This window comes from Bacillus sp. (in: firmicutes) (genome assembly GCA_012842745.1).
Classification (GTDB): domain Bacteria; phylum Bacillota; class Bacilli; order Bacillales; family Bacillaceae_J; genus Schinkia.
In genome coordinates this window covers 1-57,671 of sequence record DUSF01000033.1, presented here as the reverse complement: position 1 = coordinate 57,671, position 57,671 = coordinate 1, and the positions used below count along the sequence as shown (strand labels likewise).

The following is a 57,671-nucleotide window of genomic DNA, read 5'->3' as shown; positions in this document are numbered from 1 at the left end:
CAGCAAAAATTTATGAAAATTATGTGTATACTCACAGTGTCAACGTGTCGATTTATGCATGTCAATTAGCGATTGAGAACGGTTTGCCATTAAAAAATATTGAAGAGATTGGACTTGGGGCAATACTCCATGATATAGGGAAAATATTTATTCCCCTAGAAATACTAAATAAACCAGGAAAATTAACAAAGGAAGAATACAACGAGGTCATGAACCACAGTAAATTAGGGTTTGAAACGCTTAGAAAAATTCACGAGATTCCATTGCCTGTTGCTCATTGTGCTCTCCAGCATCATGAGAGATTGGATGGACTTGGTTATCCACGAGGATTAATGGATGCTGATATTCACAAGTACGCGAAAATTATCAGTGTTGTTGATGTATTCGATGCAGTAACAAGTGCAAGAACTTATCGGACTCCAATGCTTCCGCATAAAGGTCTTGAGCTTCTTTATACGGGATGCGGAACGCAATTCGATTGTAAACAAGTTGAATTGTTTAAAAATTGTATCGCTATTTATCCGCAGGGGTTGACCGTAAAATTAAATGACGGCAGGACTGGACTTGTTTCGAAATATAATTTTCATGCAGTGGGACGACCGATTTTACGAATTATTAAAGACGAAGCCAATCAAAAAATCAAACCGTATGAAGTTGATTTATCAGAATACGAAAATTTAACTTTACAAATCGTCGAAGCAGATGTGTTATTTTAGATTAAACCAATCATATTTCGCAAGCTGATTTTTACTGCTTTCTCTAGTAATTTGGATCATCCGTGTTAATAGGTTTCAAGCAGACACGAATAAACATTATTCGTGTCTAACGCTTTGAAACTAGCTTTCGATTTTTATTCAAATATTCACAATCTCCAAATAGATGGGCAACAGAATTGCCAATATCATCCCATATTTCATATTCCAACGCCAAGTAACTTTCGTGATGTCTACCCCCCATAAATTTGCGATTAGATTATTTGAGGCGGTTGCTGGAGAAAATGAATTAGAAATCCCCCAAGAAACAAGGAGCAATATAGCAAAATATTCTGGACTAAACCCTAAAAGGCTAGGATTAAAGCTTGCTGCAAAAATGGTAACCGGGACAATCGGATGCATACCGACTATTGATGTTGTAATGATGACTAAAACTATACAATAGGCAATGCCAATCGTAAATCCGCCAAAAAACTCATTCAAACTATTTATAATGGTGGCGCTAATATTTGTCGCAACGAATGCAGCGCTGAAAAATCCAGAAACAAAAAAGAGAACAACTTCTTTTTTCATTCGCGGCAATGTTATATATATATGATCCTTTAGTTCCGCTCCATACTCCCTTTGTTTTTTATAAAGCAAGCTCCATAAAAGTGGAAATAAAAAAGCAACTAAACAAATAATAACGACCATAGTAAGGCTTGAAAAAAACTCAATGCCAAGAATAGTCAACATCATAAATAAGAGCAGAAAAATTAATTCGCTTAACTTTTGCTTATCAGACTTACCGCCCGACTCTGCAGGAATTTCTTCTTCTTTTGCCGCCGAAACTTCATGAGCAAAGGTAATATTCGCTTTTGTTATAAACGACCAGTCAATAAGAATGCTTACAACAAAACTAATAAGAACGATTCCAAGCGAGTAGGGAAGGATTGCCCCCCACGTAATTGGCAGCATACTTAAAACAACAGCCATTGCTGCAAAATATGGTGACCAGAAAATCACGCTAATAAAACCTCTATTAACGGCACTAACTAATAAACGAGCTGATTGAATCGGTGCTGCTTTTGACAAATAATGAACGATTGAAATAGAGCCAATATTTAAAACTACTGCTAAGAGATGCGTTAGCGTCTGTGTTATTAGAAAAACGTATGTTGGTTTAGGATTTAATCGTTCAAATAGTAGTTTCAAAGATTCCAAATAACCGCCTAATCGTACTGGAATTCCTAATAACGGGACAAATGTAAAAATGGAGACTAATGTTAAATTGACTCTAACACCGTCAATCCATTCCCCAATTGGTGCTTTTACCGCTACTAACATGGTGATTGCTAAAACTAACAAGGTATATGTAATAATTTTCAAACTTCCTACAAGAGCTGGTAAAGCTAAAATAATAAAAATTACAATAAAGATACTTACAGCTGTTTCAAGCAGTGGGATTGGAAAAAAATAAATACATACATAGCTAAAAGCAATCAGTACTAAAAAAAGGCCTAAAAATTGATTTTTAATCTTCACATGATTCCTCTCTTTCTTTTGAATTAATGATACTATCAAAAGCATTATAATAAAATTGTTTGAAGAATCAAAAAATTCAGTGAAATACTAGTGCATGAGTGGTATAATAATAAAGGCATCCTTTAGATTAACATGAAAAAGAGTTTACCTATATTTTAAACTAAAAATAGCGAAAAATCTAAAAAATCTGAAAAAAATATTGACAAATCACTACTATAGTTGTAAATTTTATACAAACATTACAATTTTATAACGTTACGTAAATATTACGTCATACAACAATGTATGGCGTAATATTGATATTAAGGATGAAAGCGCTTTTTGTAATGTTATGTCGATTTATTGATATTTAGCATCAAAAAAGGGGGAAATGTGATGATATTACACGATGTAGAGACGGAAAGTAGACAAAGACTTGAGGAAATCCAATTGGAAAGGCTAACGGAAACGGTGCAAAGAGTATACAATAATGTACCATTTTACCAACAAAAATTTAATGAAAGTAATATAAAGCCAGAAAATATTAAAGGTTTAGAGGATATTCTGAGGCTTCCATTCACGAAAAAGCAAGATTTGCGGGATCATTATCCATTTGGTCTTTTTGCTGTTGACAGAAAAGAAATTGTCCGCATTCATGGTTCATCAGGTACAAGTGGTAAACCAACAGTTGTTGCTTATACAAGAAATGATATTAAAAACTGGAGTGAAATCGTTGCAAGGGCAATAGTCATTGCAGGTGGTAAGCCTGGAGAAGTGCTACATAATGCTTATGGATATGGTTTATTTACAGGTGGTTTAGGTCTTCATTATGGCAGCGAGTATTTAGGAATGTCAACTGTACCCATTTCTGGAGGTAATACAGAAAGACAAATTACATTAATTGAGGATTTCGAACCAACCGTTATTTGCGGCACACCTTCCTATGTTTTAAACATTGCTGAATATATGGAGGAATTAGGGAAAGATCCACGGAAAACAAGTTTAAAATATGGGATTTTTGGTGCAGAGCCTTGGTCGGAGGAAATGAGGAGAACGATTGAAGAAAAATTTGCTATTAAGGCATGTGATATTTACGGTTTAAGTGAGGTGATGGGGCCGGGCGTTTCGATTGAATGCCATCACGCTCAGGAGGGACTGCATATTGCTGAGGACCATTTTTATGTGGAGGTCATTGACCCGAAAACACTTGAGCCAGTTGCCGATGGTGAAGATGGAGAGCTAGTTTTTACGAGCTTAACGAAAGAAGCCTTTCCAGTTATTCGTTATCGCACTGGAGATATTGCTTCCATAACTAGAGAAAAGTGTAAATGTGGAAGAACGACAATTCGCATGTCACGGGTGAAAGGCCGAATCGATGACATGATTATTATAAGAGGTGTCAATGTTTTTCCATCTGAAATCGAACATTACTTGCTTACAGTAAATGAATTAGCGCCATTTTATCAAGTCCATTTAGTCAAAAAAGGTATTATGGATGCCATTGAGTTAAATGTAGAAGTAACAGATGCAGTGTATAAACAAGTAGAAGAAAATTTGAAACATGAGACGATACAGTTTCTTAAAAAGAAAGTAGAACATATTATGAAAAACAGCTGTTTAGTTTCAATGGATGTTAAAATCCACGCTCCGAAAACGATTCAAAGATTTGAAGGAAAAGCCGTAAGAGTAATAGACAAACGATCAATGAGCATAGGTGTTTGAGTTTTAACATTACAAAAAATCTGAATATTCATTAAATTATTACTTGCAAACTGTATGACGTGATAATATAATAACGTTAATAAAACGTCATATACTTATGTGCGTTTTTTTACTAAATTACCAAAGGAAGGTGGAATTTGAATGGCACTTCAAGTAGTAAATTCATCGGACGAGACGAAGTACAAAGAATTTATGGCAAGAATCGAAGCTGGTGAAAAGATTGAAGCAGATGACTGGATGCCCGAAGAATATCGGAACGTCTTGATTAAGTTAATCTCAATGCACGGTATTAGCGAAATTATGGGGGCGTTTCCAGAAAAGGAATGGACTCCAAAAGCTCCGTCACTCTATCGTAAGCTTGGCATCATGGCGAAAGTTCAAGATGAAATGGGCCATGGTCAACTATTATTAAGGGTTGCAGAAGACTTAATTAAACCGCTTGGGAAAACTCGCGAAGATTTAATTCAAGATTTGTTTAAAGGAGATTTAAAGTTTCATAACGTGTTCCACTGGAAAACGGAATCATGGGCGGACGCTGGTTTAATTGGCTGGTTAGTAGATGGTGCGGCGATTATTACTCAAACAAATATGTTGGATTGTTCGTATGCACCGTATGCAAGAGCATTAAAAAGAATTGCCGCGGAAGAAGTGTTCCACGCCCAGCATGGCGAAGCAATCTCAGTTGCCTTAGCAAAAGGAACAAAAGAACAAAAAGAAATGCTTCAAGATGCCTTAAATCGTTGGTGGCCAGCACTGATGATGTTCTTTGGACCGCCAACTGCTGAAACAACAGGCACTTCGAAGCAAGATATAACAATCAAATATAAAATTAGAAAAAATACAAATGAAGATTTAAGACAATTTTATCTTACTAAATATGTGCCAAGAATTCAAGGTATTGGCTTAACAATTCCAGATGAAACGATTCATTTGGATCCAGAAACAAGAAACTGGGTATATAAACAGCCTGATTGGAATTATTTCAAGAAGATTATTAGTAATGAAGGGCCAATGTCACAAAAACGACTACGGATAAGAAAGCTCTCTTATGAAAATAATGCTTGGGTTCGTGAAGCATTAGGTTTAAATAGTGAAGTTGGTTATTAGTTTGTAAGATTGTTTGATTGAAATAGTGAGGAGGGAATATAACGTATGGGACAAAGTGCGCAATTTTATGAGGAATTTCAAGTGTTTAGTCGAAAAACACCAACATCTCAAGTTCAAGAGCAATTTACACTATTAGCGCCAAATCATGAAATCGCTTTAGTGATGGCACAAGAAAATTTTATGAGACGTGAAGAAGTATGTGATATTTGGGTAGTGAAGCGTTCGGATATTCGCTCATTAAATCCTGAGGAACGTGAGGGGCTTAAACGTATCGATAATAAAGATTATCGGACAACGAAAGGGTATGGCTATTTAGCAAGAATTTGGCGAGAAGCTGAGCAAGGCATGTTGGATGAGGAAGAAATCCTGTCATGGAGTAAGGGGCGTGTCAAATAATGAGAATGACATCAGCAAATGAAGTAAATGATCCAAAAAATGTAGAGTATAAAAAAGCTTTAGTAGATTTATTGTATCAACTGGCTGATGACGATTTTCTTATTTCCTTTAGAGGATCGGAATGGCTAGGTTTAGTTCCGCATATTGAAGAAGATGTCGCTTACTCTTCAATCACACAAAATACAATGGGGCATGCAGCTATTTACTACCAATTACTTGAGGAAATTGGTGAAGGAAAAGCTGATGATTTAGCGCATGGCCGTTCCGAAGCTGTTCGTAAAAATGCAGTTCTTTTAGAAGATGTAAATGGGCCAGGTCACTGGCTATATGAAGAGCCAAAATATGATTGGGCATTCACAGTCGTTCGTAACTATTTCTACGAGGTTATGAAAAAGCATAAAATTGAATCTTTAAAAAATAGCTCCTACGAACCATTAGCACAAGTAGCAGTAAGGGTACAATCAGAAACGATTTATCATTTAATGCATTGGAGAACATGGTTTAACCAATTAATTGGTGCTGAAGGAGAGGCTAGAGAAAGAATGAAAGCCGCTATTGAAAAGGCTTGGAAAGATGTTGGTGGGCTTCTTTCACTAGGGCCTAATCGCGAAGCGATGGTGAAGGCAGGTTTAATTGAAAGTGAAGAGGTGCTAAAAGAGCGATTTGTTGCAGTTATTAAGGATGCTTTTGAAAATTTAAATTTAGAATACCCAGGAGAGCCAGGCATGGAGCGCGGTGATGGTAGAGCGGGAATGCACACACCAGACTTAAAAGAAGCGATTGATACGCTTTCGGGAGTGTATAACTTAAATCCAGCTGTACCTTGGTAAGTATGATAAGAGCAAATATATGCTGCGGCTCTACTATATAACAAGTTTATAAGTTTACTACATGTAAACCGCAGCATGTATTTTTTTGAAAAAATAACAATAGAAAGGTGGATTGAAGCATGATCATCGTAAATTCTTTAGAAGAAAAGGTAAGAAAGCAAATCGAAACTGTTCATGATCCAGAGATTGATACGATCAATATCGTTGATTTAGGGATGCTAGGAAATATTACTACCCTCGAAAACAAAGTAACTGTAGACCTTCTTCCAACGTTTTTAGGTTGCCCAGCGTTAGGAATTATTAAAGACAATGTCATAAAAGCAGTAAGTGAAATTGATGAAGTGGAAAAGGTTGAGGTTAACTACATCAATACCCCTCCATGGACTTCTGCATCGATTTCAGAAAAGGGAAGAGAAGCGTTGAAAGAGTTCGGCATCGCCCCTCCTCCGCTTCAACTTGAAAGTGATGGGTCTTGGCAAGTTGATTGCCCATATTGTGGCTCACCCTATAACACATTAGAAAATATCTTTGGCCCTTCAGCTTGTCGAAGTCTTTTATATTGCAAAGAATGTAAAAATCCATTTGAAGCAATGAAACCAATTTCAACTTTATAAAAACCAGGAGGTAAGGAAATGATTAAATTTGTTGCATTGTATAAACACCCAGAAGATAAGGAGAAATTTGATGAGCATTATTTTTCAGTCCATGCTCCGATTACAAAAAAAATCCCTGGTCTGTTAAAAATGGACGTAACGAAATTTATTGGCAGTCCAATGGGCGGTGAAAGCAAGTATTACTTAATGTGTGAAATGTATTATGAAAGCATGGATTCATTTAAAGCTGCGATGAAAACAGAAGAAGCAAAAGCATCTGGAAAAGATTTAATGTCGTTTGCAAAAGAGATTGTGACGTTAATGATTGGTGAGGAAGTAAATGAATAACAACCAGTTTATTAAAGTATTAAACAGTGATTCTATCGGCTACATTATGCTAAATCGCCCGAAAGTGTTAAATGCACTTAATCGAGGAATGGTTAGAGAAATTACTGAAGCCTTAGAAGCCTTTGATGAAAATGAGGAAATAAAAGTGATTGTTATCGCTGGGGAAGGACGTGCTTTTGCTGCAGGTGCTGATATCGATGAAATGGCTGAGGACAATCCAATTCGTTTTGAATTATTGAATCAGTTTCAAGATTGGGACCGAATCGCCCTTATTAAGAAGCCAATCATCGGAGCGGTCCATGGCTTTGCTTTAGGTGGTGGCTTTGAATTAGCGCTATGTTGTGATGTGTTGTTTGCTGCTGAAAATGCTCAATTTGGCTTCCCGGAAATAAAGCTTGGGGTGATGCCAGGAGCAGGTGGCACACAAAGGCTAACGAAATTAATGGGGAAGACAAAAGCGTTGGAATGGCTTTGGCTTGGTGAGCCAATGACAGCAAAGGAAGCTTTACAATACGGTGTCGTTAACCGCTTAATCGCAGCGGAAGTGTTACTTGAAGAAACGGTTCGTTTTGCTAAGAAAATTGCTGAGCAGCCTCCTCTTTCATTAAGACTTATAAAAGAGTCTGTATTAAAAGCAGTTGATTATTCATTGTATGAGGGCATGCAATTTGAGCGCAAGAACTTTTACTTATTATTTTCTTCGCTAGATCAAAAAGAAGGAATGAAGGCGTTTCTCGAAAAGAGAAAGCCGAATTTTCAAGGGAAATAGGGGGACCGATATGTTTGAAACGATTACATTTGATGTGAAAAATGGTGTCGCTTACGTGACCTTAAATCGACCAGACAAGCTGAACGCCTTTACAGAGCAAATGAATAATGAAATTGGTCAAGCCTTGAAAGATGTTGCAAAAAACTCTGAGATTCGCTGTTTAGTCATTACTGGTGAAGGCCGTGCCTTTTGTTCAGGTGAAGACCTTGGCAGCATTGGGGATGAAACGAATCATGGCGAAATTTTGCGCAATCGCTATAATCCAATGGTTAAACAGCTGGCAACAATTGAAAAGCCGGTCATTGCTGCTATTAATGGTGTTGCGGCGGGAGCAGGTGTAAGCCTTGCATTAGCTTGTGATTTTCGCCTTGCCTCTGAAAAGGCTAGTTTTGTAGAAGCTTTTATTCATATTGGCTTAATTCCGGATTCAGGAAATTTATATTATTTGCCAAGGCTTGTTGGTCAAGCAAAAGCATTTGAATTAGCGATTTTAGGTGAAAAAATTTCTGCGGAGGAAGCAAAAGCAGTTGGTTTAGTAACAAAGGTTGTACCTGTTGACGAATGGCAGGAAGAAATAACAGCTTTTGCTGAAAGGCTAGCGCAGATGCCAACGAAAGCAATTGGCTTAATCAAGCGTTATATTAATGAAAGCTGGAATTGCAATTTAGAAGAAATGCTTGAAAAAGAAGCATATGGGCAGAGAACTGCTGGTTTAACAAGAGATCACGGGGAAGGCGTAGCCTCTTTCCTAGAAAAACGAAAGCCTGAGTTTAAAGGATACTAAAAAATAAAAATAGGGGTGTTAGTTTATGTCGACTGTAAAAGTAGAAAAAATGGAAAAGTTAGCTGTAAAACGAGACTATTATAAAATGGTTATTAATGGCGAGCGTGTCGATGCCATTTCAAATGAAACATTTACTACATATAATCCTGCTACAGGTGAAGTGCTTGCTCAAGTTGCAAAAGCATCTAAGGAAGATGTAAATAAAGCAGTTGAAGCAGCAAGAAATGCATTTGACAATGGACCGTGGCGAAAGTTCCCAGTTAACAAAAAATCGAGAGTTTTAAATAAAATCGCTTCGATTATGAGGTCTCGTTTCAATGAGCTAGTAGAACTAGAAGTAGTAAACAGCGGTAAATCATTATCAGCTGCCCAAGGTCAGGTCATGCAATCTATTGAAGATTTTGAATTTTATGCAAGTGCCATTGTTGCTCACCGTGGCGAAGTAAATAATCTACCATATGGCTTTTTTAACTACACACAAAAAGAGCCAGTAGGCGTATGTGGGCAAATCATTCCTTGGAACTATCCAATGATGATGGCTGCTTGGAAGATTGCGCCAGCACTTGCAGCTGGTTGTTCAATCGTGTTAAAGCCTGCTAGTTTAACACCATTAACGGCAATTGTTTTAACCGAAATTTGTCATGAAGCAGGGGTCCCTGAAGGGGTAGTAAACATTGTCACTGGACCAGGTGCTAGTGTTGGCGATGCTATTGTTGAACACCCTGGTGTTGATAAAGTTGCCTTTACCGGCTCGACACCTGTTGGAAAAGATATTATGGAAAAGGCTTCGCAAACATTAAAACGACTTACACTTGAATTAGGTGGAAAATCACCAAATATTGTATTTGAGGATGCAGATCTTGATGCAGCTGTATATGGCTCTATCTTTGGTATTTTCTATAACACAGGCCAATCTTGTGAGGCGCGTTCACGTTTGTATGTTCATGAAAATATTTATGATGAGTTCATGGAAAAATTTGTTGAGAAAACAAAACAATTACGTTTAGGCGACCCGTTAAGTCAAGAAACACAAGTTGGCTCGATTATTAGTAGGGGGCAGCTTGAGGTGGTTGATGGTTATGTAAAATCAGCGATTGAAGATGGAGCGACAATTGTTACTGGCGGTCATGAAGTGAAAGTAGAAGGTTTTGAAAATGGTCACTGGTATGCACCGACGATTATTACGGACGTTAATCATGATATGAAGGTTGTCAGTGAAGAAATCTTTGGCCCAGTTGTCGTTGTTATGAAGTTTAGCGATGAAAAAGAAGCGATTAAACTTGCAAACGACACAGAATTCGGATTAGGATCTGCTGTTTGGACGAAGGACCAAGGCAAGGCAACTCGTGTTGCTAATCAAATCCGTGCTGGGATTGTAATGGTGAATTGTCCATTCTCGGCATTTCCTGGAACACCTTTTGGCGGCTATAAGCAATCAGGCTTTGGGCGTGAACTTTGTATTGAAACATTGGATTTATATACAGAAACAAAAAGTGTTCTTTCATACTATGGTGCCAAGCCGTTAAATCCATTAGGTGTGTAATTAAATTAGCATGATTTTGATGATAAAAACGGGCACCTTTTTCACTAAGCGTGCTCGTTCCTTTTTTAACTATATTAAATAGGAAGAAAGTGGGGGGAAAGCTGTGGTAAACGATATAGTAGTTGTAGGTTCTGGCACGATGGGAAGGGGTATTGCCTATGTAGCAGCTGTTGGCGGCTTTCATGTAAAGCTTGTTGATGTGAAAAATGCAGCTTTAGCTGCTGCTGAAAAAGACATAAATAGTATTTTTGCAAAAGCAATTGAACGCGGAAAACTTCACTCTGAACAGGCAGAAGAGGCTAAAAAGCACTTAACATATGAAGTCAATTTGGCGGATGCCGTAAGAACAGCTGATATGGTCATCGAAGCTGTTCCTGAAATGAAAGAAATTAAGAAAAACGTATTTGAAACGATTGATGCTCATGCACCAAGCAGTTGTTATTTTGCTACAAATACATCAACGATGAGCCCGACTGAAATTGCTTCCTATACGAAAAGGCCTGAAAAAGTAATTGCAATGCATTTTTTTAATCCTGTTCATAAAATGCCCTTAGTAGAAATTATCCGTGGACTGGAAACGGCTGATGAAACAGCGGAAATAGCGCGGCAGGTTTCCGAAAAAATGGGGAAAGAAACAGTGGTTGTCAATGAATTTCCGGGCTTTGTTACGAGCCGGATTAGCACACTAGTTGGCAATGAAGCATTTTATATGCTTCAAGAAGGAATTGGCACGCCCGAAGAAATTGATAAAGCGATTAAGCTTGGCTTAAATTTCCCGATGGGCCCATTTGAGCTTGTAGACCTTGTAGGGTTGGATGCCCGTTTAAATAATTTAAAATACTTGCATGAGAAATTAGGAGAAAAATACCGCCCAGCCCCACTGCTAGAGCAGTATGTGAAGGCTGGCCGATTAGGACGAAAGGTTGGCAAGGGTGTTTATGATTATTCTGACAAGTAAGAGAGGAGCTATTTACAAATGAATGAAGTTGTCATTGTCGATGCGGTAAGAACGCCAATCGGTCGCTATAAAGGTACTTTAAAGTCAGTCCGTCCTGATGATTTGGCAGCGATTGTCATAAAAAAAATTATCGAAAGAAATCCAAAAGTACGAGTTGAGCAAATTGAAGAAGTTGTTTTAGGAAATGCAAACCAAGCCGGTGAAGATAACCGCAACGTGGCAAGAATGTCAGTGCTACTCGCTGGCCTTCCAATTGAGGTTGGCGGAACAACAATCAATCGCCTTTGCGGCTCTGGTTTAGATGCGGTGAACTATGCTGCCCGGGCGATTATCGCTGGTGAGGGAGATATTTTCATTGCTGGAGGAACAGAGAGTATGACACGTGCGCCATTTGTAATGGCGAAACCCGATGCAGAATTCCCGCGCGGTGATATGAAAATGTTTGATACTACAATTGGCTGGCGTTTTACAAATGAGAAATTACATGAAATGTATGGTTCAGATACAATGCCGAAAACTGCCGAAAACGTGGCGCAGCGCTTCAATATTTCACGTGAACAACAGGATCAATTTGCTTATGAAAGCCAGATGAAGGCTAAGAAGGCAATGGATGAAAATCGTTTTGCGGAAGAAATTGTGCCAGTTGTTTACCATGACCGTAAAGGAAATGAGATAATAGTCAATAAAGATGAACATCCAAGACCGGAAACGACGTTAGAAAACTTAGCGAAGCTGAAGCCAATTTTTGAAAACGGCTCAGTTACAGCTGGAAATGCTTCAGGTGTTAATGACGGCGCTTCTGTTCTCCTATTAATGTCAGCGAAAAAGGCTTATGAATTAGGTGTCAAACCACTTGTCAAATATAAAACATCAGCAACAGCCGGCTTAGAGCCAGCCATTATGGGCTTGGGGCCGATTTATGCAACAAGAAAAGCACTTGCTCGTGCGAACTTAACAGTACAAGATATAGGATTAGTTGAATTAAATGAAGCATTTGCCTCGCAATCGCTGGAATGTATAAAACAGCTTGAATTAAATAAAGAAATTGTCAATGTCAATGGTGGGGCGATTGCTTTCGGACATCCACTTGGGGCAAGTGGCGCTAGAATTTTAACGACACTTATATATGAAATGAAAAAGCGCCATGTTAAATATGGGCTTGCAACGATGTGTATTGGTGTTGGTCAAGGAATTGCCACTATTGTTGAAAATATTGAGTAAAGCGAAAAGTGACGAAAAAGGAGAGCTACTTTTATGGCAAATATTATCTTTGAAGAAAAAAATCATATTGGATTTGTAACGATTAATCGTCCAGATGTATTAAATTGTTTTAACTATGAAACTTTGTCGTTACTTGGAGAAATTGTTGATGAAATACGGACGAATAAAAATATTAGAGTTGTCATTTTTACTGGAGCAGGAAACAAGGCCTTTAGCGCCGGGGCCGATTTAAAAGAACGAAGAACATTGACAGAATCAGACGTTCGTCGCAATGTTAATAAAATTCGCACCGTTTTTAACGATGTTGCGCTATTGCCGCAACCAACGATTGCTGCTATTAATGGACACGCGTTTGGCGGTGGCTTTGAGCTAATGTTGGCATGCGATTTTAGAATTGCTGTAACAGAAGCGACGATGGGCCTTACCGAATTGAAATGGGCGATTATACCAGGTGCAGGGGGGACGCAGCGTCTTCCGAGATTGATTGGCGAAGCAAAAGCAAAGGAGCTTATTTTTACAGCGAAAAAAGTAACGGCGGATGAAGCAAATATGCTTGGCATAGTAACAAAGGTAGTTGAACAAAGTGCTTTAATGGAAGAATGCATTTCACTTGCAGAACAAATGATGGCAAATGGTCCTGTTGCCTTACAGCAGGCGAAATATGCTATTAACTATGGCATGGAAGTTGATTTGCAAACGGGCCTAGCGATTGAAGCAAAAGCATATGAAATGACGATTCCAACAAAAGATAGAATCGAAGCATTGGATGCTTTTAGTGAAAAAAGGCCTCCTATTTTTATAGGCCAATAGATAGAACACTTGCAACAAATGACTATTTTTGTAAAAATATGTTGAAAGCTATTTGATATCATCCTCAAACTATAATAATATTAAAATTAGCAAACTAAGAAGGATGAGTTTACGTGACAAATATAAATACACGCTCAATGATTTTTACACTGTATGGTGATTATATAAGTCATTATGGCAATAAAATTTGGATTGGTAGTTTAATACGTTTGCTTGAAGAATTCGGCCATAATGATCAATCAGTAAGGGCTGCAATTTCCCGCATGGGCAAACAAGGCTGGGTTACTGCTACGAAAAAAGGCAATAAAAGCTATTATTCACTTACGAAAATGGGTGTGGCGCGGATTGAGGAAGCGGCAAAACGCATCTTTAAATTGAATCCTGAGAAATGGGATGGTTCCTGGCGGACATTGACGTATACCATTCCTGAAGAAAAGCGGAATATACGTGACGAGTTAAGGCAGGAATTAGTGTGGAGCGGCTTTGGAATGCTTTTAAATAGCTGCTGGATTTCACCAAATAATCTTGAGGATGAAGTGAATATATTAATTAAAAAATATAAAATCGAGCCCTATGTGCATTTTTTTGTATCAGAGTATAAAGGACCTGCCGACAACGAAACGCTTGTTAAATCATGCTGGGATATTGATAATATTAACGCCAAATATGAAGAGTTCATTACTGTTTATAGCAAGAAATATGTCGTTGATAAAAATAAAATATTAAACGGTGAAATGACAGACGCTGCTTGTTTTGTTGAGAGAGCAAAATTAGTTCATCAATACCGTAAATTTTTGTTTATTGATCCAGGTTTACCGGAAGAATTACTCCCAAGCAAATGGCTAGGCGGTCATGCCGCATCGTTATTTAGCGATTACTATAAGACACTCGCGGAACCTGCCAATCAATTCTTTGAAAGTGTGTTTGAAAAGGATAATGAAATGCACAAAAAAGACAGCGAATATGAGGTGCTAAGCCATCCGTATATGGTCAATAATCAAAAATAAAAAGAGGTCTATAGGACCCCACAGGCTGTCGAGACTTTCTCGACAGCCAGAAAGCATTCCTTACAAGGAATGCTGCATAATTTTTCTACTTTTATTGCCCATATAAAGGTTTTTTTCTTAATATAATGCTATATTTTTAACCTGTGATAAAGAGGTAATAAGTAATTTTTACTTAAATAAATAATATCGGCGCATTTTTTTAAATAGATTAAATAGGTTTGCCCAGAAGGCTCTATTCGTTTTATAAAATTTAAATTTACTACATAGCTTTTATGAGTCCTAATAAAAATACTGTTAGAAAGCTTCTCAATAATATCCTTTAGCGGTTCATTGGTGTTTAAAGTAGATAATTTAGCATCAGAGTTAAAATAAATAAATTTTGTATTCTTTTTTTCTGTTGTTAAGTACACAATCTTTTCTTGTTCGATTAATTCTATTCCACCCTTGTATTTAACAGCAATTTGCTTTTGTAAGTCCTCTTTATTTGTGAGGTAGCTTGTAATTTTGTTGATACATTGGGCAAAACGTGTTTCATTTACTGGTTTTACAAGATAATCAATAGCTTCTATATCATAGGCTATATGTGCATATTCACTAAAACCTGTTACAAAGACTATACCAATTGCTGGATACAATTCTATAATCTCTGCTGCTAATTCTAGGCCTGAACTATTTTCTAGCCCGATATCAAGGAAGACTAAATCAGGAAAAGTATTGCCAACAATCTCTAGTGCCTTTTTCTTTTCACTAGCAGCTCCTACTATTTCGAAGGCATTTTTTTCCAACTTTTTAATTAATTCATTTCTAAACACCATATTATCTTCAATCACTACTACTGAATAACTCACTTAAATAAACCTCTCTTTTTATGAAGGGGTATGAAGACAATAACTTCCGTACCATGTGTAGAATTACTATTGAGTTCTAAATGTCCAGCGTACTTTCTTAAAGTAGTCATAACACTATGAAAACCTAAGCCTTGATGGTTATCCTTTGAGGTGTAACCTTTAATGAAAATTTTATCTTGATTTTCCATTTTTATTACAGAACTTTTATTATGCACTGAAAATACGAAAATTGATTCGTATAACGTATTAATTGTAATGAATATTTTCTTTTCATCCGCTATATTTTGTTCTTCCGCTTCAATTGCATTATTAATTAAATTACCCATTATTTCGATTAATTCATACATTTTCATTTCCATAGCAAAAGATGTGGTTGATGCAATATCAATAATAAGTTTAATTCCTTTTCTTTGTGCAATATCCTCCTTTGCCTTTAATAGTGCAGCGACCGCTGGATTTGGTATGCTTAAAGCTAAATTATTACTATAATTATGTGTTTCTAATTCTATAAGGTATTTTTCCAATTCATTATATGATTGATTAAATGTCAATTGGCTGATGACCTGCAAATGATTATTGAAATCATGCCTCTGTATTCTGATTGAGGTTAAAAGGTCTTCCAAATTTTTGATATGAACATTCTCAGCCAGCAGTACATCATTGGTGTATATTTTTTCGCCGTATTTGATTAAAAAGGATAATATTAGAGCAGAAGTACTCAACACTATTAATGCGGCAGTTAGTGGCAAATATGAACTTGGATGATTAAGCCAGCCGATAACAATAAGCATGACAAAAAAAACTTGAAATAATATGGCAGTCAAGATCGGCTTAATATAATAATTTGATAAATAATTAGCTTTACTATCAAAATAATAGATTATTATATTTTTACGATAAATAATCCATGCGGAAATTAGGACAACAATGTATGATCCGACAGCAATTTCAACTACTAATAAGTCATCTGGAATTTTGGGAAATAAAAGTGAGATAATTAGAAAAATTACACCTTCTGTAACTAATTGAAACGTCAATCTAAGAAGGCTTAAAATGAATGCTGGAATAAAAGTTATGTTTAGAATTAGCATTAATAAAATTATATGAATAATAGAATTAATAAGTAAACGTATTTCCATGTTCATAGAAAGCTGAAAAGTTATAGTGGTAAATAAACCATACATAAATGAAAATATAATTAATTTTTTAATGTTTAATTTTAAACTGATTCGAAATAAAACGAGAGTTAAACTAAGGAATGCTAAGTTTTCAATAAAGGTTAGAACGAATCTTTCCATTTTTTAATGATTTTTTCTAACTTTAGTTTGCAACTCTTTCGGCACTTTGGTGTCATATACTAAAAAGAAGCTTGCAGCTGATGCTTCGGTTTTCGCGATTGTTACTAATAAAGTAGCTATACTTGTAAAAAAATGTGAAAGTTTCATTTTATCTCCTCCTGTGTTCGGTTTTGATTATTATTTATTAAAGATAAGGATTGGAAAGCCATAGCAAACTGGATTGTTAATGAAACGTTAGGATATATACTAAAAAAACATAAGCTTAAGATAGTTCCAAATATAACAATTAACAAGGCTCTTTTTTTAAAAATAGAACGGTTATCAATAATATAGACTCTTTTCGTAATTTTTGGCCCAAATCTAGCAATTAAGGTAAATGTTAATAAAGAAGCAGCTACTATTACTATATATCCCATTAAAGAGGATAGATTCTCTGTCATGACAATAGATAGTATTACTGATGAGTAAATTATGAAGGACGAGATTAGAAGACATTTTGTAAAAGTTTTAGCATGGTATCCGCCAGAAAATACTCGCAGCAACCCAAAAGAGACTCCCGCTAGTAAGGGCAAAAAAATATTATCTAATAACAATCCTATAGCAAGAATTACTATAAGTTTTATCAATCCCCTTATAAGAATCTCAATACCATATGAAATAGATTGCACCCCATATTGTGGATTTAAATTCCTTGCCCAAATCCATTTTCCTAAAAAAGAAGAAAAATTTGTAATCAACGTTATTAAATCACCTACTTTTAGTCTATTACCATTATATTACACAATATTACAAAAAAAAACAGTAGTTTCACAATTTAATTACAAAAATGATGGAATAATTTATACAGCTTTATCAATTAAGTGGAATTTTCAATGAATCCTGTCATCCTTAAAAACTATCCTGTTATCCCTGTATTTCGTCCTGTTATCCAAGATTTATAGACTTTATAGTAAATAGTATCTAATATTTGGTTATTAATCAAAAGGGAGGTATTATCATGATAAAAAAAACATTGTTAACTGCATTAACAGTCGCATCATTAACATTTGCTTTAAGCGTACCTGCTTTCGCTAAATCGTATATTACGAGCTGGCATTTAGTCGATTCAGGTAAACATCTTGATTATGCTGGAGATAGTATTTATATGAGCCACATTAATACTGGTGCTTCTATATGGAATGGTTATAAAAGCGGCGTAATAAGACCTGATACCATTTCTACCATAGAAGATGTTTATGTTAGCGATATAAATATCGCAAACGGTAATACAGGTCTTACTTACCCAAGCGGAAAAATCGAAATGAATAAGTTTTATTTAAAGGATTCTACTTCTACTCAAAGAACAAACACGGCTACTCACGAACTTGGACACGCACTTGGATTAGCTCATAGCACATCAAGCGATATCATGGGTCCTAGCCAAACAAGTATAACAACTTTATCCGCAAATGATAAAGAATCTTATGATGAGTCATATAAAAGATATTAAAGGGGGGGAGATTTTATGAAATTCAAGAAAAATATTCTTATTGCTGTTACTGCTGTGCTTGTCGTGGGAGGAGCAGTTGGGGTGAATTCTATATCTAAAAACAATGATAGTGGGGTTGCTGAATCAAGTGTTGATATAAGTAAACTTCCTGTATATCCGATAAGGGGAAGTTTTGTGTATGATGTTAATAATAAAAATGAAGCAGTTGGAATTTCCGATTATGTTTTTGTAGGTAAAGTAGTAAGTAATAATGGAACTATTTACAAAGACGTAGTAACTATGGAAGATGAAAATGGTAAACCAAAAGAAGTAGGCACTCCATATACCAGTTATACGATTGAGGTAGTTGATAACATAAAGGGCAAATTGAAAAAAGATAGTCCCATCGACGTCTTAAAACATGGTGGAGTAACCCAAGACAATAAAGCAGTATTTGTCTTTGAGAATGACGAACTTCCAGAAGCTAATAAATTCTATATTTTCTTAGGCTATGCACAAAAAGACGGTTCTATTTTAATATCTGGCCCAAATTCAAACATACTTTTAAATACTTCCGCTAATCAGTTAAAACAAAACATAAATTCTTTAAAAGAATATCAAGAATATCGAAAAGCATTTCAAGATGAAATTATAAAAGTTAAAAGAGAAAGATTTACTTCAAAATTTGAAGAATAAATTATCTGTTCAATTTTTAATTGGTGTTACAATCCTCGTCTATAGTCATATTAAATTGATATATGCAGGAAAATTAACATAACACAACCATGCTCGTTTCAAAGAACAGACTAATCCTAGCCCTTTGAAACGGGCTTTTTAATATCGGTATTCCCTTACTGTTGTAAATCGCATTCCTAACGATACCCTATATTGGAAACCAATTTATAATACTTGCTGTTTTTCAATTACAATGACAACTGCTCTTTATATTCCTTTCCCTTTTGGACATAGGTCTCTACGGAAAGCTTTAGCAACTCATAATCACTCTCGTTTAATTCGCGCACTACTTTTCCTGGAGAACCTACCACAAGTGAACGTGGTGGTATTTTTTTACCGGGAGGAATTAATGTATTCGCTCCGATAATAGTAAATTCACCGATTTCAGCACCATCTAAAATAGTGGAGCCCATCCCGATTAATGCTCCATTGTTAATTTTACAGCCATGTAAGATGACATTATGGCCTACGGTTACATCATCACCTACGATAAGAGGCTGCCCCTCATATAAATGGCATGTCGAATTATCTTGAATACTGCATCTTTCCCCAATATGGATTGGGGCTTCATCCCCTCTTAAGACAGCATTAAACCAAATGCTAGATTCCTTTCCAACTGTTACATCCCCTATTATTCTAGCACCTGGTGCGATAAAGACAGTTTCGTCAATTTTCGGCATTTTATTTTTATACGGATAAAGCATTTCCAACTCCCCCTAGATATGGTAATTTATATACAAGGTTTATTATAACATTTTTTTAACGGGGTGGTAAAAAATGAGTATATTGTGTTCGGTTTTAGGAATTAAATATCCAGTATTCCAAGGTGGTATGGGCAATATTAGCAATGCTAGATTAACATCGGCAGTATCAGAAGCTGGGGGATTAGGGACGATAGGTGCTGGTACAATGACACCGGAAGAGCTTGAGCAAATAATTTTACAAACGAAAGATATAACAGATAAACCGTTCGCCGTGAATATTGCAATAGGTGTTTCGCCATACGTAGAAGAATTAATACAATTAGTAATCAAACATCATGTACCGGTTGTTTCTTTATCGGCTGGAGACCCATCACCATATGTAGGAAGATTACATGATAGAGGGATTAAAGTCGTAACAGTGGTTGGTTCTGTACATCATGCTGAGAAGGCAGAAAGGGCTGGGACGGATGTCATTGTTGCAGAGGGGTATGAGGCAGCAGGGATTAATTCAAACTATGAAAGTACAACATTAACATTAATTCCGCAAATTGTTGATAAAGTAAAAGTACCTGTTGTAGCTGCCGGAGGTATTGCTGATGGCCGTGGCTTGGCAGCAATGCTGATGCTAGGTGCAAGCGGCGTTCAAATTGGTACTCGTTTCATTACAACAAAGGAAGCTCCTTTCAGTGATGCATATAAGAATAGAATAGTAGCGGCAACAGATGTAGATACGGTCATCGTTGGGCGCTCTGTAAACCGAGTGCGAAGAGTTTTGAAAACACCGTATGCGAAGAAACTATTAGATTTCGAACAGGACGAAGATTATACACTTGAAAAATTTAGTGAACTCACGAGTGAAAAATACCATAAAATCGGTGCGGTCGATGGTAATCTGGAGGAAGGCTTCATTAATGGTGGGCAAATTTCGGGATTAATCAATGATATCCCAACTGTAAAAGAATTTATAGAGAGGATGATAGAGGAAGCGAATCAAGCTATGAAAGTTCCAAGTACATTATGTGAGATAAAATAACAATACGTAATAGTAACGGGTAACATATATATTGATTTATTCCATCAGCTAAACTTGTAAGAAACAATCGTTGGTTGATGGAATATTTTTTTAAACAAAATAATATAAGAAATATTTAAAATATTTAAAATATTATTGACAATTTGGTAGTGGAAGCGATATTATTCTAAATATATATCACTAGTAAATTACTCGTGGCAAAAACGTCATACATAATATGTAGGAGGGATATGATTGGGGGAGCTTTTGCAATTTTTGATTACTGGCTTAACAATCGGTAGTATTTACGCGATCGTTGCCTTAGGTTTTGTAACAGTATATAGCGTAACAAAGGTCATTAATTTAGCCCAGGGAGAATTTGTAATGTTGGGCGGCATGACAATGTTCACCCTACTTTCGATGGGAGTGCCATATTTTATAGCATTTTTTTTAACAATTGTGATAGTTGTTATTCTAGGCTATTTATTAGAATTAACTGTCATTCGAAGGGCGCGAAAAGCGGATGCGTTAAGTTTAATTATTTTAACAATTGGCGCCTCTATTTTTGTCCGCGGAATGGGAAGTATTGTTTGGGGGAAAAATCCAGTAAAAATCGAGCCGTTTATGAATAATGAACCAATTGCTATTTTCGGTGCTGCGATTACCCCGCAAAGTATATGGGTAATGGTTATTCTGCTCATTTGTGTAACGTTATTATATTTTATAATGGAAAGAACGATGATTGGCAAAGCTTTCCGCGCCTGTTCCGCTAACCCATTGGCTGCGAGATTAATGAGTATAAGCCCAACAAAAATGTCATCCTTTTCCTTTATATTAAGCGCTGCACTTGGCGCCATTGCTGGACTTGCTATCGCACCAATCCTATTTCCAGCCTATGACATGGGGTCGATGCTAGGGATTAAAGGTTTTTCAGCAAGTATACTTGGAGGATTAGGTAGCGCCCCAGGTGCTGTACTCGGCGGTCTAATTCTTGGGTTAATGGAATCTTTAGGTGCCGGCTATATTAGTTCAGGAATGAAAGATGCCATTGTATTTACCGTTATTTTAATCATTTTATTAATACGCCCATATGGAATCTTAGGCGAAAAGAATGTTGGAAAAGGAGGACTGTAGTTTGAAAGGTCTCCAAAAAACAAGCTGGCTTGGCTTACTCGTATTCGTGTTGCTCGTTGCCATTTTTCCGTTGCTTATTACTCAATCCTTTTATATTACAAAAGCAACCTTTGCTGGCATCTATACAATCGTTGCCGTTAGTTTAGGACTGTTAATGGGCTTTGCTGGTCAAATTTCTTTAGGACATGCAGCTTTTTACGGAGTAGGTGCCTATACAACCGCTGTATTGACAACAACTTATCACTTTAATCCTTGGGTAGGGTTGATTTTTGCTATCGTACTTCCAGCTGCTGTTGCCTTCCTGATTGGTTTTACAATGTCACGCTTAAGCGGATATTACTTAGCAATGGCTACACTTGCGTTTGGGATTATTGTCCATGTTTTATTAGTTGAATGGAAGGATGTCACAAAAGGTGCATCTGGCCTGTACGGAATTCCAAAGGTGTCTCTTTTTGGCTATACCTTCATGTCAGGGGTCCCTTATTTTTATTTCGTATGGGCTTTTGCGATGATTGTCATTATTATTTCTTTAAATATTATTCACTCAAGAATCGGGCGTGCGCTCCGTTCCATTCATGGCAGTGAGATTGCCGCGAGCGCCATGGGTGTTGATGCTGGCAAATATAAAATGCAAGTGTTCATAATAGGAGCGATGTTCTCAGGATTAGCAGGCTGGCTTATGGCTCATATGAGCTATAGCATTTCTCCGACTTCTTTCACACTGGAAACCTCGATTATTTTTCTAGCGATGGTTGTTTTAGGAGGAAGTATTAGCATCTGGGGGGCAGTTGTTGGTTCTCTCTTAATTACGTTAATCGGCATCATTGTTAAGATTCTTGGAGAATATATCCCTTTTATTACAAGTGATTTTGAGCATGTACTTTATGGGCTTATATTAATGGCTGTTGTTATTTTTCTCCCAAAAGGCTTATTTCCGACAGTTGTGCAAGTATTCCGATCTTGGCTTGCAAAATCAAAGAAAATTAAAGTCTCTGAAAATATGTAAGTATTAAATGGAGAGGTGGGATTGGATGAAAAGCTTGCTAGAGGTTACTAATTTAACGAAAAGCTTCGGAGGTGTCGTCGCAAATCGTGATGTTTCATTTACGCTTGAAGAAGGCTTAATCGTCGGTTTAATTGGTCCAAACGGGGCTGGAAAAAGTACAATGTTTAATATGTTATCTACGGTATTTCCACCAACTTCAGGTGAGATTAAATATAAAGGGAAAAGAATTGATAGGCTGCCATCTTACAAAGTATGTGAATTAGGGATTTCAAGAACATTCCAAAATATACAAGTGTTCAAAAATATGACAGTGTTGGAAAATGTGATGGTTGGTCATCATTCAAGGACAAAATCAGGGATGCTCGCTGCGGCCTTACGCTTGCCTATTGCCAAAAAGGAGGAAAAAACCATTTATAGTGCAGCAATGGAGCAGATTAAATTTGTTGGACTTGAAGATATATATGATGTGAGCGCAGGAAGTTTACCGTTAGGAAAACTTCGTTTGCTAGAATTAGCAAGGGCGTTAGCTACTAAACCTGAACTATTATTATTAGATGAGATTGCCGCAGGTTTGAACCATCAGGAAACACTTGAAATGAGTCAATTAATAAAGAAAATTCGTGACAAAGGCATTTCTATCTTTGTAGTAGAACATGATATGGATTTAGTGATGGGTATTTGTAACAAGATTATCGTTCTTGATCAAGGGATGAAGATTGCAGAAGGAACCCCAAAGGAAATTCAAAACAATGAAAAAGTTATTGCAGCGTATCTCGGTGAAGAAGATGAGGAAAAAATTGAGGTGACAGGATGATTAAAAGGATTGATCATGACAGATTGCTAGAAGTGAAAAACTTACATTTTAGTTATGGTCCGATAAAAGCGCTTAATAATGTGTCCTTTCATGTGAATAAGGGGGAAATCGTTGCCTTATTGGGGGCAAATGGAGCTGGAAAAACGACGTTATTGCAAACAATCTCAGGGCTGTATAATGCCGAAGCCGGTGAAATTCTTTTCAAAGGTGAGGCGATACATAAGCTATCAGCTGAAAAAATTGTTAGGCGCCATCTAATCCATGTTCCTGAGCATCGCCAAGTATTTTCAACGATGAGCGTAATTGATAATTTACATCTTGGTGCCTTTCATCATTATCATAAAACAAAAAGGAAAAATGTGAATGAAGAGATTCAAAAGCTCTTTGAAATTTTCCCGATTTTGGAGGAAAGAAAAAATCAGCTTGCCGGAACATTATCAGGTGGGCAGCAACAAATGCTGGCAATTGCTAGAGCGATTATGTCAAAGCCTGAATTATTACTTTTAGATGAACCATCATTAGGATTAGCACCGCTAATTGTAAAAGAGGTGCTAGAGTTAGCGAAAAATTTGCGTGACCACTATGATACGACAGTGTTATTAATTGAGCAAAATGTATTTGCCTCTCTAAAGATATCTGACCGTGCTTATGTGATGCAGCATGGCGAAATTGTAAAAGAAGGGCGTGCAAAAGAGTTATTACATGATGAAAAAATAAAAGAAGCTTTTTTAGGTCATGCCGTAGGATAACTGTTTTTAGTAGTAAAGAAGAAACTAGATTTTATGTTAATTCTTTATTTGGAATATAGAAGATTAATAGAAAGATGCGACTTGAATTTTCTGTACCTTTAAAATAATCCAAATAATTAATTGACTGAAATAAATTTTTTGAAAAATATGGAGGGTAAACAATGAAAAAATGGTTAAATTTTGGGGTTATTTTTCTTTTAGTAGGAATGATTCTTACTGCATGTGGAGGTCAGCAACAAACAGGCAACACTACTCAGCCTGCAAATGATAATAAAGGTGAAGCAACAACAGAGGCACCAGAAGTCTACAAAATCGGTGCGATTTATTCAAAAACTGGACCTGCTAGTCCGCTAGGCGAGCCTGAATGGAATGCGACTTTATTACTTGAAGAAGAAATTAATGCTAATGGCGGAATTAATGGTGTACCAGTCAAGATTCTTCTAGCAGATGATGAATCGAAGCAAGAAAAGGCAATTGAAGAAATGAATCGTTTCATTCATGACGAAAAGGTTGATATTATCATTGGGACTTCAACAACTGGGCCAAGTTTAGCGATGAAAGGCTTGGCTATGGAAAATCAAATTCCAATGATTTCGGCAGCAGCTGCTGTACAAATTGTTGAGCCTGCCGAGGAATCAACATGGGTATTTAAGACACCACATTCTGATGTACATGCTGTAACACGTGTTTATATGTATCTTGAGGAGCAAGGTATGAAGAAAATTGCTACTTTATCTGATTCCAATGCCTATGGTTCAGCTGGACTAGAACAACTTAAAGCATTAGCAGGGGATTTTGGGTTAGAGATCACAGCTTCTGAATCATACAATACAAATGATACAGACATGAGTGCCCAATTAACGAAAATAAATAGTTCCGGCGCCGAGGCTCTTATTGTTTGGGGTACAAATCCAGGGCCTGCGATTGTTGCAAAAAATATGAAAGAGCTTGGTATTAAAATTCCTTATATTGGAAGTCACGGCATTGCCAATAATACATTTATTGAGCTTGCTGAAGGCGGTGCTGAGGGAGTTGTAATTCCAACTGGTAAACTATTATTCCCGACGCAAATAGAAGAAAATGACCCGCAATATGAAGTTATTAAAAACTTCTATGATGCTTACACTGCAAAATTTTCAGGGGAGCCAACAAACTTCGGTTCCTATGGTTATGACAATGTATTGTTAGCAGTGGATGCACTAAAAGCTGTCGGAAATGACAAAGAAGCAATCAGAAATTATTTAGAAACAAAAGTCCAAGGTTTTGTAGGGGCAACAGGAACATTTACATTCTCTGAAAAAGATCATAATGGTTTATCCGCTGATAGCATGGTGTTAGCAGAAGTAAAAGATGGAAAATGGGTTATTAAAAAATAAACCGTGATTGGGGCTGTTTTTGACAGCCCCTTTTTAAATACTAAGAAGGAGTGAAAACAGATGGATGCAAAAATTCTTGAAAAAGTGACGAAAGATCCTTATGCCAATTTTCTAGGCATAACAGTTGATGAGGTGAAGGAAGGCTATGCAAAGGTTTCGATGAATATTACGGGCGACATGCTTAATATCCATAATACTGTTAATGGTGGCGTAATTTTTTCGCTAGCTGATGTTGCCTTTGCCATCGCAAGCAATACGTACGAACAAACAGCGGTTGGAATTAATGTCAATATGAATTTTATCGCGGCAGGCTTTACTGGCGACAAATTAATTGCAATTGCAGAAGAAGTATCGAAAAATCCGAAATTAGGATTTTATCGTATGGAAGTAAGAAATGAAAGTGCCCAATTACTAGCAACTGCTGAAGGCATGGTATATCGCAAAAAGAAATAAACATCATAATACTAAATATTCAGATAAATGAAACAGTTGCTGTTGTATAAACTTGGAAGTGCTTACAATACAATGTGGTTATTAGGTAAAGCCATGAAACAAAAAGTTTGGGAGGGCATGGAAGCATGAGTACAAATCAATCATCACAAATCAAACCGATTCGTGAAAAACCATTTACATGGGATACGAAAAATGAATATGAAGAAGTTACGTTGCGAATGCAAACGTATATGCATTTTCATTATCGTCATATTTTTGATGAAAGAGACTACGAACTTTATGATCCGCGCTACACAAGAATTCGCTCTACAGATTGGGAAGCATTTAGAGATCCGAAACGCTATTGGTATACAACGTACATCCGTGATCGGAAGAATCTAGCAATTGAAGTAGAGAATGGCTTCAATAATGCGAAAGAGCTCGGAATAATTGAAAATCTTCCTTCACACTGGGCCAATGCCTTACGAGAGATTTATACACCATTGCGCCATATCGAATATGGAGAAAATGTCCAAATGCAGCATGTGATCCGCTATGCATTAGGGACACCGATTGAGCAATGCGCGACATTCCAAGCTTATGATAAAACGGGCCGTGCCCAATGGATTACACTATGGGCGATGAATATGCAAGATCATCATGGTAATTTCCTTGATAATAGTAAAGAAATTCTATTAAATGAACCTGCCTATCAGCCATTGCGTAGCTATGCTGAAGAATTATTAGTAACAGATGATTGGGCGGAAGTCATTTTAGCGGAAAACCTTACTTTAGATCTTTTATTGGGGAATTTAATGTATAAACATTTGACGAAAGAAGCGGGCAAGCATAATGATTATCATCTTTCAATCTTGAATTTGACAATTAATAAACAAATGAAATGGCAGGCTGATTGGGCTTTTGCTTTATTTAAACATTTTGCCAATGATAAACCAGCAAGCCGTTGGGATTATTTGAAGTCATTAGGATACGAAGACTGGCCTGGCGATTATCGTTGGGGTAGGACAATTACTGACCCGCGTGAAACTCCGGAGGAAGAAAAGAGCAATTTAGAAATCATTCAAGAATGGATAGAGAAATGGTATCCAAAAGCTTATCAAGCTGTGTTGGCACTTACGCCATTATTTGAAAAACATAATCTTGGCATCAATGTAGAAGAGACATTGATGCAGATAGAGGAAGAGGATATTATGCCGCTTTACAAAAAAGCAGGAATCCCATTTACTTGTGCAACATCCGCAATATAAAGAGGAGGAATGAAAATGTCTATCGATACAGTTCGATATGTTGGGATTGATTTAGATACTAGCGGCGGCGATGTAATCAAAGCGATTATTGCCGCTGCCAAGGATGATAATGCTGGCGTGGAAGTAGATAATTTTTCTACATTTGTTAAACTAAAGGCTCCGAACGAGCTAATCATAAAACGCTGTAATGTGGAAGAATATCTTGGCAGAGATTGGGCTATGGATGAACTCCACATTTATATGGCATCTTATTTTGGTTTTATGGAAGAAATGGATGAAGAACAGCTAGTCATTCGCTGGAATAGCGTCGAATAAAAAAATGAGGTGAGTTCTTTGACAGTTAAATTAAGTTCGAAAGATCAATATAAATATTTAACGAGAGATTTAATGTGGGAACCGAAAGATTTTGATATGAAAAAAGTATATCCATTGATTGAAAAAGAAGGGATCATTATAAAAGATCCTAAAAAATGGGAAGATCCTTTCCGGATGACCTACAATCAATATGTAAAAATTCAATCAGAGAAGGATTCAATCTATCATTCGGTCGTTAACGCCTTTGAAGCGAATCATGGTCATGCAAAAGTAGTCGATGCTCGCTGGTATGAAGGGGTAAAAGCGTTTGCTGTCGCTGTTCAGCCTGCTGAATATCAAGCACACCGCTTAATGGCTTATATCGGAAGAAATATACCGATTGAAGCGATTCGTTTTGCTACCTTTGCCCAAGCCATTGACGAACTTCGCCATGCCCAAATTGAAATTAAACATTATGCCCATATGAGTAAATATTACGACGGTTTACATTCCTATGCTAAGACAAATGAAAACCATTGGTTTAACACGGTTCCTAAGTCATTTTTCGAGGATGCATTAAGTGCGGGGCCATTTGAAGCGTTGATGGCTATTTCCTTTTCATTTGAATATTGCTTTACAAATATTCTGTTCCTGCCGTTTGCTTCCTCAGCTGCTGCTGTTGGGGATGAGCATTTCGCGGCGACAGGAAAAACAGTGCAATCCGATGAATCAAGGCATATGGCACTCGGGATGGCAGCATTAAAAATGCTTTTAGAAGAAGATGACCGTAATGTACCGATTGTCCAAAAATGGTTAGATAAATGGTATTGGAGAGCCTATCGATTGTTTTCAGTAGTATCAGTTATCGTCGATTACTATCCACGCATTCGCCCGATTTCTTGGAAAAAAGCTTTTGAAATCTATATTGAAGAACAAGTATTTAATGGCTTATTTAAAGATTTAAGAAAATATGGTATTCGTTTACCATTGCATGCAGAAGACAGCATAAAGGAAAAAGAGCATTATTCCCATGCTACAATGAGAATTTTGGACCATTATAAACATGCAAACGTCTTTAGAACCTTCAAACTACAGCCAGATGATTATGAATGGTTATCAAATGAGTATCCAGATACATTTGATAAATATTATGCTTCTTATTACAGACGCCAAGGTGACCATGCCTTAGCTGTTACGAGCCCTGGCATACCGTCAGTATGTAAAGTATGTCAAATTCCGTTAGAATTTGTTAACCCAGATAAGCCAACACAGCAGTGGACACAGTATAGTGAGTATAATGGTGAAATTCATATGACATGCTCACCAGGCTGTAAACATTTATTTGAATTTGAACCACAAAAGTATATGCAAATGTGGTGGCCTGCGGAAGCCTATGTAAGTGGTGAATTTGGAGAAAATGTTCCAATGGATCTTTTTAAATATTTAGCATTTAGTCCTGAAGAAGCAGGAGAGCATTATTCATCTAGAGACAGGTTGCGTTGGCTGCAATATCGTCAAGCACTGAATTTTGATAAGAGATTTAATTAATAGCAATGGAAACTTTGGAGGTGAAACGAATTGGCAATCAGTTATTTACATGATCCAAACCACTTGTTAGTTCATATTGTCCCTACATCATTAGCTTGTGGTGATGAGCTATTAACGTATATTGCATTACGAGCACAGTATGATATGACAGGATTAGATTTGAAGCAAGCTGGTTTAAGCTTATGGAATTTAAATGAAGATCATAATCGCTATAAGCTTGTTACTATTCTTGGCGACAAAGATGTCGAAGTTGATGATGAGAAAACATTGGCTGAAATGGGAATTAGAAACGGAGCACCGATTCAAATTATTGCTGTCTAAAGGGGGCCTATAATAATGAATAAGACATCTGTTGAAACATATGAGGTCACTCTTGAACCTAGCGGCAATCAAATCCAAGTCAAAGAAGGGCAAACGGTTTTAGATGCCTTGATTCGCAATGGCATCCAAACGCCGTATGGTTGCCGTCATGGCAGCTGCAGCGCTTGTAAAGCTAGAGTGCTAGAAGGAAACTATGAAATTATGGGGAGAGTATCTGAATACTCTCTTCTCTCCTTTGAAAGAGATGATGGCATGATTCTCCTTTGCAGCACGCTTGCGGAAAGTGACCTTGTAATCGAAATCGAAGAAGAAGAGGAAGATGGTATTACATTTTATCCTGTTGTTGATTTCGAGGCAGCTATTATAAAAAACGAACAAGTAACACCAGATATCCACATCATTGAATTAGAGCTAGTAAATCCAACGACAGTTCCATATGCGGCTGGACAGTTTTTTGAATGCCAAGTTCAAAGTGAAACAGAAGTTAGGGCTTACTCGGCTGCCACAAAGTGCAATGACAATAACAAACTCCAGTTTCATGTAAAAAGAATACCGAATGGGATTGGTTCTAACTATATGTGTGACTTGAAGGTTGGGGCAACCGTAAAGGCTTCAGGACCCTATGGAAAAATGCAGCTGCGTAATCGGGATAAGAGTCTAGTGTTTGTTGCCGGTGGCTCAGGTATGGCGCCTATTAAGGCTTTGCTAGAGGAATTATTTTCACAGCCGTTTGAACATGAGGCATGGTTTTTCTATGGTGCTAGAACAGAGGAAGATTTATTTTTAGTTGAGACTTGGCTTGAGTTAGAACGGAAATATCCGAATTTTCATTTCATCCCGGCGTTATCAAACCTTTCAGACGATACAGACTGGAAGGGAGAGAGAGGATTTATTGCTGATGTAATCAGGAAGACAATGGATTCATGCAGCGGAATGGATGCCTATCTGTGCGGGCCACCGATTATGTGTGAAACTGTAACAGATGCGCTGTATGAAAAAGGTTTGCGCGGTAATCATATTTATTTAGATGAATTTTAATAAAAAGTGTCAGGTGCCACATGTATAAACGGTAATCTGACACTTTTTCTGTAGAACAATAAAACAAAAAAATCCGAATTTTTTAAATATTGTTTACTATAAAGAAACAAACGCCTTGAATATAGGACGAACTTTGGTATTGTATGTATACAAGACATTTTTTGGGGTGAGATTATTTTGCAAATTGATGCTTTTATTGAAAACGAAACTGTTATTCCCTTTCCAGTAGATGGAAAGATGTTTCAAAACAATCAACGAGTTTTCATGACTTCGACGGCAGCGATGGGGTTGTTGCGGAAAAGTTTAATAGATATGGTCGGCAAAAAACGGGCAAACCAATTTTTAGTTTTACATGGATGGAGCCTTGGTGTCCATGATGCTACAATCATTTTACAAAATAATCGTCACGCCTCAAAAAAGGAAATGATTTTAGCCGGACCGAAAATGCATATGCAACAGGGGCATGCTCATGTCCAAACAAAAGTTTTAAAAATCGCTCCCAAAAGCAATGATTTTTATATGGAAGGTATATGGAAACATTCTCATGAAGCAGAAGAATATAAGAAACTATTTGGAATAAGCGCAGAACCTACATGCTACAAATTAATTGGCTATGCCAGCGGATATTTATCGACCATTTTAGGATTTAAGGTCATCGTTAAAGAGATTGGGTGTGAGGGTAAAGGGAATGATCATTGTCATTGGATTGCTAAGCCAATTGAGGCATGGACAGAGGAGAGTGGCATTGAAGAATTATTTAATTTTAACGAAACAAGCATGATTAAGGAACTTGAGTTCGCTTATGAAAAAATTAAAGAGGAAAGAGATAACCTAAATAAGTCATATACCATTCATAAACGCTTGACGAAGGAATTAATTCAAGGAAATGATTTGCAATCGATAGCAAATGTTCTTTATGAAACATTAGATGTACCGATTATGATTGAGGACCGTCAATTCAACATTATGGCAGCTGCTGGCTTTACAGAGAAGGAAAAAACACAATGTAATCAACAGATGATTAATTTTATCAATACAAAAAAACAGCAATTTGCGGAAATGCAATTAGAATTTCATAACGATTTTAAGCCGGCCAAATTGGAAGTTGCTAACCATCATTTTCGTTTACTCATCCCGATTTTATCGAATCAGCAAATAACGGGCTATTGTTCGATTATACGACAAGCAAATCAGTTTTCGATTTTAGAAACGATGATTATTGAAAGGGCATCTGTTGTCTGTTCGATGTATTTGCTAAATGAAAGAACAGCTATTGAGGCGGAGCAACGAATGCGCGGCAATATTTTTGAAGAAATATTAAAAGGAAAGCTTAGTAAGCAAGAAATAATGAAGATGGGCCAATATATTAATGTTGATTTCTTGAAGCCTTTTCATATCGTTGCTATAAATATAAATAATTTAGAGCAGGACATGAAAGAGGAAATGGAATGGAAGGATGATTTAATAGCAAAATTATCGGAATATTTCAAAAAGATGTTACTCCCTATTCTTTTAACCTATAAATGTAATAACATCTTACTTTATATTCCGGATGCTGTTTTGAGTGATAGAAACAGAAAAATTCAAGAACTTGCAGATGAAATTCTTTCATTTTGTTTAAAAATAGTTCCGAAACAGACATTCTATGGTGGTATTAGTACATATGGAAATCAAATTGAATTTGCCAAGAGCCAGTATGAAGAAGCCATTGCTGCGGTAAAACTATGTTCGAAATCGAAGCCTGTTATTGTTTATAATGAACTAGGAATTATCGGACTTTTGATGCAGACAGGTGATAAGGAAGCAATCAGAAAATATTCAAAACAAGAGTTAAAGGATCTCCTAGAATATGATAGAAAAAAAGGAATGGATCTTACAAAAACGCTGTATCATTATATTTTAAATGGTGGAAATTTAGAGCAAACGGCCTGCAGCTCTGCGTTATCGATTAGCGGTTTACGATATAGAATTGAAAAAATAAAGGATATTCTAGCAGTCGATATTCGGCAGCCATCATCAAGTTATCCTTTATTTTTAGCCATTCAGATGTTGATACTATTAGGTGAGCTGCGATTTGATATGTAGATTTATTGAGATTGGTTAGAAGATTTATACTGTATGCAAATGTCTGAAAATAGACAAGAATTAGAATATTTCATAGGTATGAAACACATTTGAAATATTTTAATCTATAAATTAAGAATAATATAAAAATTCAGGGGGAATGTTGAATGGCGATTATGCGTTTAGGAAGAGTTGAAGTTCGTTGTCCAAACTGGGAGAAATCAATTGAATACTATAAAAATGTCATTGGTTTAATTGAAACAGGCCGTGACGATGAGAGGGTTTATTTAAAAGCCTGGGATGAGCATGATCATCATAGTGTGATTTTGAAAAAAGACGATTCGGCAGGCTTAGAGCATATGGCCTTTAAATGTGAATTTGCTTCAGATTTAGACCTTTATGAAGAAAAATTAAATAACTATGGGATTACAACGGAGCGTGTGTCTGCAGGAACACGTTTAGCTGAAGGGGAAGCTGTACGATTTATCTTGCCGACAGGACAAACGATGGAATTGTATCACGACATTGAAGTAGTTGGTAATGGGTTATCGCTTGTTAATCCTGATCCATGGCCAGATGGATTAGTAGGAATACACCCTACACGTTTAGACCATCTTTTAATTGCAGGTGATGATGTTGAGGGAGCTGTGAAAATCTTCTTAGAAATTTTTGATTTCCATGTTAGTGAGCAATTAGTGGCTGGCGAAAATAATGACCAAACGATTGCTAAATGGTTGTTCAAAACAAACACAGCGCATGATATCGCAATCATTAAAGGACCTCACAATGGCCTTCATCATTTTGCCTTCTGGTTAGATGAATGGGTTGAGTTAAGAAATGCCGCTGATATTATGGCGAAAAACGATGTAATGATTGATGCTGGCCCAACACGCCATGGTATTACAAGGGGAACAACAATCTACTTCTTTGACCCATCAGGTAATCGTAATGAAGTATTCTGCGGAGGCTACATCACATATCCTGATTCTCCGACAATAACTTGGACAGAAGATACAATCGGAAAGGCTATCTTCTACTTTGAAAGAGAATTAAATGAAAGATTTACTTCTGTTTTCTCATAAAAAATAAATGTGCTTATTATAATAAGGAAGTTTCTCGATTTGGCTTAGCGGGTAAGCGCTAACAAATGGCAAGGGAAACTTCTTTTTAGGGGTAGGAGAATGAATATGTATAAAGTAGTTGTGAAGGATAAAGAAATTTCTGTAAAAGCAAATGAAACCATTTTAAATGCGTCAATCCGCCAAGCAGGAGGAATTTTTGTAGGATGTAAAGGCGGAGGCTGCGGGATGTGCAAAATAAAAGTTATATCCGGTAAAACAGTAGATGGGATTTCTTCGAAATCTGTTTTGCCTGATGAAGATCATAGAGCAGGATATCGTCTTGCTTGTCAAAGCAAGCCAGTATCTAACATGGTTATTGAGCCATGTCGGGAGAGGAATAAAATACTTAGATAGTAAAAGATAGGCTGATTGCTTTAAATTTAAAGCAGTCAGCCTATTTTTCTAACGGCCTATTCTAATTCAAGCAGCAAATCATCTGCCTGTACTGCTTCACCGCTTTTAACATGAATATTAAGCACTATACCATCAAACGGCGCTTGTACAGTTGTCTCCATTTTCATCGCTTCTGTGATTAGTAAGTGATCACCTTTTTTAACTTTTTCGCCTTTTTCAACTAACACTTTAACGACCGTGCCAGGCATGGAGGCACCGATATGATGAGGGTTTTTCTTTTCTGCTTTTCTTTTTAGAGCGATAGTTGCTTTTACACTTTCATCATGAACGATGACTTCGCGCGGCTGTCCATTTAATTCAAAATAGACAACCTTTGTGCCATCATGCTGAGTTTGGCTGACAGATACTAGTTTAACGATTAATGTTTTTCCTTGTTCGATTTCAACTTCGATTTCTTCACCAAGACGCAAGCCATAGAAGAATGTTAATGTATCAAGAACAGACACATCGCTATATTTGTTGTAGAACTGTTGATATTCCTCAAATACTTTAGGATATAATGAATAGCTCATAACTTCCAAGTCAGTCGCTTCACGCTCAAGTGTTTCCTGTAGTTCTTTCTCTAAAGCATCAAAGTCAACTGCTTCAAGTAATTCCCCTGGTCTAACAGCAATCGCCTCGCGTCCTTTTAAGATTATCTTTTGCAATTCTTTAGGGAAGCCTTCATATGGCTGGCCTAAGTAGCCTTGGAAAAATTCGACGACTGAATCAGGAAAATCAAGTGTTTCGCCGCGTTCCATTACATCCTGTTTTGTTAGTTTATTTTGGACCATGAATAAGGCCATATCACCGACAACTTTAGAAGAAGGGGTGACCTTGACAACATCGCCAAACATATCGTTAACAATTCGATACATTTCCTTGACATGATCCCACTCGCTTTCAAGACCAACTGCTTTCGCCTGTTGTTGTAGGTTACTGTATTGACCACCAGGCATTTCATGATTATAAACCTCTGTATGCGGGGCCATCATCCCAGATTCAAACGCTTTGTAGTAATGGCGAACATCTTCCCAATAATGCGCTAATTTTTCAAGTGATTGAATATCAACCTTTGGTTGGCGTTTTTGATTTTGTAAAGCATAGTAGAGCGTATTTGCACTTGGCTGTGAAGTTAAGCCAGCCATCGAACTTACAGCGACATCAACAATATCGACACCGGCTTCAATCGCTTTTATATACGTGTAGATGCCATTGCCGCTAGTATCATGGGTGTGCAGATGAATTGGCATATCAACTGTCTCTTTTAACGTTGAAATTAACGTATAGGCCGCTTGTGGCTTTAATAATCCAGCCATATCTTTTATTCCTAATATATGTGCCCCAGCGTTTTCTAATTCCTTTGCCATCTTTTTGTAATACTCTAGATTGTATTTTGTTCGACTGCTATCCTCAATATCACCTGTGTAACAAATGGCCGCCTCAGCAATTTTTCTGGAATCTCTGACAGCATCAATTGCCAATGTCATACCTTGGACCCAGTTTAAGCTGTCAAAAATGCGGAATACATCAATCCCGTTTTCCGCTGATTTGTTTACAAATTGTTTAATGACGTTATCAGGGTAGTTTTTATAGCCGACGGCATTGGAAGCGCGCAACAGCATTTGGAATAACACATTTGGCATTTTTTCTCGTAAAACTTGCAGCCTTACCCAAGGGTCTTCTTTTAAGAAACGATAAGCAACGTCAAATGTGGCGCCGCCCCACATTTCCACTGAAAAAAGGTTAGGTAGGAGTCTTGCTGTTGGCTCAGCAATATGCTTCAAATCATTTGTACGAATACGAGTAGCCAATAATGATTGATGGGCATCTCTAAACGTTGTGTCGGTTAATAATACTTCCTTTTGATTTTTAAGCCAGCTTACAACACCTTCTGGACCTTCTTTATCAAGGATTTGTTTCGTTCCATTTGGAAATGGTTCTGATATTTTTACTTTTGGCATTCTTGGATTTTTTATAAGTGGTTTCTTTTCTTTGCCAATACCAGGATAACCATTGACAACTGTATGACCAATATAGCTTAGCATTTTTGTGCCGCGATCTTTTCGCTCTGGAAAGATGAAAAGCTCTCGTGTTTCATCGATGAAGTTCGTATTATATTGGCCTGTTAGAAACTTTTCATGTGTAATGACATTTTCTAAAAAAGGTATGTTCGTTTTAATACCGCGAATTCTGAACTCTTTTAAATTACGGTGCATTTTTGCTGCTGCTTTTTCAAATGTGAGCGCATGTGTTGAGATTTTTACGAGTAAACTATCATAAAACGGTGTGATGACAGCACCGGCAAATGAGTTCCCAGCATCTAAGCGAACACCGAAGCCACCGCCTGAACGATAGGCAGTGATTTTTCCGGTATCAGGCATAAAATTGTTTTCTGGGTCTTCTGTTGTTACCCGTGATTGAATTGCATAGCCATGCGTTTTTATAAATGTTTGGTTAGGAATGCCGATTTCTTTACTATCTAACGGATGCCCTTCGGCAATTAAAATTTGTGATTGTACAATATCAATGCCCGTAATCATTTCTGTAATCGTATGTTCAACTTGTACCCTTGGATTTACTTCAATAAAGTAATATTGATCTTTCGTAACGAGAAATTCAACTGTACCAGCATTAACATAGTTTACTTTTTCCATTAGACGAACAGCAGCTTCGCAAATTCGTTCCCGCAAATCATGGGGAAGAGATATGCTTGGCGCTACTTCAACTACTTTTTGGTGGCGACGCTGGACCGAACAATCACGTTCATATAAATGAACAATATTTCCATACTTGTCACCAAGAATTTGCACTTCAATATGTTTTGGATTCTCAATAAATTTTTCAACATATACTTCGTCATTGCCGAAGGAGGCTTTTGCTTCGGATTTTGCGCGTTCATAGCTTTCAATAAGTTCAGCTTCACTGCGGACAATGCGCATACCGCGGCCACCACCGCCAAGTGCAGCTTTAATGATAAAAGGAAAGCCCTGCTCTTTAGCAAATAATTTTACTTCATCAATCGTTTGAACAGGGCCATCAGAGCCAGGAATAACAGGAATATTTGCTTTGATCGCTTGATGTCGAGCCTTCACCTTATCTCCAAACATTTCTAAATGTTCGTATTCTGGTCCGATAAAAATAATCCCTTCCTCTGCAGAGCGCTTTCTGAATTGGGCGTTTTCTGACAGAAAGCCATAGCCAGGGTGAATGGCATCAACATTGTTTGCTTTTGCGATTTCGAGAATGCCTTCGATATCTAAATAAGCGTCAATCGCATTTTTATCCTCGCCTACTAAATAAGCTTCATCCGCTTTATAGCGATGATAGGAACCGCTATCTTCTTTCGAATAAATGGCAACAGTGCGAATTCCAAGCTCGGTGCAAGCCCGAAAGACGCGGATTGCAATTTCTCCTCTATTCGCCACAAGTACTTTTTTAATTTTTCTTTCAGCCATAACGTTCTCTCCTCTTATACAATATTTTCTTGTTTCTTATATAACAACGATAAGTCTTTATATGCTACAAAATGTGATACAAATAATTTTAGCAAAAATTCAAAAAAATATACACAAATATACTCTATTCTGTATAAAGAAAATAAAAAATATTCATAAATTTCATATAAAGCAACAGTAGCATTGTGACATGGTGAAAAAGGCTTTACTATGAGAGTAGTATAATATACCAAAAAATTGGAAGGAAGTGTGATTATGCCGCTTATTCAGATTAATATTATCGAAGGACGCTCACCAGAAATGAAGGAAGAGCTAATTAAAGAAGTTACAAAAACAGTTAGTAGAACGTTAGACGCACCGATTGAAACCGTGCGCGTGCTTATTAATGAGATGCCGCCGGAACATTGGGGAATTGCTGGTGAATCGGTAAAGAAGAAACGTTCAAAAGTAAATTAGAAAAGGAGTTTTTTTATGAAACTAATTGAAAAGTATTCTATTCCTAATGAGCTTGCAAAACAAATGATTGAGGCAGCAGAGAATAAGGCAAAGGAAATGGGGATTGCCGTTAATATTACAATTGTAGATGATGGTGGAAATTTAGTCTGTTTCTCAAGAATGGACAATGCACCACTATTAAGCGTTGGAATTTCGCAAAATAAAGCTTATACGGCGATTGCTTTTGGCAAACCGACTGGCGATTGGTATCCAATGATTAAGGATGAACCTGCTCTTTTAACAGGGATTGTACATACTCCTAATCTTGTTATTTTTGGCGGCGGTTTTCCTATAAAAGTGGATGGGAAAATGATTGGTGGCATTGGTGTAAGCGGTGGAAGTGCAGAAGAAGATGAGAAATGCTGTGAAGCAGCAATCAAAGTTGTTGAACAATTCGTTTAAATAATGTAAGGGTTGTCTAGAGATACCATTAATTCTGAAGAGCAACCCGAATTTTTGTAATATAAAAAAATATAATTATTTATTTCCAATATCCCATTCGATCAGAGATTTCCATACTTGCTTCAATAACTTTTTTAGATAATGGCCGTATTTTATTTTGTTGAATTCGCTGCACCGGACCGACGACAGTTAGAGCGGCAATCACTCTACCAGTATAGTCGTAAATCGGTGCGGCAACAGAATTTACTCCTTCATTAAATTCGCCAATACTATGGGCAAATCCATCCTCTTTTATTCTATTTAAATGTTCTCTAAATTGATCAGCATCGGTAATCGTTGTTTCTGTATACTTTTTAAGGCCTGATTGAATAACCGTCTCAACAGTGCTTTCGTCTGCATGGGCTAACAGTACTTTGCCTGAACTAGTACAATGAGCAGGGTTTCTTCTACCAACATGGGTCAAAGCTCTTACGTAGTGGTTGCATTCAACTTTTTGAATGTAAATCACATCGGTATGATCAAGAATAGCGATATGGGCTGTTTCATCAATGTCCTGAACAAGTTTGTTTAAAATCGGCTGTGATTCACGATATACATCCATATTATTATTGATGATGCCACTTAAAGAAATAATCGTCATTCCTAAGCGATATTTTTTTGTTTCTGGGTCTTTATAAACAAATCCTTCACTTGCTAGAGTTGCCATTGTGCGGCTTACTGTGCTTTTATTTAATCCAAGTGATGCGGCGAGATCACTAATTTTTTTCTCAGGCTCATCCATTGAAAAGCTTTTTAAGATTAGTAGTGCGTTTTTTACAGAAGAAAGCAAATTATCTTTAGGCTCTTTATCATTCCTTTTATTTGTTGTCACTGTTTTACACCCCTCACTGTTTCATATAAAAGAACGTAATCTCTCTATAGAAAACAATAGCAAAAAAAGTGGCTTTTGAAAAGAAAATTAAAAAAAGCAGAAAGCGTTGCATATAGAACAATGATGGGGTTGTATATGCAACAGGAAGTAGTTATCATAATTATTGGAATTATCACAAAAATTACTCGGTATAAAAGGAGGAGTTTGGAAAATGCTTGAAGAAGTTAAAGTAATCTCATCTGTGAAGTCTATTAATTGTTTACATTTTATTAACGGAGAATATGTTTCATCATTGAACAACAAAACATTTGAAAATATTAATCCTGCAACTGAAGAAGTACTAGGCACGGTTGCAGAAGGTGGAAAAGAAGAGGTAGATTTAGCCGTTCGCGCAGCAAGAAGAGCATTAAATGGCCCGTGGAAAAATACAACAGTTCAAGAGCGATCAAAAATTTTACGCCGTATCGGTGATTTAATTTTAGAAAGACAAGAGGAACTAGCTTATTTGGAATCATTGGATACAGGCAAGCCTGTTTCATTAGCAAATAAAATTGATATTCCGCGCGCGGCTTATAACTTTCATTTTTATGCTGACTATATCGTCGGTGTTAATACAGATGCAAATGAGCAGGATGATGTTGCCTTACATTACACGCTGCGCCGTCCGGTCGGGGTTGTAGGGATTATTAAACCATGGAATTTGCCTTTATTATTACTAACTTGGAAACTAGCGCCATGTTTAGCAATGGGCAATACATGTGTCATCAAGCCAGCAGAATGGACACCAATGACAGCAACAGTGTTAATGGAAATTATGAAAGAAGCGGGATTACCTGATGGTGTGGCCAACCTTGTTCATGGTTTTGGACCGAATTCTGCCGGCGGAGCGATTTCAGAGCATCCTGATATCGATGCGATTTCTTTTATTGGCGAGCCTGGCACTGGGGCAGCGATTATGAGATCAGCAGCGCAAAATTTGAAAAAGCTGTCATTTGAATTAGGGGGCAAAAATCCAAATATCATTTTTGCTGATGCCGATTTAGATGATTGTATTGAAACAACGATTCGCTCAAGTTTTGTTAACCAAGGAGAAGTATGTCTTTGTGGCTCAAGAATTTATGTAGAAAGACCAATTTACAATGAATTTATTGATAGATTTGTTGCGAAGACGAAAGAATTGAACGTTGGCGATCCGTTAAAAGAGGAAACAACGACTGGGGCACTCGTTAGCAAAGAGCATTATGACAGAGTGTTTAGCTATATTGATAGTGCGAAAGCCGATGGTGCAAATATTTTAACAGGTGGAAAGCGTCCGGAAGGATTAGAAAAAGGCTATTATCTAGAGCCGACAATTATTACTGGTTTACATGATGATGCGCGTTGTGTGCGCGAAGAAATTTTTGGCCCGGTCGTTACGGTCATGCCTTTTGATTCAGAAGATGAAGTAATTACGAAAGCAAATGATACACATTACGGCCTTGCGGCAACTGTTTGGACTAGTAATGTAAAACGTGCTGTTCGCGTTACTCGTAATCTTGAGGCGGGTGTAATCTGGGTAAATACTTGGTTCTTACGCGACTTACGAACACCATTTGGCGGTATGAAGCATAGCGGCATCGGTAGAACTGGTGGAATGCATAGTATTGATTTCTATTCTGACTTTTCAAATGTAACGTTAAAATATTAATCTTACAGATTGGAGTGTAATATGGTGGTCACTCAAACAATACAATTTGCTGACTTACTTCGAGAAGCTGAGCTTTCAGGAGTTGGTATAGAGCCATTAACAGCGCACAACCCGGAATTAACACCTGTTGAAGCTTATCATATCCAACTTAAAAATATTCAAAGAAAACTAGATGAAGGCCAAAAAGTTGTTGGCAAAAAAATCGGCTTAACATCGCTGGCAATGCAAAGATTGCTCGGTGTTGATGAGCCTGATTATGGCCACTTACTAGATTCAATGGTTGTCGAAAATGGCGGCACGATTTCGATGAGTCAAATTCTCCAACCACGCGTCGAGGGTGAAATTGCCTTTATTTTGAAAAAGGATTTAAAAGGCCCGAACGTTACGACACTTGATGTGTTGCAAGCTACTAAATATGTTGTTCCAGCTTTGGAGATTGTCGGAAGTAGAATAAAAGACTGGAAGATTAAATTACCTGATACGATTGCCGATAATGCTTCGAGCGGTCTTTATGTTTTAGGCGGAAAACCAACAAAGGTTGAAGACGTTAATTTGGAACAAATCGGCATGGTTTTAATGAAGAATGGCCAGTTAGTCAACACTGGTGTTGGGGCTGCAGCCCTTGGTAATTCTGCAACATGTGTGGCATGGTTAGCTAATAAATTAGCACAATTTGATATTCCGCTTCGTGCTGGCGAAGTGATTTTATCAGGCGCACTTTCAGCGATGGTCGTTGCTGAGCCGGGAGACACATTTACAGCCCGCTTTGCTCATATTGGTCAAGTTAGTGTTAATTTTGAAAAATAATTTAAAAAGGGAGGTCTTATATTTTATGAGTAAAGTGAAAGTTGCTGTATTAGGCTCAGGTAATATTGGTTCGGATTTAATGATTAAGCTTAGAAGAGCGACAAATTTAGAGTTAACAACTGTCGTTGGTGTTGACCCGGATTCTGATGGTTTAAAACGTGCAAAAGAATTCGGTTATGTAACAATTGATGATGGAATTGAAGGGTTTCTTGAACAACCAGAACTGGCTGATATCGTCTTTGATGCAACAGGAGCCAAGCCCCATATTAAACATGCAAAACTATTAAAAGAGGCAGGAAAAAGGGTAATTGATTTAACACCTGCTGCTGTCGGTCCTTTTGTCGTGCCAACTGTAAATATCAAAGATCATTTAGCGGACGATAATGTCAATATGATTACATGCGGGGGTCAGGCAACAACACCAATTGTTCATGCGATTAATCAAGTGCAGCCTGTTTCTTATGCAGAGGTCATTGCAACTGTTTCAAGTAGAAGTGCTGGACCAGCAACAAGAGCTAATATTAACGAATTTATTGAAACGACAAGTAGCGCACTTGAAATCATCGGTGGGGCGAAGCTTGGGAAGACCGTTATGATTATTAATCCTGCAGAGCCGCCGATAATTATGAGAGATACCATCCACGCCCTTGTCAAAGGTGAAACTGTCGATGAGGAAGGAATTACAAAGGCAATCCGTGATATGGAGAAAAAAGTGCAACGATATGTGCCAGGATTCCGGATTAGACAGGAGCCGCTTTTTGACGGTAATAAAATAACAATTTTAATTGAAGTTGAAGGTGCCGGCGACTATTTGCCAAAGTATGCAGGAAATTTAGATATTATTACAGCAGCTGCTGTTCAAGTTGCCGAGGAATGGGCAATTAAAATGCTTGCAAATGCGACTGTGTAGGAAAGGGGAAAATCATGATGGGATTAAATAAAGATATTTTAATCACAGAGGTAGCTTTACGAGATGGAAGCCATGCCATTAGACACCAATTTACAGTGGAACAAGTGACAAGCGTTGTTAAAGCACTTGATGAAGCAAATGTACCCTATATTGAAGTGGCTCATGGGGATGGCCTTGGAGGCTCGACACTACAATATGGATTATCATTGACAAATGAATTTGAATTAATTGAAGCTGCGGCCGCCACTGCTAAAAATTCAAAAATTGCTGTCTTGCATCTTCCAGGCATCGGTTTAGAAAAAGATTTAAAACAAGCGGCTTCGTTAGGTGCTAAAATGGCAAGAATTGCAACGCATGTAACAGAAGCAGATGTTTCTCCTGTTTATATAGAGCTAGCAAAAGAGCTTGGCATGGAAACGGTTGGATTCTTAATGATGTCACATCTTGCTCCTACTTCTAAATTAGTCGAACAAGCTAAATTAATGGAAAGCTATGGCGCTGATACTGTCTATGTCGTCGACTCCGCAGGTGCCTTGTTGCCACATGAAGTATCAGAAAAAATCTGTGCTTTACGGGACCATCTCTCGGTTAACATCGGTTTCCATGGTCATAACAACTTGTCACTCGCAATGGCTAACACACTTGCAGCGATTGAACAAGGAGCGACAAGAATTGATGGCAGTATGAGATGTTTAGGTGCAGGTGCTGGGAATACACAAACGGAGGTGCTTGTAGCTGTATTGGATAAGATGGGAATACAAACTGGAATTGACGTCTATAAAGCGATGGATATTGCGGAAGAATTAGTGGCCCCAATTTTGGAAAAACCACAAGAAATAACTAGAGATAGCCTTGTGCTCGGATACGCTGGTGTATACTCAAGCTTCTTACTTCATGCCCAGCGTGCAGCAAAAAGATTTAACATTGACTCCCGTGATATTTTGATTGAGCTAGGGAAACAACATATCGTTGGTGGTCAAGAGGATATGATTGTTGATGTTGCTGCAGAAATCGCGAAACGAAAAAATGTCACAGTCGGTTAGGGAGGACAGTAAACGATGATTACGAATGAACAAATTGAGCAAATAGCTACCTATTTGTTAGATGCAGAATATGGGAAAAACGAGGTTGTAAAAGTTACGGCATCTATAAAGCCTGATTTAACATTTGATGAAGCCTATTTAGTACAGGAAGAAATTGTACAAAGAAAATTAAATGAAGGAAAAAAAATAATCGGCCCGAAAATGGGCTTAACGAGCTTCGCTAAAATGAAGCAGATGGGTGTCGAGGAGCCGCTTTATGGCTATGTCTTTGATTATATGTTAATTGATAACGGTGGACAGGTGAAGCTTAGCGACTTAATCCATCCGAAAGTGGAAGCGGAAATTGCTTTCGTTATGGGTGAGGACGTAGAAGGGCCTGATATTACCGGTGCCCAAGTATTAGCGGCAACGGAATATGTTTTACCGGCATTAGAAATCATTGACAGCCGCTACGAAAATTTTAATTTTACACTACCAGATGTTGTCGCAGACAACGCCTCAACATCCCGTGTTGTCTTCGGCACTACTTTGAAAAAGCCAGAACAATTGGAGCTTGAGTTAGTAGGCACGACGATTACAATAAATGGCGAAATAAAAGAGCTAGGAGCAGGAGCTGCTGTTCTTGGTCATCCAGCCAATTCAGTAGCAATGCTTGCAAATATGCTTGCTCGAAAAGGAGAAAAAGTAAAAAAAGGTGATATTATTTTAACTGGTGGGATTACTGGAGCCGTCATGCTGTCAAAGGGTGATGTTGTTTCAGGCAAATTTGATGGATTAGGTGAGGTGACTTTTACTGTAGTTGAATAATTGCTTTCGCGCATACTCATAAAAATTGTGATAGTTTGAGAGTCTTATATGGCTCTCTTTTTATTTTTTGTAAAACGCATTGAAATCGTATACGAAATGATATATGATTTAATTATAAGTTGAATATTTTGAATTTTAAATAAATGGAAAATTAGAAAGGAAGGATTACGTATGTATCAAGAATTGAAAAAAAGATTAAGAGGATCAATTGCGCCTGTCATTACACCGTTTAACGAAGATGGCTCGATTGATTTTGAAACACAGGAAAAGCTAATAAACTGGCAAATTGAAAGTGGTAGCCATGCAATTTCAGTAACTGGTACAACTGGTGAACCAGCATCTCTAACAACTGAAGAACGTGTGAAAGTAATGGAAAATGCCGCTAGAGTAATAAATGGAAGAGTTCCTTTCGTACCTGGAACAGGTTCAACAAATTATGATGAAACGATTTACTTAACGAAGAAGGCAAAAGAAATTGGCGCAGATGCAGTATTAATCATCGTACCTTATTACAACAAGCCATCACAACATGCGCTTTACAAGCACTATAAATCTATTGCAGAAACAGTAGATATTCCTATTATCGTATACAATATTCCTGGAAGAACAGCGGTAAATTTACATGTTGACACATTAGCTCGTCTCGCTAAAGATGTTCCACAAATCATTGGGGTTAAAGAATCTAACAAAGATTTCGAACATGTGAACCGTGTGTTATTAAAGTGTGGAAGAGATTTCAATCTATATTCTGGTATCGAATTATTATGTTACCCAATGTTGGCAATCGGTGGGGCTGGACATATTAGTGCAACAGCCAATATTCTTCCAAAAGAAATTGCTAATCTATACAATGATTGGGCAGCAGGAAACATTCAAGCTTCCTTAGACCATCATTTTGAATTAATGGAATTAAACGATGTGTTGTTTGAGGATACAAATCCAGCACCATTAAAAGCTGCGTTAGGAATGATGGGTAAAGCGAAGCCAATCTTACGAAGACCAATGGATCTTCCAACACCAGAACTACAAGAAAAACTTCGTAAAGTATTATCAAGACATGTAGAACTTCCCGAAAATGTAGTTGCTAATTAATTAATTAATTAATTAATTTTAAAATCCAAAGGGATGTGAAATTATGCAAAACCAAACAGTAGATGTAAACAATAAAAACACACATCAGGAATTAGAAGATATTAAGTTATATATAAATGGTGAATTTGTTGATGCAGAGACAGGTGCCACTTTTCAAAATACAAACCCTTTTACAAATACGGTCATTAACAACATTGCTGAAGGGCGCAAGGATGATATAGAAAAAGCGATTGCCGCTGCAAAAGTGGCTTATGAAAACGGTCAATGGGGCAAAATGAAAGTAAGCGAACGATTACAATACATTTATCGAATTGCCGATTTAATTGATGAAGCTAATGATGAAATTGCCTTTTTAGAGTCATTAGATACAGGCCTTCCCATAAGTCAGACGAAAAATCAAGCGGCCCGTGCAGCGGAAAATTTTCGTTTTTATGCGAAAATGATTGAAACATCCCACGGCGAATCATTTCCAATAGACCGTGAGTTTATTAACTATACAGTTTATAAACCATTAGGCGTCGTTGGGCTCATTACACCTTGGAATGCGCCGATTATGCTAGAGACTTGGAAGGTTGCACCGGCACTGGCAACAGGGAATACTGTTATTTTAAAGCCAGCTGAACTGTCACCTTTAACGGCAAACAAACTTGCCGAAATTATCGATCAATCGGGATTGCCAAAGGGTGTCTTTAATGTTGTTCATGGATTTGGTGAAACAGCGGGAGCAGCGCTTGTAGCTCATCCCGATGTAAAAGCTATTTCATTTACTGGTGAAACAACAACAGGCTCCATTATTATCAAAAATGCGGCAGATACATTAAAGAAAACGTCAATGGAGCTGGGCGGGAAATCACCTCTAATCGTATTTGATGATGCCGACCTTGACCGTGCTCTTGATGCTGCTGTATGGGGGATTTTCTCCTTTAACGGAGAACGTTGTACATCCAATTCCCGTGTCTTTCTTCATAAAAATATTAAAGACCAATTTATTGCGGCTTTGAAAGAACGTGTCAATAATATTAAAATCGGCGACCCAATGGACCCGGCGACACAACTAGGGCCTTTAATTGAAAAGGGTCATTACAATAAAGTAAAAAGCTATATTGAACTTGCAAAACAAGAAGGCTGCGAAGTTGTTCAAGGATCAATTCCTGAGGAAGTAAAGGTAGGCAATTTCGTACCACCGACGTTATTATTACATGCGAAAAATGAGATGAGGGTTTGCCAAGAAGAAATTTTTGGTCCAGTGATGGCGGTGATTGAATTTGAAACGGAAGAAGAAGTGATTGAGGCGGCAAATAATGTAAGATATGGTCTTGCAGGCTTCGTGTGGACAAATGATATTAAGAGGGCGCACCGTGTTGCAGATGCAATTGAAGCTGGAATGGTTTGGATTAATGCGCAAAATGTCCGTGATCTTCGCATTCCATTTGGAGGAACAAAGGATAGTGGAATCGGTAGAGAAGGCGGCCATTATGCATTTGAATTTTATACTGAGCCAAAGATTATCCACGTTGCTATCGGTGATCACCATATACCGCAATTCGGTAAATAACCGTAAATAATGAAGGCTAGAGAGAGCAATTCTTTCTAGCTTTTATTACCAAAAATAAAACAAGAAAAACTATTGATATCATATATGTTATAATATATGATTTATATTAACATAAATAATTCGAATATTCGGAAAACTGGTTATTTTCAGTTTACCTGAATGTCATTTGACAGCGTTTTCACAAAAGGTCTTGTAAATACTATTTTGAAAGGGAGGAAATAGAATGGAAAAATTGTTTAAAGGTAAAAAAATAATGTTCGTCATTGTACTAGCTTTAGTACTGCTAATGTCCGCTTGTAGTGGGGGCACCCAAAATGCCTCAAAGGGTGAAAACCAAGGTGCTGCCAATGGTGGGGATAACGGAAAGTCTCATAATCTCATTATCTCTCATTTCTTACCGGGGAATCACCCAATTCAAACACAAATTTTCGAAGGCCTTGGAAAAACATTAAATGAGAAAACAGACGGGAGAATTACATACGAACTATATCCTGCTAATGCTCTTGGTGATGCTGGTTCCCACTATGATATGGCCGTAACAGGTGAAGCAAACATTGCATTAAGTGTGTATGGATATACACCAGGCAGATTCCCGCTTGTATCTGTTCTTGAATTACCGTTCTTAGCTGAATCAGCTGAACATGGTTCAAAAATCATTGGAACATTATACAATGAATTTCCTGAAATTCAAAAATTGCATGATGAAACACATCCATTATTCCTGTTCACCGCAGAGCCTGCACAACTTATTAGTACAAAACATAAAATTGAAACACCTGCAGATTTAAAAGGCTTGCGTGTACGTACACCATCCCCAGTTGGAAGTACGATTTTGGAAGCGTTAGGAGCTACGGCAGTATCAATGCCGATGGGTGATGTTTATGAGGCGTTACAAAGAGGGGTTGTCGATGCAGCAATGGTGCCGCTAGAAACTTTACAAAATTACAACTTCCATGAAATCACGAAATACGTAACAATCGGTAACTTCTCAGCAACACCGTTCTATTCAGTTATGAATAAAGCTACTTATAATAGTTTTTCTGACAGTGATCAACAATTATTAGATGGTTTAGTAGGTCTTCCAATGTCTGCAGAAGCAGGTGGGCTCTTTGACGTTGATGGTAAAAAAGGGTTAGAGCTTGCGAAAAATGGTGGTGCGGAAATTATCGAGTTAACGGGTAATCAACTTAAACATTGGCAGGATGCGCTAGAACCTGTTGCCCAAAAGTGGATTGACGAAATGAATGGGAAAGGCTATCCGGGACAAGAAATCTATGAACGCGCTTTAGAGCTTAAAAATGAACTAAGGTAAGAAGAGGAAGTGGTGACCTATTAATATGGAAGGAATGACTGAAAAAGTATGTAAATGGCTACACAATATTGCTGAGTTCATTTTACTGTTGATGATGCTTTGGATTACATTTGATGTTTTAGGTCGCTGGCTTTTTAATCACCCAATTAAAGGAACAGTTGACTTTACCGAACTTGGATTATCAATGGTTGTGTTTTTAAGTTTGGCTTATACGCATTTGCATAAAGTGCATGTTACAATCGATTTTGTCGTTGAAAGGTTTTCTGAAAAAATTCAATGTATTTTTGAAGGTGTCATTAATGTAGTTATTGCTGCTGTATTGTGTATAGTAGCTTGGAGTTTATGGTCGAATGCGGGGCGCTTGCTCCGCTCTAATACGGTAACAGCAGATTTATACTTACCAGTCTATATATTTGTAATCATCGCCGCCATTGGTACAGTTATTTTTGCTTTATCAGCTGTCAAACATGCAATAACTTATACAAAGAAGTTTCTGCAAAGTAATAAATCGCTAGCGAAAAAGAGTGATTCGAGTCCTGAGTCGGCCTTGCCAGAGGTGGTGAATAGTAATGAGTCCTGAAATAATTGGCGTAATCGGGATTGTCGTATTAATCATTATGTTTCTATTAAAGATTCCCGTCGGTATTTCACTACTATTAGTTGGAATGCTTGGCACGGGTTTAATAAGAGGTTGGGACATTGCGATTCTCCAATCTGGAAGGACTCCTTTTGATACGGCAAGTTCCTATTCCTTAAGTGTGATTCCGTTGTTTATTTTAATGGGAATGTTTTTATCTTATTCAGGTATAGGCAGTAATTTATACCAGGCTGTAGATAGCTGGATGGGACATTTTCGCGGTGGATTAGCGATGGCAACGATTGGAACAGCTGCAATCTTCTCATCGATTTCAGGGTCATTAAATGCTACAACTGTTACAGTTTCGAAAATTGCCTTGCCCGAAATGAATAAATACAATTATAAGCCCCAATTATCAACCGCATGTGTAGCTGCAGGCGGAACATTAGGCGCCCTTATTCCGCCAAGTGTCATTCTAGTGTTGTATGGAATTATGACAAGGGAACCGATTGGTCAACTATTAATTGCAGGGATTGTTCCAGGGATTGTCCAAATCATTATTTTTATGATTGCGATTTTAATCGTCATCAAACGTGATCCATCACTTGCACCAAGAAAGTATGAGAAAGCCTCTTTTCGGGAAAAAATCACAACACTAAAAAATATTTGGCCCTTCATGGTTGTATTTCTAACTTCGATTGGCGGAATTTATTTAGGGATTTTTACGCCGACTGAAGCAGCGGGTGTAGGGGCATTTATTGCCTTACTCGTTACTTTAGTAACAAGAACAATTGACTTTAAGAGACTTAAACAATCGTTTCATGAGACTGTTCGGTTAACAGCATACCTTTTTATAATCATCATTGGCGCAACATTATTTAGTCAGTTTTTAACAGTAAGTAGAATACCAGTTAAAATTACTACTTTTGTCGGCAATCTCGATTTGAATGTATATGCAATTTTAATACTCGTATTACTTTCGTTATTTATTTTAGGATGTTTTGTCGAAGGATTATCTATCCTTGTCTTAACACTGCCAATTATCTATCCAATTGTAACGGAGTTAGGCTTTAATGGTGTTTGGTTTGGAATTATCATGGTTATGATGATAAACATTGGTTCCTTAACCCCACCACTTGGCATAAGTGTTTATGATGTAAAGGGTGTAGCGAGAGATGTTCCGATTCAGACTATTTTTAAAGGAATTACGCCGATGGTATTGGCAATGATTGCTTGTGTGGCTGTTCTTATTATTTTCCCTCAATTAGCCACTTTTTTACCTAGTTTAATGAAATAAAGATTAGTAGGTTAGATTGAATATTAAAAGTATTTTGAGTATTCACAAAAATCAAATTAAGGGAGATGTTGTTCATGCCAGCACGGACAGGAGCACAGTATTTAGAAAAGTTGAAAAATGACCGACGTGAAATTTGGTTGGATGGAGAAAGAATAGAAGATATTACAATCCATCCCCAATTAAAAGGAGGAGCCCAATCGATTGCTCATTTGTATGATTTACAATACCAATACCCTGAAATTATGTTAACAGATTCGCCAACAACAGGGGATAAAGTTGGAACATCGTTCATGTTTCCGAAAAGCAAAGATGATTTATGGAAATTGCACAAGGCATCAAAGATTATGTCTGAAGCATCTGCGGGAATCATGGGTAGAAGCCCTGACTATTTAAATATTACCTTCGCATGTTATGCAAGCCGAACCGATGTATGGAGAAAGTATGGAGAAGAACAACGTGCTAAAAATGTAGAAAACTATTTCAATTATATTAGAGAAAATGATCTATGTTTAACACACTGTATCGTTAATCCACAAGTAGATCGCTCTGTACCGGAAGCAATGCAAGCAGGTGGAGAGGTTTCATTACACAAGGTAGGCGAAACAGAAGATTCCATTATCGTTAGTGGAGCTAGAATGTTAGGTACGTTGGCACCGTTTGCCGATGAAATGACGATTTATCCATCAAGGGCAGGGAAAGGTATTCGTCCTGAAGATGCAAAATATGCTTTAATGTTTGCTGTTCCAATGGATCAACCTGGAATGAAATTCATTTGCCGTGATTCCTATAGTAAACAATGTGATCCATTTGATTTTCCGCTATCCACTCGTTTTGATGAGCAGGATGCTGTTGTTATTTTTGACAATTGCCATATTCCAAAGGATCGCGTATTTATTGATGGAAATGTAGAATTATATCGAGCTGTAACAGATGAGGTAAACTGGGGTGCTTATATTGTTTTTCAGGCAATGACGAGAGCGCTTACAAAGCTTGAGTTCTTATTTGGCGTAGGGCATATGATTGCCGATATGAACGGTGTAAATGAATTTGACCATATTAAAGAGAAACTTGGGGAAATTTGGCAATATAAAGAGTTAACACGTACTGCTATCGTTTCTGCAATAGAAGGTGCGAAGGAAAATGGAGTGAATGGTGTATTAATACCAGATGCGAGACCATTAACTGCCTTAAGAGGATTAATGCCAAAATGGATTCCTAGATGTATGGAGCTAATCCAAATTATTGGTGGTGGTGGCTTTATGTGTACACCTTCAAGAAAAGATTTAGAAGGTCCATTAAGAGGGTATATCGATAAATATTATCAAGCTAGAAATGCTACAGCTGTGGAAAAAATTCGCTTAAACCGCTTAGCTTGGGATTTCATAGGTTCAGACCTTGCAGGCCGTGGTGAACTGTATGAACGATTCTACTTAGTCGATGCGTTCAGAGTAACAATGGATACGTATTCAAATGCGGATAAGACAACGGAAATGGCATTAGTACAAAAATTCTTAGATCAAATGGTTTTGGAAAAGGATTCTGTCACGAACTGCTAAAAATCCTTTGAAAAGGAGAGAAAATAATCAATGCACAAGAAAAATTTTGATATTATTCGGCTTCATCATGCTGAAATAACGGTTACGGATTTAGAGCGGGCAAGAGAATTTTATTGTGGTGGTTTAGGCTTTATTGAGACGGAGTCAGATGAAGATCATATTTATTTAAGAGCAATTGAGGATGCCAACCACCATTGTTTAGTTTTAACAAAAGGAAAACAAGCGAGCCTAAAGCATATTGCCTACCGTGTAAGCAGTGCCGAAGATTTAGATGTGCTAGATGAATTATTTACTGAATTAGGCGTCAAAAAAGTATGGATTGGTGCTGGTGAAGAGAAGGGCCAAGGTCGTGCTCTAAGAATACAGGATCTAGGTGGAATACCTGTCGAGTTCTTTTTTGAAATGGATAAAGCAGAAAGAATGCTGCAGAAATTCCATTTACAAGGGAATTCAAAAATTAAACGGATTGACCATGCCAATTGTTTAATTACAAATATTGATGAACTATATGATTGGTATAGCAAACATTTAGGCTTTAGAACCTCCGAGTTTACTGTGAACGGCTACGAGGAAAATGAGCATATTTGGGCTGCCTGGATGCACCGCAAACCGAGCGTTCATGACCTTGCTTTAATAAGCGAAAAAGGGCCGCGCTACCACCATACCGGTTTTTGGATGGATGATGCAAAGGCGATTTTGGATACATGTGACCATCTTGCCTCACTAGGTTATCATACCCATATTGAACGGTCACCAGGCAGACATGGCACTTCAAATGCTTTTTTTGTATATGTGCGCGACCATGACGGAAATCGCATCGAATTGTATACAGGTGATTATTTTACAAATGATCCAGACTGGGAGCCGATTAAATGGCATCTTGATAACCCGCAACGGGCAACATTCTGGGGTCAAGTACCACCAGAAAGCTGGAGAACAGAAGCTGTCCAGGTCGAGGATATAATAACTGGCCAATTGCTGCCAGTTGAAACTGTGAAACGATTATCAGTGCAATAACAGTCTGTTTAACTTACTGCATGATAAGATTAGCAGCTATAAAATAAGCTTCGGACTGTCCGAAGCTTGCTTTTTTTCTAATAGTAATCTATCATACTACCACTTGGAATCATATACGATTTGACATATGATTTATTGTATAATCTAGTAAGCATCTATATTTTTTGCTGAAGGAGAGATCATGATGGTACTTAAAAAAAACTTATTTATAAACGGTGAATGGATGGAGGCGAATTCTTATATTACATTGAAATCGCCATATTCGGAGGAAGTATTAGCAGAGATTCCTTCTGCATCAGCGGAAGAGGTTAACTTTGCAATTGAAGCAGCGTACAATGCACGTGAAGTGATGGCGAAAATGCCTGCTCACCAACGTGCCGCCATACTTGAAAAATTAGTAAATCTTTATGTGGCACGTTCCGAAGAAGCAGCGAGAATTATTGCCTTAGAAGCCGCCAAGCCTATTACGACGGCAAAGGAAGAGGTTGCCCGTACGATTCAGACTTATAAATTTGCAGCTGAAGAAGCTAAACGGATTCATGGGGAAACGCTTCCACTTGATGCCGCCCCTGGTGGAGAAAATAGAGTGGCTTATACTGTACGTGAGCCATTAGGTGTAGTGGGAGCGATTACGCCGTTTAATTTTCCGATGAATTTAGTGGCTCATAAGGTAGGTCCAGCGATTGCTGCTGGAAATACAATCGTGTTGAAACCAGCTTCACAAACACCACTATCCGCTTATTTTTTAGCGGAGTTGCTTGAAGAAGCAGGGCTACCTGCCGGTGCACTTAATGTTATTACAGGAAGTGGGAGAGTAGTCGGTGATTTGCTAGTAACAGATGATCGCGTAAAGATGATCACTTTTACAGGAAGTCCAGCTGTAGGCATCGGCATTCGCAATAAAGCCGGATTAAAGCGAGTAACACTTGAACTTGGTTCCAATTCAGCCCTCATCATTGATGATGGTGTAGATGTAAATAAAATTATTGCGCGCACAATGAAAGGGGCATTTTCTAACCAAGGACAAGTTTGTATTTCCTTGCAACGTGTTTATATTCATGAAAATCTATATGGAGCATTTGTCGAAAAATTTGCTGCGGAAGCAAAAAAATTAAAAATAGGGGATCCACTTGACCCACAAACAGACGTATCTGCTTTAATAACAAAAGGCGATGTTGAGCGTACTCTCGAATGGATTGAAGAAGCAAAACAGCATGGTGCTGAAGTTGCAACAGGAGGAATGGCAGAAGGAAATATTCTTCTACCAACTGTGCTTTTAAATGCTGATAAAGCATTAAAAGTATCGTGTCAAGAGGTGTTCGCGCCAATCGTTCTTATTAATAAGGTTAAGTCAGTGGAGGAAGCTGTTGAATTAGTAAATGATTCACGCTATGGCCTGCAAGCTGGAATTTATACGAATAATATTAACACAGCTCTTGATGCGGCTGAAAAGCTACATGTTGGCGGGGTTATAATTAATGATATTCCAACATTCCGTGTCGATAATATGCCATATGGAGGCGTTAAAGAAAGCGGAGTTGGCCGTGAAGGAATTAAATACGCAGTCGAGGAAATGACCGAAATGAAATTAGTTGTTTTTAATCGCAATTAACAGGAAGTTGAGGTGATAAATTGCGCAGCGGGAAAATTAAAATGAGTGGGGTTTCGCAACCGGAAACAGTTGTTATAGATTGCGAGAATCGACTAGTCGAAGTCAAAGGGAAAAAAATTAGTTTAAGAGAGTTAAACATAGATGCACCTGTGTCAGGGACGATTTATGGGACTTTATTAAACTATAAAGAGGCATTGGTTGCGATGGGAGAGGAAGTCCATGAGGACCCATACAAAGCCCCACCAAAGGCACCGATTCTTTATATTAAACCAGCGAATACGATTATTGGCTACGGTGCCGAAATACCAATGCCTGCTGCTGTTCAAGAGTTAGAAATAGGTGCAGCGCTTGGAATCGTGATTGGTCGAAGAGCTACACAAGTTCCTCAAGCAGAAGCTTTAGACTATGTTGCCGGCTATACGGTTGTAAACGACGTTAGTATTCCTCATAACAGTGTATACCGTCCAGCCATAAGCCAAAAATGTCGTGATGGTTTTTGTCCAGTAGGGCCATGGGTGATTGAGCGTGAGGCAGTTGCAAATCCCGATGCCCTTACAATTCAAGTATTTGTAAATGGCGAGTTGCGTCAAGAAAATACTACAGCCAATTTGATTCGCTCTGTTCCGCGATTAATTGCAGATGTTACGGAATTTATGACGTTGAATGAAGGAGATGTATTGTTGGTCGGTGTCCCCGAGAAGGCACCAATAGTAAATGCTGGCGACCACATTCGCATCGAAATTATTGGTGTCGGTGTCCTAGAAAATACAGTTGTTCATGAACATGAACTTTTGGCAGGAGGGACAAAAAGATGAAAAGAGCACGAGTAGCTTTTTCTGGTGCTATTCATGATGCGGTTGAACTTGAGGGCCGTTTGAAACTGGATGATGGTCGTATTGTAAAGGAGCAGGATGTAGTCTGGCTCCCGCCTGTTGAGATGCAAACAGTTTTTGCTCTTGGCTTGAATTATGCTGACCATGCGAAAGAATTGGCATTTAATGCGCCAACAGAGCCCTTAGTATTTTTAAAAGGACCGAATACTTTTATAGGACATCTAGGCCAAACATTTCGCCCAGCTGATGCAACTTTTATGCACTATGAGTGTGAGCTTGCCGTTGTAATAGGAAAACAAGCTAGAAATGTAAAGCAAGAGGATGCTTATGATTATATTCTTGGCTATACAGTGGCTAATGATTATGCTATCCGTGATTATTTGGAAAATTACTATCGCCCCAACTTGCGGGTGAAAAATCGTGATACATGTACCCCGATTGGCCCATGGCTTGTAGATGCAAAAGATATTGATGATCCAATGAATTTAACGTTAAGAACCTATGTAAATGGAAAGTTGACGCAAGAAGGAAATACAAAGGAGATGATTTTCAGCATTGCCGCCCTAATTGAGTATTTAAGCAGCTTCATGACACTGAATAAGAATGATGTTATTTTAACTGGGACTCCTATGGGTTCAGTTAACGTCGAAGTTGGTGATGAAGTTGTGACTGAAGTCGAAAAGATTGGTCGCCTTGCCAATACGATTGTAAGTAGATGAAATGGAAGGTGAAAATCGGTGCCACATATTATCATTGAATATACACATAATATTAAAGCTGAGGCGAATATTTCCGGATTGCTAGAAAAAGTCCATGCAGTCATTATTGCAAAAAGCCCGCTTTTTCCGATTGGTGGCTTGCGTTCAAGAGCGATTGAACTTCAAGATTATCGGGTTGCTGATGGAAAAGAAGATGATGCGTTTGTCCATGTTACATTAAAAATTGGAGCGGGACGCAGTGAAGAAGAAAAAAAGAATACTTGTGATGAGCTGTTCGAGGCAATAAAGGCTCATTTCTCGGAGCTTTTTTCGAAACGATATTTAGCGCTCTCAATGGAGCTTGTTGAGTTTAGCGAGGCAGGCACATATAAGCATAATAATATTCACCATCGTTTTAAATAGGGATTTGTCGAAAAATGAGTAAATACGACTTGAAATCATATACGAAGTGATATAGGATAATGCTATGGAAAAAAATCAAAATCAACATTCAACTATAAGCAAAACACAGTATGCGTATGAATTTTTAAGAGCTAAGATTTTGGACGGTGATTATGCTCCGGGGCAACGGATTGTCATTGATCAAATTGCAAAAGAGCTTGGGACTAGCACGATTCCCATCCGAGAGGCGATTCGCAACCTTGAATCAGATGGATTAATTTCATACAAGCCTTATAGCGGAGCGATTGTGAGTGCAATCAATGAAACCGAATATGTTGAAGTCCTTTCTGTCATCGCTGTTTTAGAAGGATTTGCTGCTTCACTTAGCTCCAAAAAATTAACTGTTCAAAATCTTAAGGAGCTGGAACAACTTAACAATCAAATGGCTAAAGCGCTTACAAATTTTGAATTTGAAACATTTAGCCAATTGAATCGAAAATTTCATGCGGTTATTTTTGAAAAGTGCGACAACACTTTTTTAATTGATCAAATTAACGAAGCGCAACAGCGCTTGAACCGTGTTCGTCGCTCTATTTTTACCTTTGTGCCGCAACGTGCTTGTCAATCAATTGAGGAACATGTCGAAATTATTAACCTTATTAGAGAAAATGCCCCTACTAGTAAAATTGAAGAAGTTGTTCGTCAGCACAGAATCAACACTTTGATAGCTTTTCAAAACCGAAAGAACAGCTAAATGAATTGAGAAAGAGAATAATTTAAAGTCGCTCAGAGTTTACCGCTCTGGGCATTTTTTTGTAGAAATAACTTCACACTTTGCTCATAAATTCAACAAAGTTACATCACTAAATATACATTAAATCGACAAATACCGACCATGGTTTCTGTGATTTAAGTCACAGGAGAGGATAGTATGTATTGGTATATTTTGAGTGTACAGATTTTGTGCGAAAAATGTGCAGAATTTGTCAGGAATCTATGATGTATTTTTTAAAAGGGCTTGGATTAAGTTTTTTGGAAAAGGAGGGAAGAAATGTGAATCAAGTTTTTCGGTGGATACTCTTTTTAGTAATTGGTGTCGTCTTAGGCTTTATGGGTTCTCTTTTATTTAATGGCGGAGAAAAAACATCTACGGAACCGCCGCTACAAACAGAAACTGCAACATCTGCAAAACCAGCTGAACCGACTGAACCAACAGATACGGCTGGAAATAATGCTGATACGGAACAACCTAATTTAGCAGAGCATACAGATAATGTCTTATTTAAAAAAGGATGTATCGCATGCCATGCTGT

59 protein-coding genes (1 of these 59 running past the window's edge) are annotated in these 57,671 nt (G+C 37.6%); 51 read left to right on the top strand and 8 right to left on the bottom strand.

Annotation, left to right across the window (positions count from 1 at the left end; translation table 11 throughout):
* A protein-coding gene (locus GX497_04035; GenBank protein HHY72392.1) for an HD-GYP domain-containing protein crosses the window boundary here: on the top strand, positions 1-716 show its 3' portion. It extends 391 nt beyond the left edge of the window; only the last 716 of its 1,107 coding nucleotides appear in the window; its start codon lies beyond the left edge, outside the window; its stop codon occupies positions 714-716.
* Positions 717-854: 138 nt separating this feature from the next.
* Here the strand turns inward: GX497_04035 and GX497_04030 are convergent, their stop codons facing one another.
* Positions 855-2,237, bottom strand: coding sequence for a hypothetical protein (locus tag GX497_04030; GenBank protein ID HHY72391.1), 1,383 nt, complete (start codon positions 2,235-2,237; stop codon positions 855-857).
* A 375-nt stretch (positions 2,238-2,612) separates the two neighbouring features.
* Here GX497_04030 and GX497_04025 point away from each other — a divergent pair, with 375 nt between their 5' ends.
* The 13 genes from GX497_04025 (at position 2,613) to paaX (ending at position 14,304) form a co-directional block, all read left to right on the top strand.
* Positions 2,613-3,938: an AMP-binding protein gene (locus tag GX497_04025; GenBank protein HHY72390.1), complete on the top strand. Its 1,326-nt coding sequence runs from the start codon at positions 2,613-2,615 to the stop codon at positions 3,936-3,938.
* A gap of 141 nt (positions 3,939-4,079) precedes the next feature.
* Positions 4,080-5,045, top strand: coding sequence for a 1,2-phenylacetyl-CoA epoxidase subunit A (paaG, locus tag GX497_04020; protein ID HHY72389.1), 966 nt, complete (start codon positions 4,080-4,082; stop codon positions 5,043-5,045).
* Positions 5,046-5,090: 45 nt separating this feature from the next.
* Positions 5,091-5,441 (top strand): 1,2-phenylacetyl-CoA epoxidase subunit B, encoded by a 351-nt coding sequence (gene paaH, locus GX497_04015; GenBank protein ID HHY72388.1) that lies wholly within the window; start codon positions 5,091-5,093, stop codon positions 5,439-5,441.
* Positions 5,441-6,271, top strand: a complete 831-nt coding sequence (gene paaC / locus GX497_04010; protein HHY72387.1) for a phenylacetate-CoA oxygenase subunit PaaC — start codon at positions 5,441-5,443, stop codon at positions 6,269-6,271. Before paaH ends, paaC begins: the two co-directional genes overlap by 1 nt.
* A 119-nt stretch (positions 6,272-6,390) precedes the next feature.
* Complete coding sequence (paaJ, locus tag GX497_04005) at positions 6,391-6,885, top strand: phenylacetate-CoA oxygenase subunit PaaJ (GenBank protein HHY72386.1); 495 nt, start codon at positions 6,391-6,393, stop codon at positions 6,883-6,885.
* Positions 6,886-6,903: 18 nt separating this feature from the next.
* The gene (locus tag GX497_04000; GenBank protein ID HHY72385.1) at positions 6,904-7,212 is read left to right on the top strand and encodes an EthD family reductase; all 309 of its coding nucleotides are present in this window, start codon (positions 6,904-6,906) and stop codon (positions 7,210-7,212) included.
* Positions 7,205-7,981, top strand: coding sequence for an enoyl-CoA hydratase (locus GX497_03995; GenBank protein HHY72384.1), 777 nt, complete (start codon positions 7,205-7,207; stop codon positions 7,979-7,981). Before GX497_04000 ends, GX497_03995 begins: the two co-directional genes overlap by 8 nt.
* Positions 7,982-7,991: 10 nt before the next feature.
* A complete protein-coding gene (locus tag GX497_03990) occupies positions 7,992-8,765 on the top strand; it encodes a 2-(1,2-epoxy-1,2-dihydrophenyl)acetyl-CoA isomerase (GenBank protein ID HHY72383.1) in 774 nt (257 codons plus the stop codon).
* A 25-nt stretch (positions 8,766-8,790) separates the two neighbouring features.
* Positions 8,791-10,308, top strand: a complete 1,518-nt coding sequence (locus tag GX497_03985; GenBank protein ID HHY72382.1) for an aldehyde dehydrogenase — start codon at positions 8,791-8,793, stop codon at positions 10,306-10,308.
* A gap of 103 nt (positions 10,309-10,411) precedes the next feature.
* A complete protein-coding gene (locus GX497_03980) occupies positions 10,412-11,266 on the top strand; it encodes a 3-hydroxyacyl-CoA dehydrogenase (GenBank protein HHY72381.1) in 855 nt (284 codons plus the stop codon).
* An 18-nt stretch (positions 11,267-11,284) separates the two neighbouring features.
* Positions 11,285-12,487, top strand: a complete 1,203-nt coding sequence (locus tag GX497_03975) for an acetyl-CoA C-acyltransferase (protein ID HHY72380.1) — start codon at positions 11,285-11,287, stop codon at positions 12,485-12,487.
* 33 nt (positions 12,488-12,520) lie between these two features.
* Positions 12,521-13,297, top strand: coding sequence for an enoyl-CoA hydratase (locus tag GX497_03970; protein ID HHY72379.1), 777 nt, complete (start codon positions 12,521-12,523; stop codon positions 13,295-13,297).
* A 122-nt stretch (positions 13,298-13,419) separates the two neighbouring features.
* Entirely contained in the window at positions 13,420-14,304 is an 885-nt protein-coding gene (paaX, locus tag GX497_03965; GenBank protein HHY72378.1) for a phenylacetic acid degradation operon negative regulatory protein PaaX, read from the top strand.
* A 128-nt stretch (positions 14,305-14,432) separates the two neighbouring features.
* On the opposite strand, the gene GX497_03960 is transcribed toward paaX, so the two are convergent.
* The 4 genes from GX497_03960 to GX497_03945 form a co-directional block, all read right to left on the bottom strand.
* Positions 14,433-15,152 (bottom strand): response regulator transcription factor, encoded by a 720-nt coding sequence (locus GX497_03960; GenBank protein ID HHY72377.1) that lies wholly within the window; start codon positions 15,150-15,152, stop codon positions 14,433-14,435.
* A complete protein-coding gene (locus GX497_03955; protein HHY72376.1) occupies positions 15,149-16,189 on the bottom strand; it encodes a GHKL domain-containing protein in 1,041 nt (346 codons plus the stop codon). Before GX497_03955 ends, GX497_03960 begins: the two co-directional genes overlap by 4 nt.
* Before the next feature lie 264 nt (positions 16,190-16,453).
* Entirely contained in the window at positions 16,454-16,597 is a 144-nt protein-coding gene (locus GX497_03950; protein HHY72375.1) for a cyclic lactone autoinducer peptide, read from the bottom strand.
* Positions 16,594-17,187 (bottom strand): accessory gene regulator B family protein, encoded by a 594-nt coding sequence (locus GX497_03945; protein ID HHY72374.1) that lies wholly within the window; start codon positions 17,185-17,187, stop codon positions 16,594-16,596. Before GX497_03945 ends, GX497_03950 begins: the two co-directional genes overlap by 4 nt.
* Before the next feature lie 260 nt (positions 17,188-17,447).
* Between GX497_03945 and GX497_03940 the strand changes: the two genes are divergently transcribed.
* Together GX497_03940 and GX497_03935 are read left to right on the top strand one after the other, a co-directional pair.
* A complete protein-coding gene (locus GX497_03940) occupies positions 17,448-17,939 on the top strand; it encodes a matrixin family metalloprotease (GenBank protein HHY72373.1) in 492 nt (163 codons plus the stop codon).
* 15 nt (positions 17,940-17,954) lie between these two features.
* A complete protein-coding gene (locus GX497_03935; GenBank protein HHY72372.1) occupies positions 17,955-18,614 on the top strand; it encodes a hypothetical protein in 660 nt (219 codons plus the stop codon).
* A gap of 227 nt (positions 18,615-18,841) precedes the next feature.
* On the opposite strand, the gene GX497_03930 is transcribed toward GX497_03935, so the two are convergent.
* Positions 18,842-19,357 (bottom strand): gamma carbonic anhydrase family protein, encoded by a 516-nt coding sequence (locus GX497_03930; GenBank protein HHY72371.1) that lies wholly within the window; start codon positions 19,355-19,357, stop codon positions 18,842-18,844.
* Between the two features lie 73 nt (positions 19,358-19,430).
* On the opposite strand from GX497_03930, the gene GX497_03925 reads away from it, so the two are divergent.
* The 15 genes from GX497_03925 to GX497_03855 all read left to right on the top strand — a co-directional run bounded on the left by GX497_03925 (position 19,431) and on the right by GX497_03855 (position 33,888).
* The gene (locus GX497_03925; GenBank protein ID HHY72370.1) at positions 19,431-20,390 is read left to right on the top strand and encodes a nitronate monooxygenase; all 960 of its coding nucleotides are present in this window, start codon (positions 19,431-19,433) and stop codon (positions 20,388-20,390) included.
* 234 nt (positions 20,391-20,624) lie between these two features.
* Complete coding sequence (locus GX497_03920) at positions 20,625-21,503, top strand: branched-chain amino acid ABC transporter permease (GenBank protein HHY72369.1); 879 nt, start codon at positions 20,625-20,627, stop codon at positions 21,501-21,503.
* Positions 21,481-22,509: a branched-chain amino acid ABC transporter permease gene (locus GX497_03915; protein HHY72368.1), complete on the top strand. Its 1,029-nt coding sequence runs from the start codon at positions 21,481-21,483 to the stop codon at positions 22,507-22,509. Before GX497_03920 ends, GX497_03915 begins: the two co-directional genes overlap by 23 nt.
* Positions 22,510-22,534: 25 nt before the next feature.
* Complete coding sequence (locus GX497_03910) at positions 22,535-23,323, top strand: ABC transporter ATP-binding protein (GenBank protein ID HHY72367.1); 789 nt, start codon at positions 22,535-22,537, stop codon at positions 23,321-23,323.
* Positions 23,320-24,072, top strand: a complete 753-nt coding sequence (locus GX497_03905) for an ABC transporter ATP-binding protein (protein ID HHY72366.1) — start codon at positions 23,320-23,322, stop codon at positions 24,070-24,072. The genes GX497_03910 and GX497_03905 overlap by 4 nt, the downstream gene beginning before the upstream one ends.
* 161 nt (positions 24,073-24,233) lie before the next feature.
* Positions 24,234-25,448 carry an ABC transporter substrate-binding protein gene (locus tag GX497_03900; protein ID HHY72365.1) on the top strand — a complete coding sequence of 405 codons (1,215 nt, stop codon included), beginning with the start codon at positions 24,234-24,236 and terminating at the stop codon, positions 25,446-25,448.
* A 60-nt stretch (positions 25,449-25,508) separates the two neighbouring features.
* Positions 25,509-25,901: a hotdog fold thioesterase gene (locus GX497_03895; GenBank protein ID HHY72364.1), complete on the top strand. Its 393-nt coding sequence runs from the start codon at positions 25,509-25,511 to the stop codon at positions 25,899-25,901.
* Positions 25,902-26,026: 125 nt separating this feature from the next.
* Entirely contained in the window at positions 26,027-27,148 is a 1,122-nt protein-coding gene (locus tag GX497_03890; protein ID HHY72363.1) for a toluene hydroxylase, read from the top strand.
* A 15-nt stretch (positions 27,149-27,163) separates the two neighbouring features.
* Positions 27,164-27,463 (top strand): monooxygenase, encoded by a 300-nt coding sequence (locus tag GX497_03885; GenBank protein HHY72362.1) that lies wholly within the window; start codon positions 27,164-27,166, stop codon positions 27,461-27,463.
* Between the two features lie 18 nt (positions 27,464-27,481).
* On the top strand, positions 27,482-28,990 hold the full coding sequence (locus GX497_03880; protein HHY72361.1) for a toluene hydroxylase: 1,509 nt from the start codon (positions 27,482-27,484) through the stop codon (positions 28,988-28,990).
* A gap of 30 nt (positions 28,991-29,020) precedes the next feature.
* Positions 29,021-29,311, top strand: coding sequence for a hypothetical protein (locus GX497_03875; protein HHY72360.1), 291 nt, complete (start codon positions 29,021-29,023; stop codon positions 29,309-29,311).
* A gap of 15 nt (positions 29,312-29,326) precedes the next feature.
* Positions 29,327-30,349 carry a 2Fe-2S iron-sulfur cluster binding domain-containing protein gene (locus GX497_03870; GenBank protein HHY72359.1) on the top strand — a complete coding sequence of 341 codons (1,023 nt, stop codon included), beginning with the start codon at positions 29,327-29,329 and terminating at the stop codon, positions 30,347-30,349.
* 177 nt (positions 30,350-30,526) lie between these two features.
* Positions 30,527-32,434, top strand: coding sequence for a hypothetical protein (locus tag GX497_03865; protein HHY72358.1), 1,908 nt, complete (start codon positions 30,527-30,529; stop codon positions 32,432-32,434).
* 146 nt (positions 32,435-32,580) lie between these two features.
* Positions 32,581-33,495, top strand: a complete 915-nt coding sequence (locus tag GX497_03860; GenBank protein ID HHY72357.1) for a catechol 2,3-dioxygenase — start codon at positions 32,581-32,583, stop codon at positions 33,493-33,495.
* 99 nt (positions 33,496-33,594) lie between these two features.
* Positions 33,595-33,888 carry a 2Fe-2S iron-sulfur cluster binding domain-containing protein gene (locus tag GX497_03855; GenBank protein HHY72356.1) on the top strand — a complete coding sequence of 98 codons (294 nt, stop codon included), beginning with the start codon at positions 33,595-33,597 and terminating at the stop codon, positions 33,886-33,888.
* Positions 33,889-33,944: 56 nt separating this feature from the next.
* On the opposite strand, the gene pyc is transcribed toward GX497_03855, so the two are convergent.
* Positions 33,945-37,385, bottom strand: coding sequence for a pyruvate carboxylase (gene pyc / locus GX497_03850; GenBank protein ID HHY72355.1), 3,441 nt, complete (start codon positions 37,383-37,385; stop codon positions 33,945-33,947).
* 255 nt (positions 37,386-37,640) lie between these two features.
* Here pyc and GX497_03845 point away from each other — a divergent pair, with 255 nt between their 5' ends.
* Positions 37,641-37,841: a 4-oxalocrotonate tautomerase gene (locus GX497_03845; protein ID HHY72354.1), complete on the top strand. Its 201-nt coding sequence runs from the start codon at positions 37,641-37,643 to the stop codon at positions 37,839-37,841.
* Between the two features lie 15 nt (positions 37,842-37,856).
* Positions 37,857-38,282 (top strand): heme-binding protein, encoded by a 426-nt coding sequence (locus GX497_03840; GenBank protein HHY72353.1) that lies wholly within the window; start codon positions 37,857-37,859, stop codon positions 38,280-38,282.
* Between the two features lie 79 nt (positions 38,283-38,361).
* Here GX497_03840 and GX497_03835 read toward each other — a convergent pair whose 3' ends face one another.
* Positions 38,362-39,153, bottom strand: coding sequence for an IclR family transcriptional regulator (locus tag GX497_03835; protein ID HHY72352.1), 792 nt, complete (start codon positions 39,151-39,153; stop codon positions 38,362-38,364).
* A gap of 211 nt (positions 39,154-39,364) precedes the next feature.
* Between GX497_03835 and GX497_03830 the strand changes: the two genes are divergently transcribed.
* The 18 genes from GX497_03830 to GX497_03745 form a co-directional block, all read left to right on the top strand.
* Positions 39,365-40,840 (top strand): aldehyde dehydrogenase, encoded by a 1,476-nt coding sequence (locus GX497_03830; protein ID HHY72351.1) that lies wholly within the window; start codon positions 39,365-39,367, stop codon positions 40,838-40,840.
* A gap of 21 nt (positions 40,841-40,861) precedes the next feature.
* Positions 40,862-41,647 carry a 2-keto-4-pentenoate hydratase gene (locus GX497_03825; protein ID HHY72350.1) on the top strand — a complete coding sequence of 262 codons (786 nt, stop codon included), beginning with the start codon at positions 40,862-40,864 and terminating at the stop codon, positions 41,645-41,647.
* 25 nt (positions 41,648-41,672) lie between these two features.
* A complete protein-coding gene (locus tag GX497_03820; protein ID HHY72349.1) occupies positions 41,673-42,557 on the top strand; it encodes an acetaldehyde dehydrogenase (acetylating) in 885 nt (294 codons plus the stop codon).
* Positions 42,558-42,574: 17 nt separating this feature from the next.
* The gene (dmpG, locus tag GX497_03815) at positions 42,575-43,600 is read left to right on the top strand and encodes a 4-hydroxy-2-oxovalerate aldolase (GenBank protein HHY72348.1); all 1,026 of its coding nucleotides are present in this window, start codon (positions 42,575-42,577) and stop codon (positions 43,598-43,600) included.
* Between the two features lie 15 nt (positions 43,601-43,615).
* Positions 43,616-44,407, top strand: coding sequence for a 4-oxalocrotonate decarboxylase (locus GX497_03810; protein HHY72347.1), 792 nt, complete (start codon positions 43,616-43,618; stop codon positions 44,405-44,407).
* Between the two features lie 171 nt (positions 44,408-44,578).
* The gene (gene hpaI / locus GX497_03805) at positions 44,579-45,499 is read left to right on the top strand and encodes a 2,4-dihydroxyhept-2-ene-1,7-dioic acid aldolase (protein ID HHY72346.1); all 921 of its coding nucleotides are present in this window, start codon (positions 44,579-44,581) and stop codon (positions 45,497-45,499) included.
* Positions 45,500-45,542: 43 nt separating this feature from the next.
* Entirely contained in the window at positions 45,543-47,054 is a 1,512-nt protein-coding gene (gene hpaE, locus GX497_03800) for a 5-carboxymethyl-2-hydroxymuconate semialdehyde dehydrogenase (GenBank protein HHY72345.1), read from the top strand.
* A gap of 223 nt (positions 47,055-47,277) precedes the next feature.
* On the top strand, positions 47,278-48,366 hold the full coding sequence (locus GX497_03795) for a TRAP transporter substrate-binding protein (GenBank protein ID HHY72344.1): 1,089 nt from the start codon (positions 47,278-47,280) through the stop codon (positions 48,364-48,366).
* 25 nt (positions 48,367-48,391) lie between these two features.
* Complete coding sequence (locus tag GX497_03790; GenBank protein HHY72343.1) at positions 48,392-48,946, top strand: TRAP transporter small permease; 555 nt, start codon at positions 48,392-48,394, stop codon at positions 48,944-48,946.
* Positions 48,936-50,240 carry a TRAP transporter large permease gene (locus tag GX497_03785; GenBank protein HHY72342.1) on the top strand — a complete coding sequence of 435 codons (1,305 nt, stop codon included), beginning with the start codon at positions 48,936-48,938 and terminating at the stop codon, positions 50,238-50,240. Before GX497_03790 ends, GX497_03785 begins: the two co-directional genes overlap by 11 nt.
* Positions 50,241-50,314: 74 nt before the next feature.
* Complete coding sequence (locus GX497_03780; protein ID HHY72341.1) at positions 50,315-51,796, top strand: 4-hydroxyphenylacetate 3-hydroxylase; 1,482 nt, start codon at positions 50,315-50,317, stop codon at positions 51,794-51,796.
* A 30-nt stretch (positions 51,797-51,826) separates the two neighbouring features.
* The gene (gene hpaD, locus GX497_03775; GenBank protein HHY72340.1) at positions 51,827-52,813 is read left to right on the top strand and encodes a 3,4-dihydroxyphenylacetate 2,3-dioxygenase; all 987 of its coding nucleotides are present in this window, start codon (positions 51,827-51,829) and stop codon (positions 52,811-52,813) included.
* A gap of 184 nt (positions 52,814-52,997) precedes the next feature.
* Entirely contained in the window at positions 52,998-54,425 is a 1,428-nt protein-coding gene (locus tag GX497_03770) for an aldehyde dehydrogenase family protein (protein HHY72339.1), read from the top strand.
* Positions 54,426-54,466: 41 nt separating this feature from the next.
* On the top strand, positions 54,467-55,240 hold the full coding sequence (locus GX497_03765; GenBank protein HHY72338.1) for a 4-hydroxyphenylacetate isomerase: 774 nt from the start codon (positions 54,467-54,469) through the stop codon (positions 55,238-55,240).
* A complete protein-coding gene (locus tag GX497_03760) occupies positions 55,237-55,977 on the top strand; it encodes a 2-hydroxyhepta-2,4-diene-1,7-dioate isomerase (protein HHY72337.1) in 741 nt (246 codons plus the stop codon). Before GX497_03765 ends, GX497_03760 begins: the two co-directional genes overlap by 4 nt.
* Positions 55,978-55,995: 18 nt before the next feature.
* Positions 55,996-56,379, top strand: coding sequence for a 5-carboxymethyl-2-hydroxymuconate Delta-isomerase (locus GX497_03755; protein HHY72336.1), 384 nt, complete (start codon positions 55,996-55,998; stop codon positions 56,377-56,379).
* Positions 56,380-56,443: 64 nt separating this feature from the next.
* A complete protein-coding gene (locus GX497_03750) occupies positions 56,444-57,112 on the top strand; it encodes a GntR family transcriptional regulator (protein ID HHY72335.1) in 669 nt (222 codons plus the stop codon).
* A gap of 299 nt (positions 57,113-57,411) precedes the next feature.
* Positions 57,412-57,671: hypothetical protein (locus GX497_03745; protein ID HHY72334.1), on the top strand; the 260-nt coding region annotated here is incomplete at its 3' end.

What these genes read in the sequence shown, in the direction of transcription:
- GX497_04025 (HHY72390.1), top strand. Translation starts at nt 2,613, where the DNA reads ATGATATTACACGATGTAGAGACGGAAAGTAGACAAAGACTTGAGGAA.
- paaG (HHY72389.1), top strand. Translation starts at nt 4,080, where the DNA reads ATGGCACTTCAAGTAGTAAATTCATCGGACGAGACGAAGTACAAAGAA.
- paaH (HHY72388.1), top strand. Translation starts at nt 5,091, where the DNA reads ATGGGACAAAGTGCGCAATTTTATGAGGAATTTCAAGTGTTTAGTCGA.
- paaC (HHY72387.1), top strand. Translation starts at nt 5,441, where the DNA reads ATGAGAATGACATCAGCAAATGAAGTAAATGATCCAAAAAATGTAGAG.
- paaJ (HHY72386.1), top strand. Translation starts at nt 6,391, where the DNA reads ATGATCATCGTAAATTCTTTAGAAGAAAAGGTAAGAAAGCAAATCGAA.
- GX497_04000 (HHY72385.1), top strand. Translation starts at nt 6,904, where the DNA reads ATGATTAAATTTGTTGCATTGTATAAACACCCAGAAGATAAGGAGAAA.
- GX497_03995 (HHY72384.1), top strand. Translation starts at nt 7,205, where the DNA reads ATGAATAACAACCAGTTTATTAAAGTATTAAACAGTGATTCTATCGGC.
- GX497_03990 (HHY72383.1), top strand. Translation starts at nt 7,992, where the DNA reads ATGTTTGAAACGATTACATTTGATGTGAAAAATGGTGTCGCTTACGTG.
- GX497_03985 (HHY72382.1), top strand. Translation starts at nt 8,791, where the DNA reads ATGTCGACTGTAAAAGTAGAAAAAATGGAAAAGTTAGCTGTAAAACGA.
- GX497_03975 (HHY72380.1), top strand. Translation starts at nt 11,285, where the DNA reads ATGAATGAAGTTGTCATTGTCGATGCGGTAAGAACGCCAATCGGTCGC.
- GX497_03970 (HHY72379.1), top strand. Translation starts at nt 12,521, where the DNA reads ATGGCAAATATTATCTTTGAAGAAAAAAATCATATTGGATTTGTAACG.
- GX497_03950 (HHY72375.1), bottom strand. Translation starts at nt 16,597, where the DNA reads ATGAAACTTTCACATTTTTTTACAAGTATAGCTACTTTATTAGTAACA.
- GX497_03940 (HHY72373.1), top strand. Translation starts at nt 17,448, where the DNA reads ATGATAAAAAAAACATTGTTAACTGCATTAACAGTCGCATCATTAACA.
- GX497_03935 (HHY72372.1), top strand. Translation starts at nt 17,955, where the DNA reads ATGAAATTCAAGAAAAATATTCTTATTGCTGTTACTGCTGTGCTTGTC.
- GX497_03930 (HHY72371.1), bottom strand. Translation starts at nt 19,357, where the DNA reads ATGCTTTATCCGTATAAAAATAAAATGCCGAAAATTGACGAAACTGTC.
- GX497_03925 (HHY72370.1), top strand. Translation starts at nt 19,431, where the DNA reads ATGAGTATATTGTGTTCGGTTTTAGGAATTAAATATCCAGTATTCCAA.
- GX497_03915 (HHY72368.1), top strand. Translation starts at nt 21,481, where the DNA reads ATGTTGGAAAAGGAGGACTGTAGTTTGAAAGGTCTCCAAAAAACAAGC.
- GX497_03910 (HHY72367.1), top strand. Translation starts at nt 22,535, where the DNA reads ATGAAAAGCTTGCTAGAGGTTACTAATTTAACGAAAAGCTTCGGAGGT.
- GX497_03905 (HHY72366.1), top strand. Translation starts at nt 23,320, where the DNA reads ATGATTAAAAGGATTGATCATGACAGATTGCTAGAAGTGAAAAACTTA.
- GX497_03900 (HHY72365.1), top strand. Translation starts at nt 24,234, where the DNA reads ATGAAAAAATGGTTAAATTTTGGGGTTATTTTTCTTTTAGTAGGAATG.
- GX497_03895 (HHY72364.1), top strand. Translation starts at nt 25,509, where the DNA reads ATGGATGCAAAAATTCTTGAAAAAGTGACGAAAGATCCTTATGCCAAT.
- GX497_03890 (HHY72363.1), top strand. Translation starts at nt 26,027, where the DNA reads ATGAGTACAAATCAATCATCACAAATCAAACCGATTCGTGAAAAACCA.
- GX497_03885 (HHY72362.1), top strand. Translation starts at nt 27,164, where the DNA reads ATGTCTATCGATACAGTTCGATATGTTGGGATTGATTTAGATACTAGC.
- GX497_03870 (HHY72359.1), top strand. Translation starts at nt 29,327, where the DNA reads ATGAATAAGACATCTGTTGAAACATATGAGGTCACTCTTGAACCTAGC.
- GX497_03860 (HHY72357.1), top strand. Translation starts at nt 32,581, where the DNA reads ATGGCGATTATGCGTTTAGGAAGAGTTGAAGTTCGTTGTCCAAACTGG.
- GX497_03855 (HHY72356.1), top strand. Translation starts at nt 33,595, where the DNA reads ATGAATATGTATAAAGTAGTTGTGAAGGATAAAGAAATTTCTGTAAAA.
- pyc (HHY72355.1), bottom strand. Translation starts at nt 37,385, where the DNA reads ATGGCTGAAAGAAAAATTAAAAAAGTACTTGTGGCGAATAGAGGAGAA.
- GX497_03845 (HHY72354.1), top strand. Translation starts at nt 37,641, where the DNA reads ATGCCGCTTATTCAGATTAATATTATCGAAGGACGCTCACCAGAAATG.
- GX497_03840 (HHY72353.1), top strand. Translation starts at nt 37,857, where the DNA reads ATGAAACTAATTGAAAAGTATTCTATTCCTAATGAGCTTGCAAAACAA.
- GX497_03830 (HHY72351.1), top strand. Translation starts at nt 39,365, where the DNA reads ATGCTTGAAGAAGTTAAAGTAATCTCATCTGTGAAGTCTATTAATTGT.
- GX497_03825 (HHY72350.1), top strand. Translation starts at nt 40,862, where the DNA reads ATGGTGGTCACTCAAACAATACAATTTGCTGACTTACTTCGAGAAGCT.
- GX497_03820 (HHY72349.1), top strand. Translation starts at nt 41,673, where the DNA reads ATGAGTAAAGTGAAAGTTGCTGTATTAGGCTCAGGTAATATTGGTTCG.
- dmpG (HHY72348.1), top strand. Translation starts at nt 42,575, where the DNA reads ATGGGATTAAATAAAGATATTTTAATCACAGAGGTAGCTTTACGAGAT.
- GX497_03810 (HHY72347.1), top strand. Translation starts at nt 43,616, where the DNA reads ATGATTACGAATGAACAAATTGAGCAAATAGCTACCTATTTGTTAGAT.
- hpaI (HHY72346.1), top strand. Translation starts at nt 44,579, where the DNA reads ATGTATCAAGAATTGAAAAAAAGATTAAGAGGATCAATTGCGCCTGTC.
- hpaE (HHY72345.1), top strand. Translation starts at nt 45,543, where the DNA reads ATGCAAAACCAAACAGTAGATGTAAACAATAAAAACACACATCAGGAA.
- GX497_03795 (HHY72344.1), top strand. Translation starts at nt 47,278, where the DNA reads ATGGAAAAATTGTTTAAAGGTAAAAAAATAATGTTCGTCATTGTACTA.
- GX497_03790 (HHY72343.1), top strand. Translation starts at nt 48,392, where the DNA reads ATGGAAGGAATGACTGAAAAAGTATGTAAATGGCTACACAATATTGCT.
- GX497_03785 (HHY72342.1), top strand. Translation starts at nt 48,936, where the DNA reads ATGAGTCCTGAAATAATTGGCGTAATCGGGATTGTCGTATTAATCATT.
- GX497_03780 (HHY72341.1), top strand. Translation starts at nt 50,315, where the DNA reads ATGCCAGCACGGACAGGAGCACAGTATTTAGAAAAGTTGAAAAATGAC.
- hpaD (HHY72340.1), top strand. Translation starts at nt 51,827, where the DNA reads ATGCACAAGAAAAATTTTGATATTATTCGGCTTCATCATGCTGAAATA.
- GX497_03770 (HHY72339.1), top strand. Translation starts at nt 52,998, where the DNA reads ATGGTACTTAAAAAAAACTTATTTATAAACGGTGAATGGATGGAGGCG.
- GX497_03765 (HHY72338.1), top strand. Translation starts at nt 54,467, where the DNA reads ATGAGTGGGGTTTCGCAACCGGAAACAGTTGTTATAGATTGCGAGAAT.
- GX497_03760 (HHY72337.1), top strand. Translation starts at nt 55,237, where the DNA reads ATGAAAAGAGCACGAGTAGCTTTTTCTGGTGCTATTCATGATGCGGTT.
- GX497_03750 (HHY72335.1), top strand. Translation starts at nt 56,444, where the DNA reads ATGGAAAAAAATCAAAATCAACATTCAACTATAAGCAAAACACAGTAT.